The 57,671-nt window shown below is 40.5% G+C and carries 49 protein-coding genes and 4 tRNA genes; 18 read left to right on the forward strand and 35 right to left on the reverse strand.

Annotated features, from left to right (window positions below):
- Positions 1-38 precede the first annotated feature (38 nt).
- Both B4Z47_RS10640 and B4Z47_RS10645 read right to left on the reverse strand, forming a co-directional pair.
- Positions 39-1,145: a S1 family peptidase gene (locus tag B4Z47_RS10640; RefSeq protein ID WP_286727315.1), complete on the reverse strand. Its 1,107-nt coding sequence runs from the start codon at positions 1,143-1,145 to the stop codon at positions 39-41.
- A 24-nt stretch (positions 1,146-1,169) separates the two neighbouring features.
- A complete protein-coding gene (locus B4Z47_RS10645) occupies positions 1,170-1,742 on the reverse strand; it encodes an RNA polymerase sigma factor (RefSeq protein ID WP_046672312.1) in 573 nt (190 codons plus the stop codon).
- A gap of 383 nt (positions 1,743-2,125) precedes the next feature.
- On the opposite strand from B4Z47_RS10645, the gene B4Z47_RS10650 reads away from it, so the two are divergent.
- From B4Z47_RS10650 to B4Z47_RS10660, 3 genes are all read left to right on the forward strand, one after another.
- A complete protein-coding gene (locus tag B4Z47_RS10650) occupies positions 2,126-6,172 on the forward strand; it encodes a glycoside hydrolase family 2 TIM barrel-domain containing protein (protein WP_070563599.1) in 4,047 nt (1,348 codons plus the stop codon).
- Between the two features lie 269 nt (positions 6,173-6,441).
- On the forward strand, positions 6,442-7,683 hold the full coding sequence (locus tag B4Z47_RS10655; RefSeq protein WP_070563286.1) for an MFS transporter: 1,242 nt from the start codon (positions 6,442-6,444) through the stop codon (positions 7,681-7,683).
- A 62-nt stretch (positions 7,684-7,745) separates the two neighbouring features.
- Positions 7,746-7,967 carry a (4Fe-4S)-binding protein gene (locus B4Z47_RS10660; RefSeq protein WP_046672314.1) on the forward strand — a complete coding sequence of 74 codons (222 nt, stop codon included), beginning with the start codon at positions 7,746-7,748 and terminating at the stop codon, positions 7,965-7,967.
- Between the two features lie 63 nt (positions 7,968-8,030).
- Here the strand turns inward: B4Z47_RS10660 and B4Z47_RS10665 are convergent.
- The 9 genes from B4Z47_RS10665 to B4Z47_RS10705 form a co-directional block, all read right to left on the reverse strand.
- Positions 8,031-8,107: transfer RNA gene (locus B4Z47_RS10665), tRNA-Asp, on the reverse strand.
- A gap of 24 nt (positions 8,108-8,131) precedes the next feature.
- Positions 8,132-8,205, reverse strand: a tRNA-Asp gene (locus B4Z47_RS10670).
- Positions 8,206-8,236: 31 nt separating this feature from the next.
- A tRNA-Asp gene (locus tag B4Z47_RS10675) sits at positions 8,237-8,313 on the reverse strand.
- A 59-nt stretch (positions 8,314-8,372) separates the two neighbouring features.
- Positions 8,373-8,446, reverse strand: a tRNA-Asp gene (locus B4Z47_RS10680).
- Positions 8,447-8,519: 73 nt separating this feature from the next.
- Positions 8,520-9,593, reverse strand: a complete 1,074-nt coding sequence (gene prfA / locus B4Z47_RS10685) for a peptide chain release factor 1 (RefSeq protein ID WP_070563288.1) — start codon at positions 9,591-9,593, stop codon at positions 8,520-8,522.
- Positions 9,594-9,691: 98 nt separating this feature from the next.
- Entirely contained in the window at positions 9,692-10,021 is a 330-nt protein-coding gene (locus B4Z47_RS10690; protein ID WP_070563291.1) for a DMT family transporter, read from the reverse strand.
- A 66-nt stretch (positions 10,022-10,087) separates the two neighbouring features.
- The gene (locus B4Z47_RS10695; RefSeq protein ID WP_083295835.1) at positions 10,088-10,678 is read right to left on the reverse strand and encodes a Crp/Fnr family transcriptional regulator; all 591 of its coding nucleotides are present in this window, start codon (positions 10,676-10,678) and stop codon (positions 10,088-10,090) included.
- Positions 10,660-11,415, reverse strand: a complete 756-nt coding sequence (locus tag B4Z47_RS10700) for a UDP-2,3-diacylglucosamine diphosphatase (protein WP_115047109.1) — start codon at positions 11,413-11,415, stop codon at positions 10,660-10,662. Before B4Z47_RS10700 ends, B4Z47_RS10695 begins: the two co-directional genes overlap by 19 nt.
- 59 nt (positions 11,416-11,474) lie before the next feature.
- Entirely contained in the window at positions 11,475-13,643 is a 2,169-nt protein-coding gene (locus B4Z47_RS10705) for a M1 family aminopeptidase (protein ID WP_115047111.1), read from the reverse strand.
- Positions 13,644-13,964: 321 nt separating this feature from the next.
- Here B4Z47_RS10705 and B4Z47_RS10710 point away from each other — a divergent pair, with 321 nt between their 5' ends.
- Positions 13,965-16,088, forward strand: a complete 2,124-nt coding sequence (locus B4Z47_RS10710) for a prolyl oligopeptidase family serine peptidase (protein ID WP_115047114.1) — start codon at positions 13,965-13,967, stop codon at positions 16,086-16,088.
- Between the two features lie 111 nt (positions 16,089-16,199).
- Here the strand turns inward: B4Z47_RS10710 and B4Z47_RS10715 are convergent, their stop codons facing one another.
- The 19 genes from B4Z47_RS10715 to B4Z47_RS10805 form a co-directional block, all read right to left on the reverse strand.
- Entirely contained in the window at positions 16,200-17,438 is a 1,239-nt protein-coding gene (locus B4Z47_RS10715) for a thioredoxin family protein (protein WP_286727316.1), read from the reverse strand.
- A gap of 53 nt (positions 17,439-17,491) precedes the next feature.
- Positions 17,492-18,730, reverse strand: coding sequence for a thioredoxin family protein (locus B4Z47_RS10720; protein ID WP_115047118.1), 1,239 nt, complete (start codon positions 18,728-18,730; stop codon positions 17,492-17,494).
- A gap of 111 nt (positions 18,731-18,841) precedes the next feature.
- Complete coding sequence (locus tag B4Z47_RS10725; RefSeq protein ID WP_070563308.1) at positions 18,842-20,029, reverse strand: aminopeptidase C; 1,188 nt, start codon at positions 20,027-20,029, stop codon at positions 18,842-18,844.
- Between the two features lie 266 nt (positions 20,030-20,295).
- Positions 20,296-21,348, reverse strand: coding sequence for a TerC family protein (locus B4Z47_RS10730; RefSeq protein WP_115047120.1), 1,053 nt, complete (start codon positions 21,346-21,348; stop codon positions 20,296-20,298).
- A 1-nt stretch (position 21,349) separates the two neighbouring features.
- Entirely contained in the window at positions 21,350-22,321 is a 972-nt protein-coding gene (locus B4Z47_RS10735) for a polyprenyl synthetase family protein (protein WP_070563314.1), read from the reverse strand.
- Positions 22,322-22,371: 50 nt separating this feature from the next.
- Positions 22,372-22,935, reverse strand: coding sequence for a DUF3109 family protein (locus B4Z47_RS10740; protein ID WP_070563316.1), 564 nt, complete (start codon positions 22,933-22,935; stop codon positions 22,372-22,374).
- A 5-nt stretch (positions 22,936-22,940) separates the two neighbouring features.
- Positions 22,941-23,726, reverse strand: a complete 786-nt coding sequence (locus B4Z47_RS10745) for a DUF3108 domain-containing protein (protein ID WP_070563318.1) — start codon at positions 23,724-23,726, stop codon at positions 22,941-22,943.
- Between the two features lie 117 nt (positions 23,727-23,843).
- Entirely contained in the window at positions 23,844-24,365 is a 522-nt protein-coding gene (locus tag B4Z47_RS10750; RefSeq protein ID WP_070563320.1) for a DUF2480 family protein, read from the reverse strand.
- 62 nt (positions 24,366-24,427) lie between these two features.
- Positions 24,428-26,533: a peptidylprolyl isomerase gene (locus B4Z47_RS10755; RefSeq protein WP_115047121.1), complete on the reverse strand. Its 2,106-nt coding sequence runs from the start codon at positions 26,531-26,533 to the stop codon at positions 24,428-24,430.
- A gap of 293 nt (positions 26,534-26,826) precedes the next feature.
- Complete coding sequence (lptC, locus tag B4Z47_RS10760; protein ID WP_070563326.1) at positions 26,827-27,456, reverse strand: LPS export ABC transporter periplasmic protein LptC; 630 nt, start codon at positions 27,454-27,456, stop codon at positions 26,827-26,829.
- A gap of 8 nt (positions 27,457-27,464) precedes the next feature.
- Positions 27,465-28,790 carry a hypothetical protein gene (locus B4Z47_RS10765; protein ID WP_115047123.1) on the reverse strand — a complete coding sequence of 442 codons (1,326 nt, stop codon included), beginning with the start codon at positions 28,788-28,790 and terminating at the stop codon, positions 27,465-27,467.
- 175 nt (positions 28,791-28,965) lie between these two features.
- Complete coding sequence (locus B4Z47_RS10770; protein WP_115047126.1) at positions 28,966-29,949, reverse strand: DUF6427 family protein; 984 nt, start codon at positions 29,947-29,949, stop codon at positions 28,966-28,968.
- 20 nt (positions 29,950-29,969) lie between these two features.
- The gene (locus B4Z47_RS10775; RefSeq protein ID WP_112373867.1) at positions 29,970-30,179 is read right to left on the reverse strand and encodes a CcmD family protein; all 210 of its coding nucleotides are present in this window, start codon (positions 30,177-30,179) and stop codon (positions 29,970-29,972) included.
- Positions 30,180-30,326: 147 nt separating this feature from the next.
- On the reverse strand, positions 30,327-30,989 hold the full coding sequence (gene ccsA, locus B4Z47_RS10780; RefSeq protein ID WP_046672333.1) for a cytochrome c biogenesis protein: 663 nt from the start codon (positions 30,987-30,989) through the stop codon (positions 30,327-30,329).
- Between the two features lie 37 nt (positions 30,990-31,026).
- Positions 31,027-31,686: a heme exporter protein CcmB gene (locus B4Z47_RS10785; protein ID WP_046672334.1), complete on the reverse strand. Its 660-nt coding sequence runs from the start codon at positions 31,684-31,686 to the stop codon at positions 31,027-31,029.
- Between the two features lie 77 nt (positions 31,687-31,763).
- Complete coding sequence (locus B4Z47_RS10790; protein ID WP_070563336.1) at positions 31,764-32,162, reverse strand: hypothetical protein; 399 nt, start codon at positions 32,160-32,162, stop codon at positions 31,764-31,766.
- A 103-nt stretch (positions 32,163-32,265) separates the two neighbouring features.
- Complete coding sequence (locus B4Z47_RS10795) at positions 32,266-34,101, reverse strand: ABC transporter ATP-binding protein (protein ID WP_070563339.1); 1,836 nt, start codon at positions 34,099-34,101, stop codon at positions 32,266-32,268.
- 160 nt (positions 34,102-34,261) lie between these two features.
- Positions 34,262-34,816: a hypothetical protein gene (locus B4Z47_RS10800; RefSeq protein WP_112373865.1), complete on the reverse strand. Its 555-nt coding sequence runs from the start codon at positions 34,814-34,816 to the stop codon at positions 34,262-34,264.
- Positions 34,817-34,974: 158 nt separating this feature from the next.
- Positions 34,975-35,763 carry an SAM hydrolase/SAM-dependent halogenase family protein gene (locus B4Z47_RS10805; RefSeq protein WP_046672337.1) on the reverse strand — a complete coding sequence of 263 codons (789 nt, stop codon included), beginning with the start codon at positions 35,761-35,763 and terminating at the stop codon, positions 34,975-34,977.
- Positions 35,764-36,114: 351 nt separating this feature from the next.
- Here B4Z47_RS10805 and B4Z47_RS10810 point away from each other — a divergent pair, with 351 nt between their 5' ends.
- From B4Z47_RS10810 to B4Z47_RS10870, 13 genes are all read left to right on the forward strand, one after another.
- Complete coding sequence (locus tag B4Z47_RS10810) at positions 36,115-37,080, forward strand: PhoH family protein (protein WP_046672338.1); 966 nt, start codon at positions 36,115-36,117, stop codon at positions 37,078-37,080.
- Positions 37,081-37,280: 200 nt separating this feature from the next.
- Complete coding sequence (locus B4Z47_RS10815; protein ID WP_115049435.1) at positions 37,281-38,231, forward strand: phosphoribosylaminoimidazolesuccinocarboxamide synthase; 951 nt, start codon at positions 37,281-37,283, stop codon at positions 38,229-38,231.
- A gap of 33 nt (positions 38,232-38,264) precedes the next feature.
- Complete coding sequence (locus B4Z47_RS10820) at positions 38,265-38,645, forward strand: STAS domain-containing protein (protein ID WP_046672339.1); 381 nt, start codon at positions 38,265-38,267, stop codon at positions 38,643-38,645.
- 1 nt (position 38,646) lies between these two features.
- Positions 38,647-39,558 carry a ribonuclease Z gene (locus tag B4Z47_RS10825; RefSeq protein ID WP_115047128.1) on the forward strand — a complete coding sequence of 304 codons (912 nt, stop codon included), beginning with the start codon at positions 38,647-38,649 and terminating at the stop codon, positions 39,556-39,558.
- A 118-nt stretch (positions 39,559-39,676) separates the two neighbouring features.
- Complete coding sequence (gene hisC / locus B4Z47_RS10830; protein WP_115047130.1) at positions 39,677-40,735, forward strand: histidinol-phosphate transaminase; 1,059 nt, start codon at positions 39,677-39,679, stop codon at positions 40,733-40,735.
- 4 nt (positions 40,736-40,739) lie between these two features.
- Positions 40,740-41,879 carry a bifunctional histidinol-phosphatase/imidazoleglycerol-phosphate dehydratase HisB gene (hisB, locus tag B4Z47_RS10835; protein ID WP_046672342.1) on the forward strand — a complete coding sequence of 380 codons (1,140 nt, stop codon included), beginning with the start codon at positions 40,740-40,742 and terminating at the stop codon, positions 41,877-41,879.
- Between the two features lies 1 nt (position 41,880).
- A complete protein-coding gene (gene hisH, locus B4Z47_RS10840; protein WP_046672343.1) occupies positions 41,881-42,480 on the forward strand; it encodes an imidazole glycerol phosphate synthase subunit HisH in 600 nt (199 codons plus the stop codon).
- Between the two features lie 12 nt (positions 42,481-42,492).
- The gene (locus tag B4Z47_RS10845) at positions 42,493-43,245 is read left to right on the forward strand and encodes a HisA/HisF-related TIM barrel protein (RefSeq protein ID WP_046672344.1); all 753 of its coding nucleotides are present in this window, start codon (positions 42,493-42,495) and stop codon (positions 43,243-43,245) included.
- A gap of 1 nt (position 43,246) precedes the next feature.
- Positions 43,247-43,999 (forward strand): imidazole glycerol phosphate synthase subunit HisF, encoded by a 753-nt coding sequence (gene hisF, locus B4Z47_RS10850; protein WP_070563353.1) that lies wholly within the window; start codon positions 43,247-43,249, stop codon positions 43,997-43,999.
- A 123-nt stretch (positions 44,000-44,122) separates the two neighbouring features.
- Entirely contained in the window at positions 44,123-44,707 is a 585-nt protein-coding gene (gene hisIE / locus B4Z47_RS10855) for a bifunctional phosphoribosyl-AMP cyclohydrolase/phosphoribosyl-ATP diphosphatase HisIE (RefSeq protein WP_115047132.1), read from the forward strand.
- Between the two features lie 258 nt (positions 44,708-44,965).
- A complete protein-coding gene (locus tag B4Z47_RS10860) occupies positions 44,966-45,868 on the forward strand; it encodes a WD40 repeat domain-containing protein (RefSeq protein WP_115047134.1) in 903 nt (300 codons plus the stop codon).
- A gap of 123 nt (positions 45,869-45,991) precedes the next feature.
- Positions 45,992-47,212 (forward strand): LVIVD repeat-containing protein, encoded by a 1,221-nt coding sequence (locus B4Z47_RS10865; RefSeq protein ID WP_115047136.1) that lies wholly within the window; start codon positions 45,992-45,994, stop codon positions 47,210-47,212.
- A gap of 31 nt (positions 47,213-47,243) precedes the next feature.
- Positions 47,244-47,846 carry a hypothetical protein gene (locus B4Z47_RS10870; protein ID WP_115047138.1) on the forward strand — a complete coding sequence of 201 codons (603 nt, stop codon included), beginning with the start codon at positions 47,244-47,246 and terminating at the stop codon, positions 47,844-47,846.
- 132 nt (positions 47,847-47,978) lie between these two features.
- On the opposite strand, the gene B4Z47_RS10875 is transcribed toward B4Z47_RS10870, so the two are convergent.
- The 5 genes from B4Z47_RS10875 to dacB form a co-directional block, all read right to left on the reverse strand.
- Positions 47,979-48,455, reverse strand: coding sequence for a GAF domain-containing protein (locus B4Z47_RS10875; protein ID WP_046672350.1), 477 nt, complete (start codon positions 48,453-48,455; stop codon positions 47,979-47,981).
- 180 nt (positions 48,456-48,635) lie between these two features.
- Positions 48,636-50,492 (reverse strand): beta-N-acetylhexosaminidase, encoded by a 1,857-nt coding sequence (locus B4Z47_RS10880; RefSeq protein ID WP_115047140.1) that lies wholly within the window; start codon positions 50,490-50,492, stop codon positions 48,636-48,638.
- A gap of 659 nt (positions 50,493-51,151) precedes the next feature.
- On the reverse strand, positions 51,152-51,733 hold the full coding sequence (gene ruvA, locus B4Z47_RS10885; protein WP_115047142.1) for a Holliday junction branch migration protein RuvA: 582 nt from the start codon (positions 51,731-51,733) through the stop codon (positions 51,152-51,154).
- A gap of 32 nt (positions 51,734-51,765) precedes the next feature.
- Complete coding sequence (locus B4Z47_RS10890; protein WP_115047144.1) at positions 51,766-54,048, reverse strand: NADP-dependent malic enzyme; 2,283 nt, start codon at positions 54,046-54,048, stop codon at positions 51,766-51,768.
- Between the two features lie 93 nt (positions 54,049-54,141).
- The gene (gene dacB, locus B4Z47_RS10895; RefSeq protein WP_083295836.1) at positions 54,142-55,566 is read right to left on the reverse strand and encodes a D-alanyl-D-alanine carboxypeptidase/D-alanyl-D-alanine endopeptidase; all 1,425 of its coding nucleotides are present in this window, start codon (positions 55,564-55,566) and stop codon (positions 54,142-54,144) included.
- Positions 55,567-55,800: 234 nt separating this feature from the next.
- Between dacB and B4Z47_RS10900 the strand changes: the two genes are divergently transcribed.
- Positions 55,801-57,576 (forward strand): aminopeptidase P family protein, encoded by a 1,776-nt coding sequence (locus B4Z47_RS10900; RefSeq protein WP_115047148.1) that lies wholly within the window; start codon positions 55,801-55,803, stop codon positions 57,574-57,576.
- Positions 57,577-57,671: the final 95 nt, after the last annotated feature.

Here is a 57,671-nt window from a genome sequence, read left to right on the forward strand (position 1 = left end):
TTTGAGACAGCTTCTTTTTTATAAGTTATAAATGCCTCCTAATAGACTTTAACCATGTAGATATAGTCTTGCATTTTCTTGATTTGTTCTGTTCTTGGTAAACCTGCCAAGCTATTCTTTTTGTTGATCTTAAGACCGGTAACCAGTGAATCACTTGGTATGTCCGCTAAGGCGTTCAAGATTGATTTCGTTTTGATTGCAAAGGCGGCACCATCTATGCCACGTTGTTTTCCGGAAATAATACCAATCACATTACCTCTGCTATCCAATACCGGACCGCCACTGTTACCTGGATTGACAGGTACGGAGATCTGATAAGCGATGGTATCACCGGCATAACCTGTTGATGAACTTAGGTATCCCTGACCATATACTGCTTCGTCCCGAGGAAACCCGATCGTATAAATATCTTCACCAAGATCTGAAGTCGACGTTTTGAACGTGTAAGGTAAGCTTTTAGCTTTCTTAAAGGTCTTATCTGCGATGTATAAGATCGCCAAGTCTTTGCTTGGATCGGTGTGTACGATTTGTGCTTTATACGATTCGCCTTTACTATTTTGTAAATAGATCGAATCAGCCCCGCTAATGACATGGTAATTGGTGACGACATAGCCATCTGTCGTCAACATAAATCCTGTTGCACCAAACTGGCTTTCGGTACCTTTTACAGATTTTTTGTCATTGATATCCCTGATAGCAGCGTTGTGTGCGTTGACGTTCTTTTTGACATTGTTCATGTCTCTACGTAATGCACTGTAATCGGAAGATGCTTTCTCGAGGTTGCTGTAATAACCGCTCAGCCATAATGTGCCAAATACTGCAAATACCGCTACCACTGCAGCCACTAAAGAACTTGCTTTGATGCGTTCCCAAAGTGAAATTACCGCTGATTGTTTTATAGGAACTACCTTTGCGGCTGTGTTTTGGGTTTTATGGTATTCTTTTGCTGATTGTGCTAAAGCATTTTTGAAATCCAGCCGTTGACTGGTTTCTTTCATATTGGCAACAAATTCGCGGTGTTGTTGTAATTGGGCAGCATAGGAGGGCTGATCAGCACAAAAAGATTCAAATGCAGCTTTTTCTTCGGCCGATAATTCGCCGCGAAGATACTGGTCTGCTAATTCGAAAAATTCTTTTTGATTCATTGTTCCCATGGTGTTACACTAATTTTAATCTGTTGAAAAAAATATTTTTTTCAGCCGTTGTAGGCATTTATACTTCTGAGTCTTGGCATTATCTGTATTGGTATAACCAAATTTATCACAGATGTCCTGCATCGAATGGTTTAAGATGTAGAAATCATGTAAGATTGTCTTACAAGGTTCTCCCATTTTCTCTAAGGCAAGTTCCATTTGGTCGAACTTCTTTTCAAGTTCTTGATGCTGTTGTAGATCTTCTTCCTCAAATAAGGAATCTTCATAACCGCTAATGTCACTGTTGCCAAAACCAGCACGATTGAGTTGCTTAAGCCAAAGCCTTCTGCAAATCGAGTAAAGATATGTTTTAAGTTTGCTGCTGAGCTCAAAGTTCCCTTTGGTAACTTTATCGTAGAGCACAATGACAGCTTCTTGAAAAATATCTTTCGCTTCATCCTCACTTCCATTGTTTTGCAAGATCATATGGCTTATAGACGGATAGTACCGCTTGTAGATAGCATCTATCGCCAAGCTGTTGCCGTCTTTGATGCCTTCAATGATTTGCTCATCATTTTCTAGCAGGACTGATTTACTGAATTTACTCACCTATTAATACCTTAATGCTTAAATTGTAACCCTTTGAAAAATAAAATTCTTCGAAATATTTTCAAACGTAAACTTTTATTTGTTTAAAGTGAAATCTATCCCCAAAAATAAGGCTTATTCCTTGAAACCGAAAGCATTTGTTTTTTATTGGAATCAGCTTCTTTTGGGAGGACATCGTTATTTTTCGCCGGGTCAATTTTTTACGTTTTTACATTGTTTTATGTACGATCCTCAAATGGAGAACCTATAGAACAATTTTAAAGTTCGATATGATCTTTTTTGTATCGAAAAAGTTTCGCAATCGAGTGCTTTAATAATCTGCTTGTTATTACTACAAAATGAAGTTACATTTGGTTTCCTGGACTAAATTGCTTAATTACATTATGTTAAGAAACTCTGTTATTTTTTCAACGATTCTAGCCTCATTGCTGTCGCTGGACACTACCGTCACGATAGGGCAAACGATTACGTCATCTATCGACGGTTTCCAGTATGGAGCCACAACGGCTCCAAAAGGGAATGAATGGGAATCGCCTCAATTATTATCACTTAATAAGGAGTTGCCGCATGCGTCGTTCTTCTCCTTTCAGAACGTAGAAAGTGCGCGAAAAGTACTTCCCGAGCATAGTAACTATTGGCTTTCGCTCAATGGATCCTGGAAGTTTAACTGGGTAAAGACCCCGGAAGAGCGACCAAAGGACTTTTATGACCCGAATTATAATGTGGGTGCCTGGGAATCTGTTCCAGTCCCTATGAGCTGGAATATTTATGGTATACAGAAGGATGGAAGCTTAAAATATGGCGTACCTATTTATACCAATCAACGTGTGATCTTTCATCATCAAGTAAAGGTCGATGATTGGCGCGGTGGAGTTATGCGGACGCCAGCCCAAGATTGGACAACTTATGTCTACCGTAATGAAGTAGGATCGTACCGACGTAACTTTACAGTACCTACTCATTGGGACGGTCGTGAGGTATTTATCAATTTTGATGGTGTAGACTCCTTTTTCTACCTGTGGATAAATGGCAAATATGTCGGATTTTCAAAAAATTCCAGAAACGTCGCATCTTTCAATATCTCGCCTTACTTAAAAAAGGGTGCTGAAAATGTGTTGGCTGTTGAAGTTTACCGGAGTTCGGACGCTTCCTTTTTGGAAGATCAGGATATGTTTAGATTGCCCGGGATATTTCGGGATGTTTCGCTTACTTCAACGCCAAAAGTTCAGATTCGCGATTTAGCGGCCATTCCAGACTTGGACAGCAATTACGAAAATGGTTCGTTGAAAATTACGAGTACTGTACGCAATCTGGGTAGTAAGAAAGCTGAAGGGTATAAAGTAGTTTATTCACTTTATAAAAATAAGCTATACAGTGACGAGAATACCCTTGTTGATCAGACAGAAGCTTCATCAGCTGTGCCAGCCCTGGATGGTCAAGTTTCTAATAGCGTCGCCGCAACGTTGAACGTCAAAAATCCGGATAAATGGTCTGCCGAATTACCTTATCGGTATACTTTGGTGGCTGAATTGAAGGATAAAAAGAACAAAACGGTTGAGACTATTTCTACCTATGTTGGATTTAGAAAGGTTGAGATTAAAGATACCAAGGCTGCGGATGATGAATTTGGCTTGTCCGGACGTTATTATTATGTCAATGGTAAGACGGTGAAACTGAAAGGCGTCAACCGTCATGAAACCAATCCTGAACATGGCAAAGTAGTGACCAGAGAACAGATGGAAGCTGAGGTGAAATTAATGAAACGGGCGAATATCAACCATGTCCGGAATTCGCATTATCCAGAACCTGCTTATTGGTATTATTTATGCGATAAATATGGAATTTATCTCGAGGATGAGGCCAATATCGAAAGCCATGAATATTATTATGGCAAAGAGTCTCTTTCTCATGTTCCTGAATGGAAAAATGCCCATGTAGCCCGTAATATCGAGATGGTGCATTCGACCATCAACCATCCGGCAGTGGTTATCTGGTCTTTAGGAAATGAAGCCGGTCCAGGTGATAATTTCGTGGCCGCCTATCAGGCTATCAAGAAAATCGATACGTCAAGACCTGTTCAATACGAGCGTAACAATACAATCGTTGATATGGGCTCCAATCAATACCCCTCAATAGACTGGGTAAGAGGAGCTGTAAAAGGCACTTACAAATTGAAATATCCATTTCATATCTCGGAGTATTCACATTCCATGGGTAATGCCGTTGGTAACCTAATTGATTATTGGGAAGCCATCGAATCGACCAACTTCTTTATGGGCGGTGCCATTTGGGATTGGATTGATCAGGCTATGTATTATTACGATAAGAAGACCGGCGAACGCTTTCTCGCTTATGGCGGCGACTTTGGAGACAAACCCAATGATGGAACCTTTGTCAATAATGGGTTGATCTTTGCCGATATGAAACCTAAACCACAGTATTTTGAGGTCAAGAAAGTGTACCAAAATGCGGGCGTAAAGGCTGTTGATATTCAACAGGGGAAAATTGAGCTTTTCAATAAAAATTATTTTAAAGATCTATCCGATTATCAGGTTCAATGGTCGCTATATAAGGATGGGGTAGAAGTAAAAAATAGTGCAGGTACAATCAGTGCCGCTGATTTGCCGACAGCGCGCCAACGCAAGCAGCTTATATTGCCGATAAATTATGCGCAGTTAGATGCGGGATCGGAGTATTTTGTAAAAGTACAGTTTATTCTCAATACAGATCGACCTTGGGCGGCCAAAGGTTTTGTTCAAATGGAGGAACAACTGTTTGTCAAAGCGGCTGAAAATAAACCGTTGATTTCCGCTGTTGCACAAGGAGGGGCTCCGTCGCTTTCCAAAGAAGGTGATTTGCAGGTGGTGAAAGGAGATCAGTTTATCGCGAAGTTTGACAATAAAACAGGCTCGATATATAATCTAACATATGCCGGTAAACAAGTTATCCGCGATGGCGAAGGCCCAAAATTGGATGCACTACGTGCTCCGGTTGACAATGACAACTGGGCTTACCAACAATGGTTTGAAAAAGGATTACATAACCTTAAACATAAGGTTTTGTCTTCAAACAGTTATACCAAGAAAGATGGAACAGTTGTATTGGCGTTTACGGTTGAATCGCAAGCTCCATATGGCGCGTCTTTGTTGGGGGGAACTTCGGGAACCTACACGCTTAAAGAGCATACGGATAAGCCTTTTGGCAAAGATGATTTTAAATTTACAAGCAATCAGATCTGGACAATTTATAAGGATGGCTCTATTGAATTGTCGTCGAGTATTACATCCAATAATGCAAGTGTTGTATTAGCTCGATTGGGATATGCTTTGCAATTACCGACCGAGTATGGCAATTATAGTTATTATGGACGTGGACCGATCAATAATTATGCTGATCGGAAGACAGCACAATTTATTGAATTGCACAAAAGCACTGTAAAAGATCAGTTTGTGCCATGGCCTAATCCGCAAAATATGAGTAACAATGAGGATGTGCGTTGGACAGCATTGACAAATAATGCTGGACAGGGAGTTGTTTTTATTGCGAAAGAGCATTTATCAACATCCGCTTTGGACTATAGTGAGCTTGAGTTGACCTTTGCACCGCACCCTTATCAATTACCAAAAAGTTCGGGCGTACACGTGCATCTTGATGCAGCTGTAACAGGACTTGGTGGTAATAGCTGTGGACAAGGGCCACCGTTAGAAAAGGACCGTGTGAAAGCAGTACCAACGGCTATCGGTTTCATTATCCGTCCGATTCAGAACAATGATATGATAGCAAAGGCTCAGGTAGCGACTGCCGGTGACGCGCCCATTTCGTTGGCAAGAAGTTCAAATGGAGAAGTTTCTATTCAATCGGGAAATAAAAATGAGACCGTATTATACAGTTTGAACAATGCAAAGGCAAGTGTTTATAAAGCGCCTTTTGACTTACGCGCCGGTGGTACAGTAACGGCTTGGTATCAACAAAATGAAAAATTGAAGGTAACACAACAATACACTAAAATCGAAACCATTCCAATGGAGGTTGTTTTTGCTTCAAGTCAGGAGACTGGTGAAGGGGATGCCAAGAACCTATTGGATGGAGATCCTTCCTCGATTTGGCATACGATGTATTCGGTTACCGTAGCACAGTATCCACATTGGGTTGATTTTGATGCTGGAAGTAGCAAAACAATTAAGGGCTTCACTTTTCTACCAAGACAGGATGGACCGAATGGTGATATCAAGGATTATAAGATCCAGGTGAGTAAAGATGGGAAGAACTGGGAAGATGTGATGTCCGGATCTTTTGAACGGAATAAAAAATTAAAAACTGTTCGATTCGAAAAGCCTGTGAAAGGACGTTATATCCGCTTTACAGGACTTAACTCCCAACGTGGTGATGATTATGCTTCCGGAGCTGAATTTGCTGTTATCGCTGAATAATTTGCTTTAAATCGCATATTGAGCCAGCACCTGTCAAACAGGTGCTGGCTTTTTTGTTGGCGACCTAGGATAAGATTAAATAGTGCGATCGTTTCGTTTCACGTAAGGTAAGGTAAGGTAAGGTAAGGTAAGGTAAGGTAAGGTAAGGTAAGGTAAGGTAAGGTAAGGTAAGGTAAGGTCTCGGGCGATAATTTTGCAAACTTATTACATATAATGTTCGCGCACTTCTGTATTTTTAGGCCAGTTTAAACCGAGGCAAACCGGACAGTATGGAAATAAATAAACTTGATAATGCGCCTTTTACGGCATACCAAAAACTGGTGGTCTTTTTATTGGCCATGACACAATTTACGGTCGTGCTTGATTTTATGGTGATGTCACCGATGGGGGATATCCTGATGAAAGCCATCGATCTCAAACCAGCTCAATTTGGCATTGCGGTTTCGGCCTATGCTTTTAGCGCGGGTGCTTCGGGGCTGCTTACCGCGGGTTTTGCCGATCGTTTTGATCGAAAGAAGCTGCTGCTTTTTTTCTATTCTGGCTTTATTATCGGAACTTTCTGCTGTAGTTTTGCCAACGATTATTGGACTTTGGTCGCTGCTCGAATTATCACGGGCCTCTTTGGAGGGGTCATTGGTTCGATCTCCATGGCTATTATCACCGATATCTTTACGCTTCAGCAACGTGGACGTGTGATGGGCTTTGTACAGATGGGCTTTGGCGCCAGCCAGGTCCTAGGCATTCCGATAGGTCTGTATATCGCAAACAATTGGGGCTGGCATAGTGCCTTTTTATGGATTGCCGTGATGGCTTTAATTATTGTCATTATCATTGCAATTAAACTCATTCCGATTACAGCACATATCGGTCTTCAGAAACATCAATCTGCGTTAAAGCACCTTTGGCTGACTTTTTCACAGCGAGAATATCGTATCGGCTTTGCTGCAACAGCCTTGCTATCCATTGGAGGTTATATGATGATGCCTTTTGGAAGTGCTTTTGCAGTCAATAACCTCAAAGTTAGCCACGAGCAGCTGCCGATGTTGTTTATGATTTCGGGTATCGCTTCATTGATTATTATGCCTATCGTCGGAAAATTGAGCGACCGTTACGATAAGTTTAAGATTTTCGCGTTCGCTTCCCTTTGGCTCATGGTTGTCGTATTTATCTACACGAACCTAGGCGTTACTCCATTTTATATTGTTGTTATCTTAAACATTTTAATGATGGCGGGCATTTTAAGTCGGATGACGCCTTCTTCCGCTTTGATCACGGCTGTTCCGGAGATGAAAGATCGGGGTGCATTTATGAGTATCAGTTCATCGTTGCAGCAGCTGGCAGGAGGTGTGGCAGCTTCGCTAGCAGGTGTAATCATTGTTCAAGAAACAAAAGAAAGCCCCTTGGAACATTATCCTACATTGGGGATGAGTGTGATTCTGCTCTCTATCATCGGTATTTTTATGATCTACCGGGTGAGCAGTATGATTAAAAAGCGAAAAGCCAATTCTTAAAACAAAATTGTTCTTATCGTTATTAGTTCTTAAAATATAAATTGCTAAAGAGAGATGGAATTATGGAAAAAATAGTTAGATATCCACATCCAAATGGAGAGATAACCGTTCTTTGGATACCTGAACGCTGTGCACATGCTGCGGTTTGCGTGAAGAGTCTCCCAAATGTGTATCATCCGAAAGATAGGCCTTGGATCACAGCCCAAAATGCCAGTACAGCGGAATTGATTGAACAGATCAAGCATTGCCCTTCTGGAGCACTTCAGTACGAATTGAAAAAATAATAGTTGTTGTATTGTTAAGGCAAAAAAAAAGCATCATTTAATTATAAATGATGCTTTTCTTGTTGGCGGTCTGGACGGGACTCGAACCCGCGACCCCATGCGTGACAGGCATGTATTCTAACCAGCTGAACTACCAGACCAACAATGTGTTTTTAAAATTTTAGCGGTCTGGACGGGACTCGAACCCGCGACCCCATGCGTGACAGGCATGTATTCTAACCAGCTGAACTACCAGACCTAAAATCTTAAGGATTGTTTTTAATAATTTTTGGCGGTCTGGACGGGACTCGAACCCGCGACCCCATGCGTGACAGGCATGTATTCTAACCAGCTGAACTACCAGACCTAAAAATCTTAAAAATTTATTTTGTTAAAGAACATATGAGATTTCTCTCTCTTTTGAAGCGGTCTGGACGGGACTCGAACCCGCGACCCCATGCGTGACAGGCATGTATTCTAACCAGCTGAACTACCAGACCTCAACCCTTCTCCTCAGAAGGTGTGCAAATATAGCGTTTGTTTACGTATCTGCAAAGATTTTTTGAAAAAAAACTAATCTACTTGACCGTCTTTCATCTTCTCTGCATTCTCCGCAAACTGCAATGCATCGATAATACCTTGAATATCACCGTCCATAATTGCCGGTAAGTTGTACATCGTCATTCCAATACGGTGCTCCGTTACGCGACCTTGTGGGTAGTTATAGGTACGAATTTTTGCCGAACGGTCTCCAGTAGATACCAAAGTTTTTCTTTTTGCAGCGATGTCGCCGTTCTTTTTGTTCAACTCGAGCTCGTAAAGTTTGTTCCGCAACATCTCCATCGCTAACTCACGGTTGGCTAATTGGGAACGTTCTACCTGACAAACCACAACGATACCACTTGGTTTATGCGTCAACTGCACTTTTGTTTCAACCTTGTTGACGTTCTGTCCACCAGCACCACCTGAACGGGAAGTCTGTAATTCAATATCACCCGGATTGATCTCAACATCGACATCTTCAGCTTCAGGAAGAACTGCAACAGATGCTGCAGAAGTATGTACACGACCCTGTGTCTCCGTATCCGGAACGCGTTGTACACGATGTACACCTGATTCGTATTTCAATTGTCCGTAAACGTCTTCACCGATGACTTTTAAGATCACCTCCTTATAACCGCCAGAAGTTCCTTCGGTAACGTCCATTACTTCGTTGCGCCAGCCTTTGGTTTCGAAATAACGTGTGTACATGCGGTAAAGGTCGCCAGCGAATAAGGCTGCTTCATCACCACCTGATCCACCACGAATTTCGATAATGGCATTTTTCGCATCTTCAGGATCCTTAGGAATCAACATTAAGCGAATTTCTTCTTCTTTTTCTTCTTTTGCTACGTATAAAAGATCCAATTCTTCTTTAGCCATCTCACGAAGTTCTTGATCCTTCTCGTTCATGATGATGTCCTTATTGGTATCAATATTACTCACCATATTTTTGTAAATATGGTACTGATCCACGATTTTGCCCAAATCTTTGTACTCTTTATTCAATTTGGCAAAACGTTTCATATCTTGCATGGTATCAGGGTTGCTCAATTCAGCTTCCACTTCTTCCCATCTTTCTTTTATCGCTTGTAATTTATCTAACATATATCAAAAATGCTTCTTCTAGGAATGTATGACCTAGATTACTATTGAGTGTACAAAAGTAAGGAAATTTTGTTGCTTTTAAACAACCTAGCCTGCTATTAATGAGAGGAAACTGCTTTTAGTCCCACGATGGAAGCAATCAGCGTGAAAATAAAGAATATGCGCCAAAAATCTGCGGGCTCCTTAAAGAAGATGATCCCCATTAAAACGGTACCTACTGCACCTATTCCGGTCCAAACAGCATAAGCTGTGCCTAAGGGAAGTGTCTGTGTAGCTTTGATCAATAAGCCCATACTTGCAAATAAGAATACGACAAAGGCACCGTACCAGAGCCATTGCGCATTTCCGGTCGCATCTTTGGCTTTACCTAAGCAGGTCGTAAAGCCGATTTCACATAATCCACCCAATATTAAAAATACCCAGTTCATATCTTTTTTGATTTTTTGTTTCGATACAAAGATCCGGCTTTAGGGCGATAATAATTTTTACAAATGTTAAAAATTTGTGTGAATATTTGCGCGAATCCGGCTTAGGGTAACCTGACTGACACCGAGATAGGAGGCGATGTAACCAAGTTTGATCCGTTGAATATATTGAGGGTATTTTTGAAGTAACTCGGCATAGCGCTCTTGGGCAGTATTAAAGAGCTTGGACATGGTTCGTTGCTCGGCCTTGATAAATTCAAGTTCAGCCATCTTTCTTCCCCAGTTGGCAATGGCAATATCACTTTCGTAGAGATCAAAAAGTTGCTTTTGGTCTATCTGATAAACAACACTGTCCTCCAAAAGGTCTATATTTTCATAACCTGGGGTATCATGGACATAACTATTCATGGATATGAGCGTTCCACCGGGTGAAACGAAATCCAAGGTAATCTGACGGTTGGCCGTCTCGTAGTAAACGCGGGCTAATCCGGAAGCCAGAAAATAGAGATTTTTTTGAATTTTGTCCTGTTCGATCAGCAGGCTATTTCTTTTCGCTGTGATTTTCTTACTGACCTGCTCCAATTTTACAGCACTTTCAGGCGTTAGAAAGTGGTAACCGTTCAGGCAATCGGATAAAGAAATTAGGATTTGCTCGCCCATTTTTCCAAACGTAAAGTTTCACCATCCCATACTGCATAGGTATGGTAATTGATCCATTCCCCTAAATTTAGAATACGGCTATTGGAGTTGAGTTCAACATCATAGGGAAGATGTCTATGGCCAAAGATATAATAGTCGTGATGTTGGGTTGCCTCCAGCTCCTTTGCATAGCCAATCAGCCATTCTTTGTCTTCACCCAAAAACTTTTCGTCCTCATTATTCGAAAGCCTACTATGTTTGGACCAGCGTGTCGCGATTCCGATTCCAAAATTTGGGTGCAACCGCGCAAATAACCATTGGCAGAGACGGCTCCGAAATACTTTCTTGAGTACCTTGTATTTGTAATCACCCGAACCTAATCCATCGCCGTGGTGAATATAAAAGTGTTTTCCGTTGAGTTTTAATTCCAGCTCATTGTCGATGATCTGAACATTTAATTCCTTTTTGAGGTAGTCAAACATCCACATATCGTGGTTTCCTTTAAATAAAGTAATGGGAATGCCGAGATCCGAAATTTCGGCTAATTTACCCAAAAAGCGGATATAGCCTTTCGGGACAACCGTGGCATATTCAAACCAGAAATCAAAAATATCACCAACAAGATAGAGCTGCGCAGCATCTGTTTTGATCTGGTCCAGCCACTGTATAATTTGCAGCTCCCTTTCCCGTGAACGTTCCAAGGGGTAAGATCCAAGATGAAAGTCGGAGGCAAAATAAATTTTTGTTCTTGTTGACATGTGGCCAAAACTAAAAAAAATGGCGGCGAATACAAAATTCGCCGCCACAATATAATTTGCTATGATTTCGATAATTCGGTGATGAGCGCCTTTAGATATTCCGTGGCATCGGGATCAATGCGCTTCAAAGACTGCTGAAGTTGATCGGGATAAGCACTTTTTATCGCCATAATTGAACTTGCGATAACCATATAAGATTTGTCATTTACAGCGTTCAGAATTAGACTTTTGTATTTTTTATCTTTTGTCTGTGCGAGCTTTTGAATCGCAGAGGCGCGGATGACAGAGGCTTCGGATTTCTCCGCAAGTGTCAAGATTGTTTTTTCTGTTGATTTGCGAACCGTGGGATTGCTTAAATCGAGCCCTTGAATTGCTGTTGCAGCAAGATCCGCATCGGTATCCGCCAATGCTTTTGTTAAGATTTGCTGGCTGATGGTATTTGTCGGATTTTTTGAGGCGTATGCAATCGCACCGACGCGGTTAGCAAATGAAGGTGCATGCTCATATTGATACAGATAGTCGGCATCTGACTTATCGATTTGAATTTGACCAACGAGTGTTTTTTCGGGATCGATATCAATAAATTCAACAGCAGCAGGTAAAGGAATCATAAATTGGGCATTCCGTTTGTTGAGTTGAAAGGTCTGTCTGATCTTCCCATTTTTCGTATAGATATCGACGGCCAAGGGAAGCTGGAATGTCTGCACGGTTGAATCTTGAATTTGGGCTACATTCAGGATGATACTGTTCTCTCCGTTTCTTGTCGTGATTCTTAAAATTGGATGCCCACCTTGGTAATACCATTGATTGAAGTACGGAGCCCAGTCTTTTCCGGTCACCTCTTCCATCGCTAGACGGAGCTGTTGCGGTTCGCCGGTTTTAAAGGAATTGTCTGTCAAGTATTTTTTCAGCGATTGATAGAATGCTTCATCACCCATTTGTTCTTTTAAGGCATAGAGAATCAAAGAACCTTTTGCATAGCTGATATTATCAAACATATCTTCTTTATCATGATAATAATAACGGGCTAAAGTCGGACTTTTTCCATTTTTTGTCGATTTGAGATAAGACTGGAGTTTTTCAAATCTAGATTTATCGCCACGATCTTTACCACCATCGTGCTCACGCCAGATAACCTCGCCGAAAGTAGCGAAAGATTCATTCATGGTCAAATTGGACCAAGATTCTGCTGTTACCAAATCGCCAAACCACTGGTGAAACAGTTCATGGGCAATCGTTCCCTCCTGATTATCGTCCAACAATTCGCGTTTTGTCTTTTGTACATGTTCGCCATGTAGGGTTGCACTTGTATTTTCCATGGCGCCTGAGACATAATCGCGACAGACAATCTGTGCATACTTATTCCAAGGGTAAGGAACGCCTAGAGTCTTGCTGTAAAAATCCATCATGGCCGGTGTCTTTCCGAAGATATCTTTGGCATAGGGTGCATATTTCGGTTCAAGGTAGTAGTCAACGGGGATATTGTTGTACTTGTCCTGATAGATTTTAAAATCACCAACGGCCATCATAAATAGATATGGGGCATGTGGTAAATCCATTTTCCAGGTATCTGTACGTGTACCATCACTATTTTTCTGTTGATTGCTCAATGCACCGTTCGATAAACTGACGTAATTGTCAAGAACGGTCATGGAGATTTCAGCCGTCGTCTTTTGGTTGGGGCGATCAATTGTCGGAAACCAGGCTGATGATGCTTCAGTCTCGCCCTGTGTCCATATTTGACGAGGTTTGTTGGGTGTGCGTTCATCTGGATTGATAAAATAAAGCCCCTTAGCATCGTTGATTGCTGCACTGCCCTGCGCCTTCAATAAATTGGGCTTTGCGGTATAATCGATGTATACTGTATATTGCTCCTTTGCAAGGTAATTCCGGTCGAGCTTAATCAGTAGAGAGTGATCATCATAGGTATATTTCAAGGGAATCATTTGTGTGCCATTGACCAAAGATACCTGTTTAATATCCATGCCTTTTGCGTCAAGGCGGAGGGAGTCTGTTGGGTAGAAATAGGGTTGTAAAGTGACCCATTCTTTGCCATTCAGAAATTGGTTTGTATAGTCAAAACGTACATCGAGTTTGGTGTGGACAAGATCGTTGATCTTGGTAGGGGTGGCTCGATATTGCTGATCTATAGGTAATTGTTGTGCTTCGCTTATTCCGATTTGAAGAATGGAAATCGACAAAGAAAGGTATATGACTTTTTTAAACATGGTTATAGTATTTTCAAGATTTAAATAAATCTAAAGAAATTTCGGTTGTGATAAAAATATACGCTGCAGAAATGTGTCTAATGCTACTATGAGCGGCCCATGTTTTGTTTATTTATTCGCTTTGATTTAGGTAGTTTGGATGCTAACGTAAAGGACAAGCGGGAAGTGATGAATCTAGGCTTTTTAGTTATTATTCGAGGAAGAGAAAAAACTGCCTGAGGTAGGTAAGAGGTCGATAAATTTGTTTATATTCAACTCAAATTGAATTTTCAAATGCTAAGTGAATAAAACTTAGATTGGTTGAAACAAGTATAAGGTTTTATGATAAATAAGAATTTTGGTCTTATCCTAATGATGATAGGTATGGCAGGTACAGCGATGACTGGCTATGGACAACAGTTGACATATCCGACGACAAATAAAGGAACCGTCGTGGATGAATTTTGGGGTGAAAAGATAGCCGATCCTTACCGCTGGTTGGAAGATGATCGTTCAGCTGAAACAAAAAGCTGGGTACAGGCAGAGAATAAAGTGACTTTTGACTACTTGAATGCTATTCCATTCCGTACAAAATTAAAAGATCAATTAACCGAAATATGGAATTATGAAAAAATAGGAACCCCGTTTAAGGAAGGCGAGTACACTTATTTTTTTAAGAATAATGGCTTGCAGCAACATGCTGTCCTCTACCGTAAACTAGGGGAGGGAGGAGCAGAAGAAGTTTTCTTGGACCCAAATACGTTCTCGAAAGATGGGTCGACTTCATTGGCCGATGTTTCGTTTTCAAAGGATGGGAGCTTAGTCGCCTATTCTATTTCTGAAGGGGGATCGGACTGGCGGAAAGTCATTGTACTGAATGCCAAAGATAAGGCGCCTGTGGGAGAAACATTAGTAGATGTCAAATTCTCTGGTATTGCTTGGAAAGGAAACGATGGTTTTTATTACTCGAGTTACGATAAGCCAAAGGGATCTGAACTTTCTGAAAAAACAGACCAACATAAATTATACTACCATAAACTTAAAACAGCTCAGTCTACAGATAAATTGGTTTTTGGCGGTGCTGCAACACCGAGACGTTATGTCGGTGCTTCATTAACAGACGATCAACGTTACCTGATTATTTCAGCTGCAAATACGACAACAGGAAATGAACTTTATTATCAGGATCTCCAGCAACCGAATAGCAAGATTGTCTGCCTACAAGATCATTTTGATGCCAATACAGTTGTCGTTGACAATATTGGGGATAGTTTCTTATTGGAGACAAACTACAAGGCTGCCAACAACCGTTTGGTAAGAGTTGATTTGAAGAATCCTGCAAAGGAGAACTGGAAAGATGTTATTCCAGAGACTGAAAATGTGCTTTCGATCAGCACCGGAGGTGGTTATCTTTTTGCAAATTATTTGAAAGATGCGGTTTCAGTGGTGATTCAATATGATTATACCGGTAAAAAGATTCGGCAAATAGAATTGCCAGGTGTAGGCACAGCGAGTGGTTTTTCGGGCAAGAAAAAGGAAAAAGAAATCTATTTTGGTTTTTCAAATTACATTACGCCTTCTTCAAGTTATAAGTTTGACGTGAATTCTGGTCAGTCTGCACTTTATATCAAACCTAAGGTGAAGTTTGATTCCGATCAGTATGAATCGAAACAGGTTTTCTACACATCCAAAGATGGTACTAAGGTTCCGATGATTATTACGTACAAAAAGGGGATTGTCTTGAATGGGAAAAACCCGACGATTGTGTATGGTTATGGCGGCTTTAATATCAGCTTGACACCTGCCTTTAGTACTTCCGTTGCGGTGTGGTTGGCAAATGGCGGTGTTTATGCTGTTCCGAATTTACGTGGGGGCGGCGAATATGGTCAGAAATGGCATGATGGCGGCAGACAGTTCAATAAGTTGAATGTGTTTAATGATTTTATTGCCGCCGCACATTATCTTCAGGAGAATTGTTATACATCACCCGAGTACACCGCTTTATCGGGGGGATCCAATGGTGGTTTGCTCGTGGGCGCAACAATGACAATAGATCCCAAAGTAGCCAAGGTCGCACTTCCTGAGGTTGGTGTTTTGGACATGTTGCGTTATCATACCTTCACAGCCGGTGCAGGTTGGTCCTATGATTATGGTACAGTCAATGATAGCAAAGAAATGTTTGACTATCTGAAAGCATATTCTCCGGTGCACAATGTGAAAACTGGAGTTTGTTACCCAGCGACGATGGTCTTTACGGGAGATCATGATGATCGGGTGGTACCGGCGCACTCCTATAAGTTTGCTTCCGAACTACAGGCAAAACAAGCTTGTGATAATCCTGTATTGATTCGTATTGAGACAAAAGCTGGTCACGGTGCGGGAAGGTCAACAGAAGTCCTGATCAATAGTACAGTTGATAAATATGCTTTTGCCCTTTGGAATATGGGTATTAAAGAATTAAAATAAGCGGACAGCAGTCAAAGACTCAACATATTGTCTGTCTTGTTCTCCATAAAAAAGCCGCGATCAATAATTTGATTGCGGCTTTTTTTATTCATTGACTATTCGAATATCTTCTTATTTCCAGGTCTTTTCACCCTTTTTCATTTTTTGTAATGTTGCTACATATTCTTCTTTTTGAGTAGCATCGGTAATGAGTGAGATCGCTTTTTCTTGCGTTTTAATTGCTTTTTCTTTTTCTCCAAGGCGATATAATATGTTTGCAAAAGTGTCTAAATACATGGGTGCATCTTTTTCTTTTTCGTTGGATAATTTGCTCCATTCAGCTGCTGCTTTTAGGCACGCTGGGTCATTGCAGTTTTCAAAAATGGACCACGCCATGTTGTTTAGTTCTGCAGCGGTAATGGTTGAGCCATATTTTGCAATGTATTTATTGAAGCTATCTCTTAAACCAGGGTAATTTTTGGTATAACCATAATAACGTGGTTGCATTTCGAGACTTGCTTTCTCTGTATTCACAGTCGGATATTTTTGCGCCAATTCTTTTTCTATGCTCGTAAAATCAACTGTTTCCTTTGCACGAATTTTGGTGTTTACTGCATTACTAACCAACAGTTGGGAGAGGAAGTCATTTGCTTTCACTTTTTCACTAACGGCATCAAATTTAGCAGGATTGTCTTTGATTAAATTAAAAGCCTTAGAATCGACAACATTCGCCGCTGAAAGTAATAAACTAACATTCTCCTTTGTAAAGATTTGATCCGTAGACAAGGACGCTAATACGACTCCTTCCGCTTTTGCTTGTGTCTCTTGATCATAAGCTTCTTTGGCAGCTATAGCCATACTTTTGGCGATGGTTACATTTGTTGGGTCGGCATTGAATTTTGCCAATAGTGTTTCATATTGTGTATTCGGATCAAGTGATTTTTGTGCTTTCGCTATAAAATCGTCCGCTTCACCACCACCTACGATACGATGCACAAGGGTACCTTTTGAGTCAAAGATCAGAAAAGTTGGGTAGGCTCTAACTTTATATTCTTTGGCAAAACGGTCGGCCTCTTCGTACCATGATTTTACATCTTCATTGTCATTCTTAGTTTTATCCATCTGAATTTTTGCATTGACAAATTTAGCATTGAAAAAATCGCCTACTTTGGCTTGTGGGAAGATGGTACTCGACATATATTTACAGGGGCCACACCAGGTTGTAAAACAGTCTACAAAAATGAATTTGTTTTCTTTAGCCGCTTTTTCTTTAATCTGACTCCAATTGAGCCCATGCTCAAATTTGACCCCTTCGCTCTGCGCAAATAGGAGGGTTGGAATTAGAAATAGCATTAAAATCAATTTTTTCATAATGTTGGTATTTTAGATTTTTAATTTAATCGTTCGTATTGGTCGGGATAGGTTTAGTTTTCCCAAGTTTTTATTCCTTTCATCATTTTGTCCAGTGTTTCTTGATAGATAGGACGATCGTCCTCACTGGCCATTTCGATCGCTTTATTTTGCCACTTTATGGCTTTTTCTTTTTCTCCTTTCTTATAGAGCAGATTTGCATAGGTATCCAAAAATGCACTGCTTGGATCCTCAAGGATGGATTTCTTGCTCCAGCTTAACGCGGATTCAATACATGCAGTATCACTGCTATTATTAAAAATAGTCCAGGCAAAGGTATTTAATTGGTGTGGGGTAAAATCTTCTGACGAAAGGTAATCATTGATGGTATTCTTCATGGCGACGTAATTCTTCACCTGAAGGTAATAGTGTGCTTTTATTTTCTTGAACATCGGGATGAAATCGATGTCTGGATATTTTGCAGCGAGTTCATTCTGATAACTATCCCAGTTGGGTTCATGTTTGGCATCAATCTTAATCTGAAATAATTCGTTGACGACAACATTAGCCAGGGTGCGGTTGGCAATACCTGGAGACTCTAATAGAATATCGATTTTCTCTTTATTGTTGCGAATAAGATTAAAAGCTTTTGAATTGGTGAATTTGGCAGCTGCCAATAAAATATGGACATTTTCTTTTTTGAATAACTCATCCGTACCCAATGAATTCGCTAAGGTATTTTCTGCCTTTCGTGCAGTATTTTCATCGTAAGCGATATTTGCTGCTTTCAGCATCTGCTTGGCCGTATAAATATCTTGGGGTCTTTTCTCGAATTTTTTTAACAGCGTGTAATACTGTGTTTCGGGATTTAGTCCATCCATCACATGTCCGACAAATTCGGGAGCATCACTTGCACCGACAATCCGGTGTACCGCCTGCCCATCGGGATTAAAGATAAGAAATGTGGGAAAGGATTGAATATTGTATTCATTGGAAATAGCACGCGCATCGGCATACCATTTTTTGACATTGGCATTGTCGGACTCTGTCGAATCCATTTGCACTTTTACACTAATGAAGTTCTGATTGATTGGCTGCCCCACCTGCTCTAGGGGAAAGATCTCATTGCTCATATATTGGCATGGGCCACACCAGGTTGCAAATAGCTCTACGAAGATAAACTTGTTCTCAGCTTGTGCCCGTTCCTTTATCTGCTTCCAACTCAACCCTTCTACAAATTTCACTCCCTTAGTCTGGGCTTGAGCCCAATTCCCGAATAAAATTGTAAGGCATAACGCGATTATACTTCTCATACTCACTCAACAAAAGATTCATAATTATGTTTAAGTTATTAAATTAATCTGAAAACAAAAACACCTCTGATGTATTAATTTCAGAGGTGTTTTCGTGGACTGATAAATCGCTTATTTGATATTTATCTTCGATTTTAAATCTTTTGTTAGACCGTCTTTATGTAACATCAAAGAAGTTGTTTTATATCGTACAAATTCTTTTGATGCATATAAATAACCATGGTAGTCATTTGTTGTACCCCAAGAGTTTTTAACGATGTAATACTCTTTTCCGCTTTGATCTTTTACAAGACCTACGATATGCATACCGTGGTCATCTGTAGTCTGCCAGTTGTCGAAAGCTTTTTGTCTTTCTTCCGGTGTTACTTTTAACTCTGGTTTAGGACCAACAAACATTGTGGACTTTTCTTGATCTGTCATTTCCTCGAAAGGTTTTTCTGGTACATAAGCTACACCGTTTTTCCAAGAGAAACCTTTTTCTGATACGTCAGTAGCCCAAGCTACCGTATAACCTTTTTGTAAAGCGTTGTCAATAATGTCCGTTAAATCGTTCATCTTAACATTATAGAAACGGTCGAATGACCAGTTGTCTGGAATCAACAATACGAATTGGCTGTAGTATGGATGGTCAGTTACCGAAGCAATACCCACGTAATCATCCGGATTGATACCGATTACCTGATCTGCAAAGGTGCGCGGTGTATAGGATTTACCGTTATAGTCAAATTTCTCAGGTACTTCCCCAAGATAAGAATCCATCGCAGCGGTATAGGCTTTTTCCCAATTTGGCGTTAATGTTTTACCTTTTACTACTGCTCCTAACATCGCATCCAACATATTGGTCATTTCACCAAAGTTGTTACGTGTAGTACCGTAGTGAAGACCTGTGTAAGCCGATTGCGGCATTGTACCATATTTACGGAAAGAGTTCAACACATCATGGAATTGACCACCTTCACCCAATGACAATCCGCCATGAAGGCGTACATACGTGCGTGCTTTATCTAAATACGTGTTGCGCGCGGTATAGATTTGTGAGATCTCCACTGGTTTTTTACCCATACGAATCATTTCTGACTCCAGGAAAGAGTTACCTGAATAAGACCAACACGTACCAGATGAACCTTGGTTTTTGATGGATGTGTTACCAAGATTGATAACTTCAGTAAATGTAAATCCAGATTTGCTATTGTCATTTTGATTTGCTTTTAGCGCATTGATCAAATTGTCTTGTGCTTGTACTTGGAATGAAGCTGCGAAAAGTGAAGCAGCTAGTACAATCGTTTTATTCCAATTCATTGTTAGTATTTTGTTAATTTAGTGTGGTGCTAAATTAAATAAATAAAATTTAGTAAGGTAAATTCCTCTGTAAAATAATTGTTCTTAAAAATCTGCTGTTTTCTGCAATCTTTTGCTGGAGAATAGGATATGCATAAAGCATAATATCACATAAAAATGGTCAGAAATTTCTTTCTGACCATGGTGTTCTGTATCGTTTGTAATTTCGCGCGGATTACCGGAGTTTCTCGCCGAATAATGACCGTCGGTACGCTTTCAATAGTCGTTTAATCAGTCGGTTCAGCTTTTTTCGGAAAAAGCAGCGAAGCAATGATACTCAATGCAAGTATGCCGACAATAACGATCAACGAATGTGTTGTTGTAAAACCTACTTCGGCCAACCAATGATGCAGCAGCATCTTTAAACCAATGAAGACCAGCAAAAATGCTAAACCTACTTTGAGGTATTGGAATTTGTGGATGATATTGACCAAAAGGAAGAACATCGACCGCAATCCAAGTATTGCAAAAATATTGGAGAAAAATACAACATAGGGATCTTTGGTAACCGAGAAAATTGCAGGGATAGAATCCACAGCAAAAATCAAATCCGTAAATTCTATGACCAGTAGTACAAGAAATAGCGGTGTCATATATTTCACGCCGTTCTCTACATGGAAGAAGTGTCCACCATCTAATTTGGGGGTTACCTTAAAGTATCGGGAAGCAAATTTAACGACCGGGTGATTCTGTGGATCCACTTCTTCGTCCTGGTTACGGTTGATAAACATTTTGACCCCTGTAAAGACCAAGAAAGCACCAAAAACATAGAGGATCCAGCCGAATTTAGCAATAAGGGTTGCGCCAAGGAAAATAAACAAGAAACGCATAATGATTGCGCCCAAAATTCCCCACACCAAAACTTTATGGTAATAGCGCTCTGGAATGCCAAAAGAAGTAAATAATAATACCATCACAAAGATATTATCTACGGATAGGGCATATTCCACAACGTAACCGGTGATATATTCCAGACCAAGGTTTTTGTTGTAGAGCTCGAGACTCGCCGCTAAATCACCGGGAATGATTTTAATATCGTGGTGGTGTTTGGTAATGATTTCTTGAAGGTGGTCCAAGTCATGGATATTGTGCAATTCAAATCCATAGTGACGGAGAAGCCAATAGAAACCCAAGGAGAATAAGACCCAGATGGCGCTCATGATGCTAGCCATCTTTAGGCTAACAGGTTTGTCGCCTTTGGAGAATAAGCCTAGATCTATTGCTAGCATAAGTGCAATAAAGATGAGGAATCCGCCAAAAAACATTAATTCGTGACTCATTTTATTTTTTTCTTTCTGTTGTATATTTTACCAGCTGCTCCAACCCCGATTTGTATTCACTGTCGGGAAAGTCTTCCAAGATCCGGAAAGCATCTTGTTGGTATTCCAGCATCTTATTTGTAGCGTATTCGAGCCCACCACTCTGGCGGACAAAGTCGATGACTTCAGCCACTTTGTGTGTGTCTTCATTATGGTTTTTAATCAAATTAATGATCCTTCGCTTTTCACTTGAAGTCACTTGATTCAAGGCATAGATTAACGGTAAGGTCATTTTCTTCTCTTTGATGTCATTGCCGAGTGGTTTGCCAACGTCATCTAAACCAAAGTCGAATAAATCGTCCTTGATTTGAAATGCAATTCCGATCTTTTCACCAAATTGATGGAGCTTGTCGATTGTCTCCTGATCTGCATTCGAAGAAGCCGATCCACAGGCACAGCAAGAGGCAATCAGCGAAGCTGTTTTCTTTCGAATGACCTCAAAATAAATAGACTCTTCGATATCCAGTTTACGGGCCTTTTCGATTTGAAGCAATTCACCTTCGCTCATCTGATCAACAGCTTCCGATACAATTTTTAGTAAGTGATAATCCTGATGTTTTACAGAAAGGAGCAGGCCCCTTGACAGCAGAAAATCACCCACCAAAACAGCAATTTTATTTTTCCACAAAGCATTGATGGAAAAAAAACCTCTGCGTTCGTAGGAGTTGTCTACCACATCATCATGTACGAGTGATGCGGTATGCAGCAATTCTACGAGAGCAGCTCCTCTGTAGGTGGATTCATTGATTCCGTTGCATATCCCAGCAGAAAAGAACACAAACATGGGCCGCATTTGTTTGCCTTTACGTTTGATCAGGTATTGTGTAATGCGATCCAACAAGGGGACGGAGCTTTTCATTGAAGCTTTGAATTTTTTTTCAAAAGCCTCAAGTTCATGGGCAATAGGACGTTGGATCTCTCTTAATTTTGACATGAATTGGGGTGAAATACCAAAATAGTTAAAGCTTAAAGATAGTGATTTTGTTACAACTCTTCGACTGCTTTCTCAAGATTTTTGTACCATTCCTCACCATAGGTTCGGATGAGAGGATCCTTTAAAAATTTAAATACAGGGACCTGTAATTCTTTACCAAATGAGCATGCATCTTTACAGATATGCCAACGGTCATAGTGAAGTACGTCGAATTCGGGGTAATGTGTTGTCCTGATAGGATAGAGGTGACACGAAACGGGTTTTCGCCAATGCACCTCGCCAAGTTCGTAAGCTTTTTCGATAGCGCATTTTGTAATGCCATTTTCCCAGGTCACATAGGCACATTCTTTATTCCCATCAACACAAGTGGTCGTTAGATCGCCATCAATATCGACAACATACTTCCCTTGCTCTTCAATCGCTTCAATACCTTTCTCGGTCATATAGGGCTTTACTTTGGGATAAATCTCCTCCAATATAGCCTTTTCACTCTCCAATAAAGGTGCGCCTGAATCGCCTTCAATACAACAAATTCCTTTACATTTTGATAAATTACACACAAAGTCATTGTTGATTAGATCTTCGTGCACCAATACATTTCCTACTTCAATCATTCTAATTATTTTGAGTAGCTTGCTTTCTGTCCCAATTTGTATTTCAATCCACTGGCTTCGAGTAATTCCAGTGTTACCGAACCGATTAGAATATCTACATTGGCTTTGACCGGAATACGGTTGCCATCATTGGTTACCCACAGATAAAGCTTGCTATTTTTTTTAAAGATACGTCCTGGTTTAATCTCAGGACTGAATTTGAGACATTCTAAAGTGCCTAATTCCGTTTTTATTTTTTCTATTCCAATATATTGTATGCCTAAGGTGGCAATCTCATCATTCAAAAAATAAGTCAGCTTAAAAGATTCTCCTGGTTTAACAGTCGACAGATCTAGATTTCGGGCGAAATAATAGGAAGAAAGCAAGTCGAAAGTCTGATCTACCTTCGAATTGAAAGTCCCCTTGTTGCCTACAACACTATTTGTCTCCTGGTTGAAGCGCACCTTATCGTTCCGTCTATATCCTCCTTCACGAATGTTTTCCGTATAGTAATACGGTAAAAATGTCTTGCTGTTGATATACGAGTTGTATTCATTTCTCACCGTATATATGGCAAAGGCGCCAGCTGTTTTGCCGGCAGCGTATAGATGAAATGAAGGGTTTCCGGCTCCATCCTTGGTATCCTCAACGGTTAATGTCCCTGTTGCGGCTGAAATAAAGCCATAACGGAGTTTATATTTTAATTTCTCGCCACCTTTAAATGCCGATTCTTTTAAATGCGGTAAATCTTGAGCGAAAGCAGTACTTACGATAACGGATAAGTAAAGGAGCAAAGTCGATATAAGTTTCATGTACGTAAGTTTACGAAATTTGTTTGAAAAAGAAATGTTAATTTCATTCAAATAAATTTAACTTTTGGAGTTAATGAGACCTTCATGGACGATGACATATACTTATGTTGAGCTGAGTTATTTAGGCTGTGTCCGCTTAAATACGGGGACCGTAGAACAGGGTTCACCATACATAATACTCTTTGCTACCTTACTCAATTTTACCGTAAACTGCACAAATGTAGACTCTGGGATAAACGTATCGCCACAACCTTTCACAACCACCCGTTGATCTCGAAATTGTTCCATGTCAATCTGTTCAATTGCCGCAGCATACTGTATACGCAACAACTCCTCTGAATCCCCAAAAATAACTGTCTTCGCATAGGGTTCCAATTTGTTGGCTAATAACATATAAGCCCAGGTCGGAACAATAGCATCGGCAGTACACGTAATTGCGACATGTTTACCTTCGTATTGCGACCAGTCGTGTGTCTTAATGAATTCTCGGAAATCCTTTTCTTTAAGAATCAAGCCATGGAAGAGATTATCCTTAATATCATAGACTACATTGTCTGCTTTAGGATGGTAGTTGGCCAGGTCAACTGTGACTAACCCACTTTGCGCAACTTTGTTGACAATATCTGTTTGAATATCCATATTTACATCAAAAAAAAAGCCGGACGATAATTCGTCCGGCTACAAATTTACTTAAAAATCTTTTAAAAGAATTTCACTCTATTGTCAATGATTTCAGCTTTGTCTTGTAAAGCGCGGAAAATAGATCCCCAAGCGCGTTGTGCTTTAGCTGCAAGCATTTGTTTCTTTTGTCCGTTGATATCCGAAATCGCGGCAGGATTGGTAAAACCATTTACTTGTACAACATATACACCGGTATTGCCTTCAATCGCTTTGGAAGGTTTGTTTGGCTGTAGCCCAAAAACAGTACCAACCACTTTGTTTTCTAATGCAACACCAGGAATAACTGGGTTTGCGAAGACAACATTTTCAACGTGAATAGCTGCTTTACCAACTTTTTGTGCTACTTGATCAATAGAAGATGTACCTGCTAAAGCCTTGTCAAATTTATCTTTCAAGATTCTAGCTTTAACCATATTTCTTACTGCAGGTTCGATATCTTTCTTAACAGCATCCAAGGAAAGAGTTCCTTTAGGCTGTATGTCGACCAAGTTTGCTAAGATATAAGAGGTTTCAGTTTCGAAAACTTTATCTGAAATATCGCCTTTTTTAGCTTCGAAAGCCCATTTGATTAAATCACGTGGAGCTTCGGCGCCATCTAATACATTGTCCATCGCTGTTACGCGTGAGGCTGTTTTTGCTTCCAGACCAAGTTTTTTCGCTTCTTGAGCAAAGTTCTGTGCTGTAGCTGCAGATAAGAATGCTGTTGCTTTGCTATGTGCATTGTTCAACGTTTCTTTTCCGCTGTTGATGACTTTGTCAATGATAGCAACTTTTGCATATTTTGAACTTCCTGATTGTTTTTCAATTTTAATGACATGGACACCATATTGTGATTTTACAACTTTGATATCGCCTGTTTTACTTTCGAAGATGGCTGTCTCAAGATCTGGAGCCATACGGCCTCTTGTTAAAGTACCCAGCTCGCCACCGTTGGTTTTGCTCTCTGGATCTTTGCTGAATTGAACCGCCAATGCCGCAAAATTGTCTCCTTTTTGAATCAATCCTTTGATCGAATCTGCTTTCGCCAATGCTTTATCCATTCCACCTTCGGCAGCAGGATCCAATAGGATGTGTGATGCTTTCACAGAGTCAGGGCTTACGATCGTCGAAACAACTTTTGCAATTTCATACGCATTGTTGTTTAAGAAAGGTCCCACAGTTGTTCCGGCCGCAACATTGAAGACAACGGAATCCAATGAAGGACTCAACTGTCCTTTTTTCACATAAGTAAACGGAAATTTGTTGTCTGAATTGATCGAAGCAAATAAAGAGTCATCTTTAGCAACGATTAAATCTTGTTTCAATTTATTGATCGTCTCTTTTACGGCCAATGAATCTTTTGCAAGAGGTTTTGCATCCACCATTACGTATTGGATCGCACGTGTTTCCTCTTGTGTTTTGAACATACTTTTATGCTCATTATAATATTCTTGGTAATCTGCATCAGTCAATTTGGCATCAGCATCCTTAACAGAAGCGTAATCCAAAAGAATGTATTTGAAGTCTGCTAGTTTATTACGCCCTTGGTATTCTTCGTTTGCTTCCAAAGAAGTAACATATACGCTATTAGAAAGCAATTCGCCATATTTGCTGCTTAAACGCTCATCTCTAACGCCTTTCAGTAGTTCCTCCCATTGTTCAGCCACTTGTTGGTTACCTGATGTGTTCATTTGGGTGATAAAAGCACGCAGTTGACTCGGGTCAAATTGTCCTGTTTGTGGGTTGGTAAACGCTTGAACGATTTGAGGTGAAGGGTTGTTACCTTGCACTAAATCATTTAATTCGTCTTTACCGACAGTCAAACCGATTTTTTCAATTTCCTTTTTCAAGATTTCTCTTGATAAAAATTGATTCCATACTTGTTGAACAGCGTAGGTCCGCATTTGAGGGGTCACTGCACCGCCCATTTGTTGTTTGAACATTTCCTCTGTTTGTTCAACTTGCTTACTGAACTCAGGATATTCAATTTCAGTTCCGTTGACTTCCCCTACACGATTTTGATGTCTCGCCCAAAAAGGAGCTCCCCCTCGAACGACATCGCCTAGTAAAAATGCTAAAATTGCGATAGCCATAGCTGCGGTCAAGATGACACCAGCTTTGTTACGCAAAAAGCCCATTAATCCCATAGTCTGCTTATTGTGTTTATATTGTGTAAATACTTGTATTTCGTTAATTTATGCATAGCATAGCAAAATGCGGTGCAAGATACAATTTTTATAAAAAAAAACGGAATATTTTCCTGAATGTAACAAAACAAATTTGAAAACTATTTGTATAAAGTGGATTTTTTTGTGCTCTTTTAGTTCAAATTATTCGTTTTGAACAACTTAATCGTATAAATAAACTGCCTGGAGGTATTGTCTCGGATCTATACCTGCTGTTAAGCTAAACCTGAATCTGGTTTATGGCCTGCAAATAGTTATTTACCTAAGGAAGGGAAAAGACTGTTGTTGGTGATCACCGTATAACCAGTTGCATTGGCTATATTGACGTGTTTAAAATCCTTGTCCGAAGTAAATGATGAACCTTGTAAGTTACCGCGATTATCCCGAAAGAATGCCGTAATGGGAACATGATTATAAAAGGTCATGTTGCTGTTGCTATCGGCTTTACTTTCGTCATAGATGATCTCTTCTGTTTTGATGACAGAACCGTCAGCCATAGTAACCACCACATTTTTGGTAAATACGGTGGTCTTTTCTTTTTCCCGCCGAATAGCATGGTCGGAAGTAATTCGCTGAGTTTCCTTTAAATTGTCGTCGTAAAAGATGATTTTTATGCTTTTTGGAAATTCGTATACTTCGGTGCTATCGTGTTTGATACGCATTTCAGGGGCTGTGAGATTCGCTTTTACCCGTGTGGAATCGCTATAAATAATATCGACATGACGCGAAATGTCGACCGCCTCTTCCTTTTTCATATTGGCAATGCGGTCTACCTCTTTTAGATCCGGTTCGCAAGAGGTCAATGAGAGCGCCCCTAGTAAAAATAAGATTACTAGGGGCGATATATTTTGGAATATGGATGAAGCAAATGTCTTGCGTACCATCGTATTAATTAATCTAAAGGCGGTTTTCTAAACCAGCGGTCATTGAGGGTAAAGCCGATATTAAAGTTAATATAGCGTTCACGTAGGAGACTGTTGCTGATTTTGCCCATTTGGCCAAATTCTGCAGAGAAGTTTATTTTAGAGAAAGCTCCTGAAAATTGATTTCTTGCCAACGGCAGTCCCACACCTACAGTAACCGCCATATCGTTGATATTCTGGTCGCTTAAGAAATATTGTGTTTTATTATACCTGAAACCAACTCTATAGTCTACTTGGTTCAGATATTTAAGCGAAGTAACATCTGGTGTAATCTGACCACCAATCGCTACGCCATAATTCTTCCGTAGTTCGTTTTCACCCGCTCTGGTCTGAAATCTTGACCAATCGGCATATTTAAAATCGGCCCCGATTAACCATCGGTTGTTACGTGCAAGGGTAATACCTACATTATGTCGCAACGGAAGCGTCAAATGCCTGCTGCTACGGTCCGAAACATAGGTGCTATCCAACGGGATATTTTGGTTGTCGGGATCCGTTGAAGGTGTAACCCGTGTATTAAAAATAGTTGCTCTTTCTTTGATATCATTATTGAACGATCCTGAATAACCAACGATCAACGAGTATTCTCTATTTAAAGGTTGTTCGTATTGTAAACCATAATCAAAGATAATTCCTTGGATTTCACGTTTATTTTGTTGTTGTGTATTTAATGCTCCGGATGAAGGCAAAAACTCTACACGGCTATAATCATTTAGGGTTCCAAATAGATAAGACATATTGGCACCAATACTCAGACCTTTTACAATGCGTACCCCCCAACCTGCATAGGCTTTAGTTAAACCACCTTCGCCCGTGAAAACTTTCGTATAAGGATCAGAATTGACTGTTCCCGTTGAAGATGTCCGATAGCCTATATCTGAATAGGGAAGGATACCCAAGCTGATACCACCAAATCGTTTCATTGGGAATGTCATGGTGATGTGGCTAAAGGCAAAGTCAGCGGTATTATCCGATCTTGTTGTCGAATTTAACTGCGTGTAGTTCCCATATAAACCAGCATCAAAGGTCGTAAACTGTGTAGCAGAATAAGATGCAGGGTTGCTTGGGTTGGTATTATACACGCCATTGATTCTCCGGACAGCGGTATTGACACCTCCCATCCCTCTATATTGTGGCAATAAATCTTCACGCATCTGACCAAGTCCAAATTGAGAATAAGGTGATGCGGATGTCGTTTTTTGTGCAAATGCGGTAGTAGAACTAGCTAAAATTCCACCTGCTAACAACAGTTGGAGTGATTTATTTCTTAGAGAGCTTGTAAAGCGTTTCTGCATGGTCAATCTATAAAATTGAGAAACTAATGTTTATTTAGTTTTAGTGAAATTTTCGAGTTATCTGACTCTTATATTAAATGTTCTTTGCTTTTAATCGCATACAAAACTATTCAATTTTTGCGAGCTTGTTAAGCCGATTTTGTTAAAAAAGGTTAAACACTTATTGTACAGTCGTTTAGAAAAACTGAAAGTAGATTATGGTCAGTGTTATGATGGCATATACAACTTCAAAAAACCATTTCTTTTTGGCATAAGTGAAATAATAAGCCATATAAATAGCGATGGAGGGGGCACAAAGTAAAAAATGGGCCTCCGTTAGTTTTTTATTCCAGTAAAAAGAAACTATCGCAAGGCATAACATAAAAAACAACAGTTGAAATGACTTGCGAATATGCACGACACTTTTGAAAAAATTGTCTTTCAATACCAAGAGGAAGAGTATTAACGTAAAGATTACTGGGACGAGTACCAGATAATCGACTAACTGAATGCGAATAGCAGTAGGGAATTTGTAGGTAAACGGTAGCCAAATGGTATAAAACTGCTCCATTTTACCCATCCAAAGGTAGATAACCGCTAAGATGAAATAGACCGTTGCTAGGCCAAGTAAAGGTGTTATCCACTCGCGCCAGTTGAATGGCCTAAAAATGAGTAGGCCTATCCATAGTAAGGCGAACATACTCAGAAAAGGGAAGTAGATCAGACTTCCTATCCCTACAATCATACCGAGATCAAACATTTCGGCTTTAACATCTGTCTGCCGATAGAGTGAGAGCAATTTGCTTAACATCCATATCGAAATGAAATTACAGATCAGTGTGGGTGAAAGTACCAAAAATGGTAAAAACAGGCTGGCCAGTGTCATGTACATCAAAGCAACCAAGAAACTGGGTTTACCCAGCAGGTTAAAATGGCTTGTGATGCGATTGAGTATCGTTGCCTGAGAAATCGTCAGGATCAGTGTGATAAAAACATTGGTCGAAGGAGAGAAGTTGATTAAGTTATTTTCTCCCAAAAGATTCCCCAAGGCAGGCTCAAAGATTACAGAATCAAGTTTGTCCGGAAGGTGAAGAAATATGCCTAAGCATAAAACAAAACCCACGATGGATAGAAATAAAATATTGATGGGTGAATAATTTCTAAACTGACTTATAATCATCGTATGCAATCAATAAAATGCTATTTATTCTTTTTTTCCAATTTGCTGATACGGCGATCGAGCAAGAAAAGGAAGAAAGCCAAACCCAGAAAAATGACCAACATGACCAATACAACAACGTAGATCTTACCTTCGCTACGCAATCCAGTCGCCATCTCGACATCCTCCTGTGCAAATGTGCTCAAAGTTGATAAGAGTAGTAAGGCGATTGACAATGTTATTTTTTTCATTTGTTTAAAATATTATTCGTGTCGTTTCCATTGTTATATATGATTCGATACACGCTATTTGATTTATGTAATATTCTGTTTTTTACTGATTGGGTTTTACCGGATTTCTTTATTTTAGAAATAAAGTACAGTATTAGCCGTTCAATATTATGCGTTCAAGTCTTTCTTTTCGAGCAGGCGTACTCTATAGCGAAGTGAACAAATCCAAGCTGCAATCATTGGCCAGCCGATCATCGCGGCATAAAATGTAGGGCGTAGCTCGCTGCTCATTTTTAAATCGCCAAAGGCGGCGTTTCCTCCACTTCCAGGGTGAAGAGAGTCTGTCATCTTTGGCAGAATATAAAGTAACACGATGATAATCGGAAATGCAAAGATATTGTACACAGCCGATATTTTGGCTCTTTTTTGTTCTTCTTCCAGCGCATTGCGGAGCACCAAATAGGCTAGATACATCAGTGTTGCTATGGCAGAGCCATTAAGCTTCGGGTCGTTTGGCCAAGGCTCTCCCCAGGTGATGTTTGCCCAAAGCATACCTGTTGCAAGTCCAAGAAAACAAAATGTTATTCCGGTATTAACGGCTTCAATGGCCATTAAATCATACTCCTGTTTGCCCGTATTGAGGTATTTGATACTATAAATAACAGAAACCAGGTACATAACGAACATAGCCGACCACATTGGGACATGAAAATAAACGTTGCGTATGCTTTCGTGAAGGATGAATAGGCGGGGAACAGGTCCCAAAAGACCATTGATAATGACCGCACAGATAATCATTACCGCTAATATTTTCCACCATTTTTTTCTCATGGATAAATTGAATTTAGTTTGTTCTCAATTCTGACACTTAATCTCGCCAAAGGTACGGAAATAACAATAAAGAAATAGTGATGGTGATTACATTAATTGCAAGTAATACGATTATTTCTTTGCTGCTGGAAGCCCTTTCCAGGCCCTCTATTGCATTGCGGGATAGCTTGATTAATACGATTAACAGTGGGATGATGGCAGGGAAACTCAAGATGGCCATTAAGGTGCTGTTGTTGCCCGCTTTGGAGCTGATCCCGGAGATCATGGTAAAGACTGTGGCGAAACTGATGCTGCCTAAGATGACCGAAATGAAGTAAAGTGTTGGATCACCGACAGGGTTTCTGAATATCGTCGAATAGACAAAATATGCAATGATCGCCAGCAGGGTCATCATCATCATATTGTAAATGACTTTCGCTAAAATGATCGCTCTGGGATCAACCAGTGAATAGTAGTAAAGTTGCCGGTTTGGGTTTTCTTGGACGAAGCTTTTGTTGATTGCATTGATCGAAGCGAAGAGCATAATGATCCAAAATAATGCATTCCATGTAGCCGTATCAACTGATTTGAACGCTTGATAGCAGACGAAAACAGTTGATACGACATATAGTAGAATTCCGTTAATAGCATATTTTGAACGCCATTCCAGAATGATGTCTTTAAGAATTAAAGTTTTTACCTGTTGCAGCAAAGTCATATGCAGCAAAGATACAAATGTATTTTGACCACGGGAGTGACCAAAACCATCAATTCTTAAAAAAGCTGTTTTTTTACTTATGCGTTAGAAATTTTGGATTTTGCAGCATCAGTTGTATTGTCGATTTTGCTTGCCAAATTTTGAGCGGCATTGTTAGCGTGGTCCAAAGCTTCTCTGCCGGCTTCTTTTGCTTTGTTTTTCAGTGCATCTGCATCATCCGATGCTTTGCTGAAAGCTGCTTGTGCTTTTGATTTCAAATTGTCTAATTCAGCCGAAGCTCTGTTCGCTAGTTTTTGTGCCTTTTTAGCTTCTTTTTTTGAAAGATCTTTCAATGACTTAGTTAAGCTTTTAATGCCGTCATTTGCACGATCTAATTGTTTTTTTCCATCATCAGTTCCTAAAAGATACCATGCAGCAGCTCCCGCAGCTAATCCTACCAAAGCAAATGCCACTAATCCATTTTTGCTATTTTTCATAATTCTTCTATTTTGTTATATATTCAAATGATAATCAAGTATGATACCAAATGAACAATCCCAGGGTGAATTTGTTTAAAAAGAATCAATAATTAACAAAATTTTACATATCAATTTTCTGCTGCTTTGATTGCAGATTATAGAGGTGCTGATAAAGACCGCTTTCTTTTTGGAGCAGTTCAAAGTGCGTACCGCTCTCAGACACGATTCCATTTTCGACAACGATAATTTTATCGGCATCAATAATGGTCGATAGTCGGTGTGCAATAATGATCGAGGTGCGTCCACGCATTAATTCTTCCAACGCCTCCTGCACTTGTCTTTCTGATTCTGAGTCTAGGGAAGAAGTGGCTTCGTCCAAGATAAGGATTGCAGGATCTTTTAATAGTGCACGCGCAATGGCAATCCGTTGGCGCTGACCACCAGAGAGTTTAACGCCACGTTCACCAACTAAGGTGTCATAGCTTTCGGGGAAATTTAATATAAATTGATGTGCGTTGGCACGTTTTGCAGCCGCTATTATTTCATCTTCCGTGGCATCGAGCTTACCATAGGCTATATTTTCACGTATTGTTCCGCCAAACAGCAAAACATCTTGCGGCACGATAGCGACCTGGTTGCGGATATCGCAAAGTTCAAAATCGGATGCCGGTTTGTCATCGTAATATACTTCCCCTTTATTGGCTGTGTAGAATTGTAGAATCAATGAAGCTATTGTTGATTTTCCGGTTCCACTCGGTCCAACGATGGCTATTTTATCGCCAGCATTGGCTGTAAAGTTGATGTCTTTCAGAATTTCAATATCGGGGCGGCTTGGATAGGCAAAGGAAACATGGTTGAAGCTTAGTTTTCCGGTCATGGTCTTGTGCACTTCCTTGCAAGTTGGTTTTACATTGAGGTGTTCTTGGGGCTCATCTAAAATTTCCAAGATCCGTTCACTGGCGCCCAAAGAGCGTTGGATATTGGCATAGAGCTCGGGGAAACTGCCCATGGAGCCTGCAACAAACATCGAATACAAGATATAAGTAGTCAGGTCGCCTACAGTCATTTCATGGATAGAAACCAATGCTGCGCCGTACCAGATGACAGCAATCACCGCACCGAAAATACAGAAAATAATAAAAGAGGCAAATGCACCACGGAAAGTAGCTCCTTTGACTGCCAACTTTACCACTGAATCCATTTGATTGCTGTAGCGATTAAACTCGAAGTACTCATTCACAAAGGCTTTTACGTTGCTTATTCCCAATAATGTTTCTTGAACGATACTATTTGACTCGGCCATTTTATCCTGGGCCTGTCTGGACAATTCGCGGATGAATTTTCCGAAAATAATAGCAGCTACAACAATGATCGGTAAAATACAAAGGTTCATGAGGGCAAGTTTGGGCGATACCCAAACCAAAAGGAACACACCGAAACAAAGACTAATCAACTGTCTTAAGATTTCAGCCAGAGTTGTTGTTAACGTATCCTGGATCTGTGAAAGGTCAGCAGACAGGCGGCTGTTTAATTCCCCAACACGACGATTGGCGAAAAATTCAATTGGCAAAGAAATCAGCTTAAGATAAGTATCCTTGCGTAATGCGGATAGCGTACGTTCGGCAATCTCAACAAAAATTCGGATACGAAAAAAAGAAACGACTGACAGAAAAGACAGAATAATAAAGGCAATTCCACCAATATAATAAACATGTGGTGCAAGCCATGGATAAGTTTGCTTGCCTTGCGCGGCATCAATCATGGCACCAAGCAAAGCCGGAAAGGCGAGCATGGCCAAACTGGATAATACCAAGAAAAACATGCCGACCCCAAATTTAAAACGATAAGGTTTTAAATAGGTCATCAATTTAGATGCTCTCAATAGGAGCTCTTTATTCAATTTTGGTTTTGGTAGATCTTCTTCTTGTTTGTTACCGCTGTTGAATCCTCTTGCCATATCCGCTACTTCAAATTTTGTTGCGAGGACAAATGTAAAGAGATTAAAAATATTTTGCTATCATACTTTAGTCAATTTTTTGAACTAAACCGTACTTTTTCTGATTTAAAACGGCTGTTTTAAGAGGCTTGTACTTGTGCAAATGCTTGTTGCCGCTGCTTTATCCTAAATTTTGTTGTTTCGAAGCTTTTAGTTGCGCGTTAAATTTATACAGTAAATATCCTAATACGGCGATAACAAGTAAAGCGATATAGAGCAGGATATTGCCTATACCTCCGTTGCCTGATGTTTTGTCAATCTGTGCCCGCAGTTTCTCGTTCTCTTTTTGAAGCTTACTTATGGTGCCTATATAGGCTGATACCTGCTTGTCGTAATCTGTTGCCAATTGTTGGAATTTATCCTTCTCAAAATCTTTGATTTTCAATAGTTTTTGAGTCTCTAAGAAAATGTTATTGTCGGTGATAACAATATCTTTAAGGATATCAATGCTCTTTTGCATGTCGCCTTTTGATTTGAAAAGGCCAAAAAGTCCTGTTTTTTGAGTGAGGCTCGTGTCATAGGCCCCGAATTTCTGTTGACGGGCATCGAGTAGGTCATTTACACGGCTTCGTTGGACCTCAAAAGAGCTGGAATCTGGGTTGTTTTGCGACTTGGCCTGTCCAAAGAAGCAAAATAGAACGGCGATTGGAAGTAGGAATTTTAAGAATTTCATCATGTATTTGGACGATCTATTTAATCAAATGTCTAGTTTAAACTAACGTTGATGGTAAAATTTTATTTTGCCACGAAGCTACAACTACAATTTTAGCCTTGTGGTCAGTTTGACCAAGGATAAAAAAATGGAGCGAAATCACGACAAATGAATTTATGAAATTAATCTTTAAATTCTATACGAATAACATTGGAATCGTCATCATGAAGTCCGAGTAGCTGGCTGGCATTACCTTTATTGATGGCGATTTCAAGATAGTTGGAAATGCCAAATAAACAAAGTTTCTCTCCTTCTCCGACTTCATTGTAATGCCAGGAAAGATTGGTAATGGTTTCATTACGTTTAAAATAGAGGACAAAATGACGTCCTTTCTGAACTTTATTGAATAGATCTTTCGAGATATTGGTAATGGCGTTGCCGAATGCATCAACATAAATGACATTGCCTCGGATCATGTCTTTATCAAAGATAGGCTGCAAAGTTACTTTTTCGATGAGCTGTTGCATTGAAGTACCGATTTCTTTCAGCTTGCCACCCTTGGCAATATGACAAGCAGATTTAGAAAGAATATCTGCGAGCGGAAAGTGAAGGTACCGGAGGTCCTGCATTAAGTTGAGCTCATACAGTTCCTGGGGTTCATTGCCATTCAACAATAAGCTGAAAATACCGTTGTCGGCCCCGACGAAATAATGATCGTTGTATTTCATGCCGATATATTTCGACTCCTCATGAAACAGGGTGTTAATTCCGATAATATGTACGGTTCCTTTAGGGAAATAATGATAAGCATTGCCTAATACAAAGGCCGCCCGAGGGATATTGAATGCTGGAATTTCGTGGGTAATATCAACAATATTGGCACCGGACAATTGCGATAAAAGACTACCCTTTAACGCGGCTTGATAAAAATCTTTGTGTCCTAAGTCTGTTGTTAATGTAATTACTGCCATTATAATCTAAATCCTAGATTGATTTGCTGTCGAATTCCCTTAAATATACCCTTAAATTTATCTAAATAGTGGACAAAATTACTATTTATCAGATGATTTATAAAGTTAATTGGATAACTTATTTTGAATCTGTCTTTTTTCGATTGATATACAAAAACATAGCGAAGATTTTATGCATAACGAAATCTTTGTGCCCCTTTGTCGGCTGTCTCCATAAGCTTATAAATCATCGTCGTTTGTACGCCGTATCTTCTTGGTTGTTTCGTTAGAATACGTTAATTTTGAATAGTATTATACAGGAACGATATTGTGTAATGGCTACAATCTAATTAATTCTAAATAGGATAAAATTTGAACGAATTACTAATTGCATTAGATGGTCTGAATTTGCCCATATTATGGGGAGCAGACAATGAGCACTTCGATTATTTGAAGAAGCAATTCCCAAAACTGCGGATTGTAGCTCGCGGGAGTGAAATGAAGGTGTTGGGAGACGCGAAGGAATTAGACCTGTTTGAGCAATCGTTTAAGGAAGTCATGGCTCATCTGGAGAAATTTAACAACATTACTTTATTGGATTTTGAAAATCTCCTTGGAGCAAGTGCAGGTTCTGCTGTTCAGCAGGAAAAAGAACTTGCGGCCAAACATGCAGCCTTTGGATCCGAACCGATCGTGTATGGACCTAATGGCCTTATTGTACGTGCACGTACGGCCAACCAACGGAAGATGGTGGATAGTATTTCGAAAAATGATATCTTATTTGCTATTGGACCGGCGGGTACAGGAAAGACCTATACGGCGGTTGCATTAGCTGTTAGGGCACTTCGAAATAAAGAAATCAAAAGGATCATTCTAACGAGACCAGCCGTCGAGGCCGGCGAAAATCTCGGTTTTTTGCCGGGCGACTTAAAGGAGAAGGTAGACCCCTATTTGAGACCGCTCTACGATGCATTGGACGATATGATTCCAGCAGAAAAGCTAAAAGGTTACCTGGAAAATCGGACCATTGAAGTTGCACCTCTAGCGTTTATGCGTGGACGAACATTGGACAACTGCTTTGTGATTCTGGACGAAGCTCAGAATGCAACGGATATGCAGCTGAAGATGTTTTTGACACGTATGGGGCCAACGGCAAAATTTATCGTTACCGGTGATATGACACAGGTAGATTTACCGAAAAAAAATCAATCTGGATTGTCTACTTCAATTCGCCTATTGGAGAATATCGAAGGAATAGACATTATCCACCTCAGCGGTGGAGATGTGGTTCGCCATAAATTGGTTCGCCGCATCCTCGAAGCGTATGGCGATATTTAATCGGTCTATGCTGCAAACGTATGATTTGGGATATCCCAGTTTGGCATGGGTACAAAAGGTGCCGACTGATATAGTTCAAATAGCCTGATTAAAAGGCAAATCGAGTACAGCGAGCTCTTAAATAAATGCGCTGCATTTATGAATGCCATTGATCGCAGTCATAAATGAACAATTACTTACATTTGAATTTTACGTTGAACATGAATGCTATAAAAGAAACAAATTTCAATTTCGAAAATCAGACTGCTTTTTACCGTGGAAAAGTACGTGACGTGTATACGATTGCCGATACGTATTTGGCGATGGTTGCCTCAGATCGTATTTCAGCATTTGATGTGGTACTTCCGCGTCCTATTCCTTATAAAGGACAGGTGTTGAATCAAATTGCAGCCAAATTTTTAAAGGCTACGGCTGATATTATTCCAAATTGGGTCGTGTCTGTGCCGGACCCCAGTGTAACTATCGGTCAGCTATGCGAGCCGTTTAAAGTGGAAATGGTTATTCGGGGCTACTTGTCAGGACACGCTTGGCGTGAATATGCTACTGGCAAACGTGAAGTATGTGGTGAGGCATTGCCAGAAGGACTGAAAGAAAATGACAAATTGCCTGAGCCAATTATTACACCGACAACAAAGGCTGCTGTTGGACATGATGAAGATATTTCACGTGCCGATATCTTGAAAAAAGGCATCGTAAGCGAAGAAGATTATGTTCAATTGGAGCAATATACCAAAGCGTTGTTCCAAAGGGGTACCGAAATTGCCGCGCAAAGAGGGCTTATTTTGGTGGATACAAAATATGAGTTTGGAAAAAAAGATGGGAAAATTGTGCTGATCGACGAGATCCATACACCAGATTCTTCCCGTTATTTTTATGCGGAAGGTTATGCGGAACGTCAGGAAAAAGGTGAGGCACAAAAGCAATTGTCGAAGGAGTTTGTTCGCAAATGGTTAATTGAAAACGGCTTCCAAGGGAAAGACGGTCAGGTTGTTCCGGAGATGACGGATGAGATTGTCGCTTCCATTTCTGAACGTTATATTGAGCTTTACGAGCATATCGTCGGAGAGAAGTTTGTGTATCCAGATCAGGAAAACGTACTGGAACGTGTGGAAAGAAATGTGGCAAAGGCCTTGAAAACGCTAAATTATTAGTACATTGTATCCTCAAACAAAGGAGATAGACTAATGAAGTATACCATTGATAAGCACGATCGCTATATTGTCATAGAACCTCATGTCGATGTGATTGACGCGGATAATGCCGCTAAACTCAAAGGGGAGTTTTTGTTGCGGAATACGATTGGACAACGGAATATCGTTTTGGATATGATCCACGTTAAGCAAACGGACGAGGTAGGTATCCGTTTAGGTGTGCTTGCCCATCGTTTATGTCAGTCTGTTGGGGGCATATTTATTTTGGTTAATCTTTGTCCAACGTTAATGGATATGGTTCGTGTGTCGCATTTGGATAAATCGCTGAAAATAGCACCATCTTTAAAGGTGGCGGAAGATTTAATCTTTGCACACGAATTGGAATCTGAGTATCGGGGGGCAATCGAGGATTAATATGAAGTTTGAAGTTCTGATATTGGGAAATAGCTCGGCCACACCGATGTTTGATCGTCATCCGACTAGCCAAGTGTTGAACTTTAATGAGCAATTGTTTTTGATCGACTGTGGAGAAGGTACACAAATGCAACTTAGCCGATACGGCATCAAAAGCAATCGTTTAGGACATATATTTATTAGCCATCTGCATGGGGATCATTATTTGGGTTTGGTGGGGCTGCTTTCATCGATGCACCTTGTCGGCCGAAAAAGTGATCTCCATTTGTATGGGCCACCTGCGTTAAAGGAAATTTTAGATGTGCAATTTTTGCATTCCGAGACTATTTTACGCTATAATCTTGTTTTTCATCCGATTTCGCCCGAAAAGCCGGGGGTCATTTTTGAAAACAGAACATTAAAAGTAAGCACTTTTCCATTAAAGCATCGTATTGCCTGTACAGGCTTTCGTTTTGATGAGGGGCCCCGTGCACGAACATTGCTTGGCGATGTCGTACAGGAACTGAATATACCCACCGCTTATTTTCCGATGATCAAAAAAGGATTTGATTACGTCGATGAAAGTGGTAAAGTATATACTGCGGATGACCTGAGCCTTCCTGCTCCCTTATCGCGCAGTTATGTGTATTGTTCGGATACCGTACGAACGCCGGAATACCTGCCTTATGTGCAAAAGGCTAATCTGATGTATCATGAGTCCACATTCTTGCACGATATGGTCGACCGCGCAAAAGAGACATTTCACACCACAGCGCTGGAGGCTGGAGAGATCGCCCAGGAAACTCACGCAAAGAAGTTGCTATTGGGTCATTATTCAGCGCGGTACAGAGATTTAAATCCCCTATTGGAAGAAGCAAGAACTGTATTCCCAAATACGGAACTCTCTGTGGAAGGTCGGTGGTTTTCCGTTTAATTTTTTTGAATTTTCTCTGATATCCCAACGATAAACGGGTTAACACCTATGAATAATTGCTTATTATATTGCATATGATGAACAATTTATCTAAGTTTACGGCTCTAATTTTTTTATAATGGATAATCCATTCAACTTAAACAACCTACTACGGGAAAATATTAAGAAGCTCGTACCTTATTCATCCGCAAGAGATGAATTTAAAGGGGAGGCATCCATATTGATTGATGCCAATGAAAATCCTTTTGGATCCCCCTTAAACCATGATTACAACCGATATCCAGACCCTCTCCAACATCAAGTTAAAGCAAAACTTTCTAAAATAAAAGGTGTACCATTAGAGAATATCTTTTTGGGAAATGGAAGTGATGAAGCTATTGATATTTTATACCGTGCATTTTGTACCCCTGGTGTTGACAATGTCATATTAGTTCCGCCAACCTACGGGATGTATGAAGTCTCGGCGAACATCAATGATGTTGCTTTCAAAAAGGTAAACCTTACTGCTGATTACCAGCTGGATTTGGATGGTATTGCCAATGCAATAGACGCACATACTAAACTGATTTTTATCTGTTCTCCGAATAATCCAACCGGAAACTCAATCCGTCGTCAGGATATTGAAGCAATCCTGAATAATTTCCAGGGGCTTGTGGTAGTGGATGAGGCCTATATTAATTTTTCTGCTGTCAAGTCATTTACGCAAGAACTGGCTGAATACCCCAATCTAGTGGTATTGCAGACCTTATCCAAAGCCTGGGGGCTTGCGGCCTTACGCTTGGGTATGGCTTTTGCCAGTAAGGAGATTATCGCTGTTTACAATAAAATAAAACCACCATACAACATTAATCAAGCGACACAAGATATTGTATTGGAAGCCTTAGATCAGGTTGATCAAGTCAATGACTGGATCAAGGAGACAGTGGCAGAACGTGAGCAACTGGTGCGTGGATTGCTTGAACTGGATTATGTGCAGCATATTACACCTTCTGATGCCAACTTTATTTTGGTGAAGATGGAGCAGCCACGTGAAGTTTACGATTATCTCGTTCAATATGGAATTATCGTTAGAGATAGATCCAAAGTCGAACTGTGTGAAGGCTGTCTACGGATCACGGTCGGTACACCGGCTGAAAATAAAACATTGTTAGAAAAACTTAATCAAATCAATAAATAATACTATGCCTGATAACTTAAAACGTGTACTGTTTATAGACCGCGATGGAACATTGATTTTGGAACCTGAAGACGAACAAATCGATTCTTTTGCCAAATTAAAATTCTATCCTGGTGCTTTGCAGTATCTACCACGTATCGCAAAGGAGCTGGATTTCGAATTGATCTTGGTTTCCAACCAAGATGGTTTAGGAACGTCTTCCCATCCGGAAGAGAATTTCTGGCCAGTCCATCATTTTGTGATTGATACGTTTGCAGGAGAAGGCGTAGTGTTTGCCGAGGAACATATTGATAAAACCTTTCCACACGAGAATGCGGAAACCCGAAAACCGGGAGTTGGTATGCTTGGAGCCTATTTTGATGCGTCGAAATACGATTTGAGCCAATCCTTCGTCATCGGCGATCGTGTGAACGATGTTAAATTGGCACAAAACCTCGGTGCAAAGGCAATTTGGCTGCGTGCAAACGATCAATTAGGTGCTTTGGAAAACCTTGCGATAGATTCAACTGTTATAGCTTTAGAGACAACGGATTGGAAGACGGTGTATGAATTCCTTAAATTGGGTACGCGCACTGCCGAACATCATCGTAAAACCAATGAAACTGATATTTTTATTCAGTTGAATCTGGATGGTTCGGGTAAGTCAGACATCGAAACGGGGTTACCGTTTTTCGACCATATGCTGGATCAATTGGCTAGACATGGAGCACTTGATTTGACCATTAAGGCGAAAGGGGATCTTCATATCGACGAACATCATACCATCGAAGATACCGGTATTGCGCTGGGCGAGATCTTTTTGAAGGTTTTAGGGGATAAACGTGGAATTGAGCGCTACTCCTATACGTTGCCGATGGATGATTGTTTGGCTCAGGTTGCATTGGATTTTGGTGGTCGCAACTGGATAGTGTGGGATGCGGCATTTAAGCGGGAGAAGATCGGCGATATGCCTACGGAAATGTTTTTCCACTTCTTTAAGTCGTTTTCAGATGCTTCACGATCGAATTTAAACATTAAAGCTGAAGGTGACAATGAGCACCATAAGATCGAAGCGATTTTCAAAGCTTTTGCTAAATCTATCAAGAAAGCGGTAAGACGCGATGCCGACCATATGCAATTGCCAAGTACAAAAGGAGTATTGTAAGATGATAGGAATTATTAATTACGGTGCGGGGAATATTTTCTCCTTGACAGCGGCACTGGATCGTGTTGGGCTTACCTATGGTATGGTCAATACTGCCGATGAGATCGATCAATACGATCGTATCATCATTCCTGGAGTGGGCCACGCTGGAGCCGCGATGGACAAACTACAGGAATCGGGATTGGTGCCCTATATCAAAAAGCTAAAAAAACCTGTGTTGGGTATTTGTGTTGGTATGCAATTACTGACGGCTTTTTCAGAAGAAGGAAATGCCGAAATGTTAAAGCTATTTCCTTTGAAGACCTTACATTTTGATGCCGAAAAGTCGGGTAAAGTACCACATATGGGCTGGAATAGTGTTTCCGTGCCAGCAAACAGTCCTTTATTTGCACATATTGAAGACCAGACTTATTTTTATTTTGTCCACTCGTACTTTATCGAATTCGATGCGACATATACTGCGGCGAAATGTGTCTATGGACAGCCTTTTTCGGCTGCAATTTCCAAAGACAATTTCTTTGGCGTACAATTTCATCCAGAGAAATCTGGAAAAGCAGGAGAGCAGCTGCTGCTCAATTTTTCAACTATTCAAATTGATTAAAAATATTCGACTATGTATATCATTCCAGCAATAGATGTCTTGGACAAAAAAGTTGTCCGCTTGAGAGAGGGTAACTACAATGACGTTACAACGTATGCGATTAGTTTAGAAGAGCAAATCGAAACCTATCGTGCAAATGGTACGGAACTCGTCCATATCATTGATTTAAATGGTGCAAAAGGAGACTTCAGCAATCAGGCCTATTTATTTGATATCATCCAAAAGACAGATATGAAAATTCAGTATGGCGGTGGTGTAAGAAGTATCGAAAAGGTTAAGGAATTGGTTGATGCCGGGATTTATCGCGTTATTGTCGGAACACAGGCAATCACCAATCCTTCATTCTTGGAGGAGCTGGCTACGTTGAACGAAGGTAAAGTAAAATATGCCGACCACATCGTTATTGCAATCGACGTTTTGGATGAGGTAATCAAATACTCGGGTTGGTTGGAAAGTTCGCCAATCAAATTGATCGAATATATTGATAAATGCTTGGTTTTAGGATTCTTTAGGTTCTTATGTACCGATATTAGTAAAGATGGAAAATTGGGCGGTGCAGGCGTTGAACTGTACCAAAAGTTGTTGAGCCATTCTCCGATTATCAAGTTAATAGCTTCTGGTGGGATCAGTTCAATGGACGATATTCAGAAACTTCAGGAATTGGGCAGTGTAGAATCTGTTGTCGTTGGTAAAGCAATCTATGAAAATAGAATCTCGATCGATGAAATCAAAGATTGGAATTTAAAATCGTTAATCAGATTTTAAAATGCTGGCAAAACGTATAATTCCCTGTTTGGATGTCAAAGATGGGCGGACGGTAAAAGGAGTCAATTTTGTGGATCTGCGCGATGCGGGTGATCCCGTTGAATTGGCCTATGAATATTCTCAACAAGGGGCTGATGAACTCGTTTTTCTGGATATTACAGCAACGCATGAGGGGCGTAAAACGACAATTGATCTGGTCAAAGCAGTCGCACGTCAAGTGAATATTCCCTTTACAATCGGCGGTGGTATCAATGAAATCAGAGATGCTGATATCCTGTTGAATGCAGGTGCAGACAAAATATCCATCAATTCCGCTGCGGTACGCAATCCTGCTCTTATCAACCAGATGGCTGCAGCTTTTGGTGCACAATTTGTTGTGGTTGCTGTGGATACCCGGTCGATCGAAGGTCAGAATTTTGTGCATCTGAGCGGCGGACGCATTAAGACGGAATTGGACACAGCGGATTGGATCCTTGAAGCGCAAGAACGTGGAGCAGGAGAGATCCTGTTGACGTCAATGGATCATGATGGAACAAAAAATGGCTTTGACAATGGTTTTTTAAAAACAATAAACGACCAGATTCATATTCCACTGATTGCTTCTGGCGGTGCCGGTAATCAACAGCATTTTGTCGATGTTTTTCAACAAGCTAACGTGGATGCTGCCCTGGCGGCATCGGTCTTCCATTATGGTGAAATATTGATCCCCGATCTTAAAGCTACCTTACGCCAAAATGGTATTGTCGTAAGATAGGATAGCGGAGTAAAGATCGATAATCAAAGGGGTGGAAGTTATAAACTTGCTGAAAGAAATCCTGAGAAATTAAACTGGGCTCATGGCTCTTCGAAAATAATTAAAAATTGAAATACTAAAATCATGTTAGATTTTGCAAAAAGTGACGGCCTTGTTCCAGTGATTGTGCAGGACTTCCAAACATTGGAAGTGTTGATGTTAGGCTATATGAACGAGGAAGCTTGGGAGAAGACACAAGCAGAGAAACGCGTTACGTTTTTCTCCCGAAGCAAAAATCGCCTCTGGACAAAAGGAGAGGAAAGTGGAAACTTTTTGAATGTAAAAAGCATCCATGTTGATTGCGATAAGGATACTGTTTTGATCAAAGCAGAACCAATGGGACCTACCTGTCATACAGGAAGCAGAAGTTGTTTTAATACAGACTTCAACCAAAACTTTCTGTTGGAGCTAGAGCGTATTGTCAACCATCGCTATGAACATCCTTCTGACGAATCTTATGTCAATCGTCTGCGTTCTCGCGGTATCAATAAGATTGCGCAAAAGGTTGGCGAGGAAGCCGTAGAAACAGTCATTGCAGCATTGACCGAAACGGATACTGATTTTATTAATGAAACTTCAGACTTATTGTTTCATTTGATCGTATTGTTGCGTGAGAAAGGATTTTCTTTGGAAACAATTGCGAAAAACCTCGAGAGCAGACATCAATAGGTATTTGGACGACGGCATCAGCGTTGAACAAAATCTGAAGCGGAAAGAAGGCTTTAAGCTAAGATGACAAAATAATCTAAGAAGTGCAGTATATTTGTGGATATACTGCACTTCTTGTTTCTACCGACTAACAATACGTATTGCTGTATTGATCTTTACTGGATCACAGCTCAGTCAGCGGAGAATTCGGTCCTATAACATAAAAAAATAGGCTTAAAACAGGTGCTCCGAATAGAGAAGGCATTTTAGCGAATTACTATGGATATTACATTAAAATCGACGTTACCAGGGCATCAAAACCCTATTTTTTGTGTAGAGAAGGGCTACTATGCAGATACTTTTTTTACGGCTGGTAACGATAAGGGCGTTGTCGAATGGGATATTGAGCAAAATGCATTTAAGCGTATTCTCTGTGCGGTAAGTTCATCGGTTTATGCTTTACGGTTGATCCCGGGGACGCCGATTCTGGCCATAGCCTTGCGTGAGGGTAAACTGCTTTTTGTAGATGTCGAAGAGCAAAAGCTTGGAGCAAGTATACAGCTGAGCAACAAAGCTATTTTTGCATTGGCTTATATGTCCTGGAAAAATGAACTTCTGGCAGTAGGTGAAGAAGGAACATTGTATGTCATCGATTTGACAACTTATAAATGTATTTACGAAAAGCATATATCCCCGACAACAATTCGCGCAATTGCAATTGATGAAAGACTTGGACGAATAGCATTAGGGGATAAAGATGGGAAAGTTTATACCTTGGACAGTACTGACTTTCATGTTATTACTGATGCAAAATTGCATAGCATGCCCGCTACGTCGCTGGCATTTATCCATAATAAATTGCTAAGCGGTGGACGGGATGCGCAATTGGTGATTTCTGACCCCAATCAATTGACAACTAATTTTTCGTTTGTACCGCATCTGTTTACCGTATATGGAATATATCCCCATCCTGAAGCACCAATTTTTGTTACTGTCAGTCGCGACAAATCGTTGAAATTTTGGTCCACAGCCGATTTTGCACTATTGAAAAATATGAGCCGCGAGAAGATGCAAGATGGTCATCATTTATCTGTAAATGCGGGAGCATGGTCCGAAAATGGGCAATATTTCTTTAGCGTCAGCGATGACAAACTAGTGAAAATCTGGGAATTTCATGTATAAAAGATCGGGCAGGAAGTGCGGACTAACTTAGGGGCATAAAAAGTAAAGTCATTTGTAGCGAATTCATAATTATATCGTTAACTATGGTAATTATAAATTTAATTGACCTTATAGTTATATTTTATGAAAAGAATTTGGCTTATCCTATTAGGCTGTATAGCGCTTTCGAGCTGTGATAAAATCGAAAGTAAAGGAATGTATCTAGCTAGCGTGCCCATATTCGAAACAATGGAAAGTATACGAGCTAAAGCTAATCCCGTAAGCGGCCCTACGACAATTGTTCAAACCGGAAAGATTTATATTTATCAAGATTACTTGTTTATAAATGAGCCAGGGAAAGGAGTTCATATCTTTAATAATGTTGATCCGTCAAAACCCGTGGCGATGGCATTCTTAAGTATTCCCGGCAATGTGGATCTTGCGGTTCTAGATGGAAAGCTGTATGCGGATAGTTTTACAGATCTGTTGACCTTCGATCTCGAAAATCCTGCATCTCCAAAATTATTGACACGAAATAAGGATGTGTTTAAGATGTTGCTTCAAATGGATTACTTGAATAATACTGCCGATCGCATCATTACAGGATACCGAGATAGCCTGGTAAGCTATAGCCAAAAAGATAAATATTCACCTTATGATCGAAAAGAACCTCTCTATAACGAGACCAATTCGGGCTCGGGACAGGGCGGATCCATGGCGCGATTTACCATTGCCAATAAACATCTATATGCCGTGGACCAAACGATGTTGCACCTTTTTGACGTGCAGAATGCGAGTAAACCTGCCTATGTAAAGGATATCAAAATAGGTCCTGGCATCGAAACAATTTTTCCCTTTAAAAACAACCTGTTTATCGGCTCCAATACAGGTATGGTGATTTATGATATCACGACGGCATCAGCTCCCGTAGAGCTGTCGCGTTATACACATATTCGTGCCTGTGATCCTGTCGTTGTCAATGAGAAATATGCCTTTGTAACCTTACGTGCAGGCGTGGTATGTGGGGGGCAGCAAAATTTGTTGGAAGTTATCGATATCCAAGATCTGACGAAACCGATGCTGAAACATAGCTTCACTTTGGAGAATCCTTACGGACTGGCGCTATCGGACCACACGCTGTATATCTGTGATGGAAAATTCGGGTTGAAGTCATTCGATGCCAGTGATGTTAGTCAAATAGGTAATAAGCTTTTAGAAACTCACAAAGACCTGATGAGTATGGATGTTATCGCTGGACCAAAATCGCTAATTATTGTTGGAGAAAAAGGTGTACATCAATATGATTATAGCAATAAGGCCAAATTGAAGGAATTGAGCATTATTCCTGTTATTAGACCCAATTAAGACACTATTTCAAGAGCTTCATTATTCTGATATGAAAAGACTTTCGATTGCCATTTTGGCTCTTCTCGGGTATTTAACTGTTGATGCCCAAACAAAAAAATATACAAATCATAATGAATTTTCGGTTATTACTTATGGCCCTGCTTTTCTGGAATCTGGATTTGGCTTACATACATTGCATGGGGTGCAGCTCCATGAAAATATCGCTCTGGGTTTAAATACAGGGGTGGATAGGTATCCTGTAAACAATGAAGGATCAAAATGGTTTTTACCACTCTCAGCCAAAGTAAATTATGTGGAATTCCCTGACAGAAAACGTAGTTTTTTTGCAGGATTGGATTTAGGCTATAGTTTTGCTTTCTTGAATAAAAATCTAGTCGAGAGCAATTTAAAATATGAATATCAGGGTGGCTTGTTGGTAAATCCACAGCTGGGTTGGCGCTTTAAATTTAAGAATTCAGCGAAATATTGGTTTTTGGCAACAGGATATCGGTATCAGCACTATAGCCGAAAGGATACTTATACGCGACCCTCAGCAAGTTTGCCAGACACTAGCATAGGGTATGGAACAACACAAATGGATAAAAAATATGATCTGCACCGTTTTACTTTACAGGTAGGATTTGGTTTTTAGGTATCGATCGGATGTTTTTTTTATTAACAGGTGTCGATAGCTTGAAATGTAAAAAAATAGCGTAAGTATACGGTTCGTTTTTCAAATCTAGGCCGATACTAACGCTATTTCACTCTTTTTTGTGGAGCTTACTTATTCGCTGTCTAAAAGCTGTAATACCTGCGTAAGGTATTTCTCATCGACTTCATCAAAACTATTTAATTCACTACTGTCAACGTCCAGCACACCGATAATCTGTCCCTGTTTAAAAACGGGTAGCACGATTTCGGACCGCGAGAGCGAACTACAGGCAATGTGTCCCGGAAATTGCTCCACATCAGGAACAATCAATGTTTTTTCCTGTGCCCAAGCACCCCCGCATACACCGCGACCTTTCTTGATACGCGTGCATGCAACAGGTCCCTGAAAAGGGCCTAATACGAGCTCGTCTCCATCGACGAGATAGAAACCAACCCAGAAAAAATTGAATTGTTCTTTCAGTGCAGCAGCGATGTTAGCCAAATTGGCAATTTGATTCGGCTCGCCTTGCAAAAGTCCTCCAATCTGTGGAAGTAAATTTTGATATTGTTCTTCTTTGCTACCTTTAGCTATTTGTAAATCCTCTGCCATAAAAATCTATGTAAAAAAAATAATCATGCATTTGCTATCAGGATTACAATTGCCAAGCATGTTTTGCCTGTCCGGAAAGCTTCACGGCATATTGAGTTCCAACCTGCATGAAATGAAAAAGCGCTAATACGCTGTTCAAAGTTAACAGAATATTAGCGCTTTCTTATCAGGCAAATGTTATTATTTCTTGGTGTTGATAATATTCACCCGAATGTAGTTGCTTCTTTTGCCGGAAGGCGTTACAACAACGGCTTTGAAAACACGTTCCTTACTATTAGGAACCGTAATTTTCACTGGACCTGTATATTCTAAATCCAATTCTGAAGGATCGTAGTTGTCCAATGTGTAATAAATTCTGGCTCCTTCAACAGAAGGTTTCAGCCCACGGATCGTATATTCTGAAGCATAGACGGTGCTGTCTGTGATGCCATATACTTCTGGTACACGATAGAATGTATTGGTTTGGTCAAGTTTAGCCAGCTGATTTGCTGCACGCTGTTCTGAGAAATTTTTCCAATTCTTTTTTTCTGGCTGTGTCCAGGCAATTTCAGAAAGCGCTAAAACGCGTGGTAACACTGTAAATTCGACTTTATTGGATGATCCAATATACTCTGTCCAAATATTTGCTTGTACACCTAGAACGTGTTTCTTGTTGTTTTCAGCAATTTTGCTAGGCATTGGGTCTGACGAATATACTTTGCTCAATGTGGAAAGTCCGCCGATACTTAAAGGTTCTCTGTTTTGATCAGGACCTTGTTTGTGATCAAAATATAGACCATAGCTGTTTGCCGTAATGATCACATCGTGACCTTGATTGGCTGCATCAATCGCACCTTGATCGCCTCTCCAGCTCATGACAGTCGCATTAGGCGCTAAACCGCCCTCTAAGATCTCATCCCATCCAATGATGCGTTTACCTTTGCTATTGATATATTTTTCCATACGTTGGATAAAATAGCTCTGTAACTCGTGTTCATCTTTGAGGTTGTTATCTTTGATTCTTTTTTGACAAAATGGACATGTTTTCCATTTTGTTTTTGGACATTCATCACCACCGATGTGGATATATTCGCTCGGGAATAGGGGAATGACTTCGTCAATGACATCTTCCAACAACTTGAATGTTTCTTCTTTTCCAGCACAGAAAACATCGTCAAAGACCCCCCAAGTCTGCGCAGCCGTGTAAGGTCCTGGCTTATCACCACAGCCCAATTCTGGATAAGCCGAAAGTGCTGCTAACGCATGCCCAGGCATTTCGATTTCGGGTATAACCGTTACATATTTAGCTTTAGCATAAGCAACCACTTCTTTGATTTGGTCTTGGGTATAGAAACCGCCATAAGGTGTGTGGTCATAATCACCATCTGTCTTGTAGTTACCCAGTAGTGTTTGCTTGCGGTAACCGCCAATCTGAGTCAATTTTGGATGTGATTTGATTTCGATACGCCAGCCTTGGTCGTCTGTCAAATGCCAATGAAACGTATTCAATTTGTAAGACGCCAGAATATCAATGTATTTTTTTACAAACTCTACTGGAAAGAAATGACGGCCAACATCGAGATGTAATCCACGGTAAGCAAAGCGAGGTTCATCCTGGATTGAAGCTTGTTGAATTTCTATGCTGGCCTTTTTATCCACAGGTAGCAACTGGATCAACGATTGCATACCATAAAATAGACCGGCAGCTTTTCCGCTAATAGTTGCGCGGTCTGAACTTATGTTAAGTTCATACGCTTCAGCATTAGTGGATTTTGCGTTTTTGTAGGAGAAATAGATCGTATTGCTGCTCGCTGATTTCACTAGGGATAAATTGAGACTGTAGTTGCTTTTTAGGAAATCCTGAAACAGCGTTGCAACTTTTTTGTCCTCTTCGCTATCAAAGGCGATTTTGGTGTTAGCGTTGATTTTAAATGTACCATTTTTAATTTGAACCTGTTGCGGTAAGGGCACAATGTTCAAGGTAGCATCTTTCTTTTCTTGCGCAAATACTGCTGCTCCTATACTTAGAGCCAGCGCAAGTGAAAATAGTTTCTTCATGCGTGAGATTATAACTGAAATAAGAAGTTCTAAAAATAGGTGAATAAATACGTTTTAGCAAAGAGAAAATGTAACAAATAGGGTATGAAAACACTGTTGAACGTATTTTTGGGCACTTAGAAGTAGTTTGGATAATAACGTGTTTGGGTTAGATCAATCGTTTGTTTAGTCTGTTAAAGGGGATATTTTACTTCGGGGAATAGTATCTAAATTTAGGTAAAAAAATATGCCTTTTTAAATGTTCGTATCTCCTGTGAGCTGATGCTTTATCACTAAACCTTCTTTCGTTGTACAGATTATTTCGATCACGTGAAGGGAAGATAACGACCTTGAAACTTCTTCTGAATGATGTCATTTTTGATCCGTTTTTAATGCTTAGTTTATAGGTACATTCAACAGAGCTGATAGGGCTTTATCCGAATAAGGTCCGAATGAGGTCCCTATAAAGTCCCTATCAGCTCCTTATTATTTATAGCAATATCTTTTTGATGTTTCAAATTTGAAGCACTGTTAATAGGGCGCGAAGTATTGCAAAACTGAGGTTCGGGAAATGACAAAGGAACCCGAAGGTTCCTTTATATCTTTTACGTTACAGCATGAATAGCACGTATCCGTCATCTAATGATTAATATCGGATATGTTCAGCAAATGTTTATGCATTAAAGTCGTTTCAATGCTAATTTGATCATATCCTCTACGGAAAGATTGCTTTCGGTCTTTAAAATGGTATTTAACACCTTCTCTGCCGCGACTTTGTTGAATCCGAGCATCACTAGTGCTGACAATGCTTCGTCCGGAACTGATTGGGATTGGATAGGTGATGCCAAAGCTTCGAAGCCCTGTTTTTTTAATTTATCCTGAAGTTCCAGTATAAGACGTTGTGCTGTCTTAGGGCCAATTCCTTTAATCTTTTGAATGAGGACAACCTGGCCATTGACGATGGCAGACTGGATCTCATCGGGTGTGTTTGACGATAGGATCATACGGCCTGTATTGGGGCCAATACCAGAAACAGAGATCAAATTTTCGAATAATTTTTTCTCGCCTTCTGTTGCAAAGCCATAAAGCGTGTGTGAGTCTTCCCGAACTTGAAGTGAAATAAATAGTTTACAGTTTTCCTGATCCTTGATTTGGGAGAAGGTATAGAGCGAGATGTGGACATAATAACCAATCCCACTCACATCGATAACAACATGAGTGGGGGCTTTATATGCTAATTTTCCAATGAAATATTCGTACATAGTATACGAATATAGGAAGATTTTAAGCTATTCTATAAATTTTTAAGATGTGCTTGTACATCTACTACGGCAATGGTAACCATATTGACGATTTCGCGCACAGAGCTATCCAGTTGCAATACGTGAATAGGTTTGTTCATACCCAGAAGGATTGGACCTACTGCCTCAGCTTCACCAACTTCTTGCAATAATTTATAAGCGATATTTCCAGACTCCAAATTAGGGAATACAAGTGTATTCGCCGATTTTCCATTCAAGCAGCTGAACGGGAAGTTTGCGGTCAACATTTCGCTGTTTAAGGCGAAGTTTGCTTGTAAATCACCATCAGCAATAATCTCTGGATGTTGATCGTGTAGAATCTGCGCTGCTGCTCTTACTTTTGTTGGCGTTTTTCCTTCACTTGAACCAAAATTAGAGTAAGATAGTAATGCAATACGTGGCTGAATGTTCATACGTTTCACAGCTTTATCCAGTAACAGGGTAATGTCTGCCAATTCTTGTGCTGTAGGGTCTTCATTTACGGTTGTATCGCCCATGAAGATTGGTCCTTTTTTGGTTAACATCATGTACATACCTGCCACACGGCTGCCTGGCTTAGCACCGATTACATGCAATGCCGGACGGATTGTATTTGCATAATTTTTGGTCATACCGGAAATTAGGGTATCAGCTTCGCCAAATTCCACTAAAGAGGCACCAAAATAGTTACGGTCGTACATCAACTTACGGGCGTCGTATTTCGAAATACCACGACGTTGTCTTTTGCTATAAAGATGCTCAATAAATTTCTTCGAGCGCTCCGTTTCGCCATCTACTTCAGCAACCGGGTCGATAATTTCAAGGCCATCCAGTTCAAAAGCATATTCTTTGATTAGACGTTCGATTTTATCTTTTCTACCCAAAAGAATTGGAATAGCAATGCCTTCTTCTTTAACAATCTGTGCCGCACGCAACGTTTTGTAATTGTCTGCTTCTGCAAAAACAACACGTTTAGGATCTCTTTTAGCAGCCATGGTTAAATTGCGCATAATCGCATCATCTTTACCCAGACGTTTACGTAATGCGTCGCTATATTGATCCCAGTCTTCGATTACGGTCTGTGCTACACCTGATGCGATGGCAGCTTTTGCAACAGCCATGGAAACTTCAGTGATCAATCGCGGATCGGTAGGTTTTGGAATAATATATTCTTCCGAGAATTTTAAATTGCTGGTGTTATAGGCTTGATTTACTTCTTCGGGAACAGGTTGTTTCGCCAAATCTGCAATTGCATGCACTGCCGCAATTTTCATTTCTTCGTTGATTGCTGTTGCACGTACATCCAAAGCACCCCGGAAGATGTATGGGAAACCCAATACATTGTTTACCTGGTTAGGATAGTCTGATCGACCTGTACCCATGATAATATCGTTACGTGTAGCCATTGCCAAATCGTAAGCAATCTCCGGATTTGGATTTGCCATTGCCAATACAATTGGGTTTGGAGCCATCGATAACAACATCTCTGCCGACATAACATCCGCTGCCGATAGACCAATAAATACATCCGAATCTTTTACAGCATCTGCCAGGGTGCGGATATCGCGATCTGTTGCATATTGTGCTTTCATGCTATCCAGATTTTCTCTATCCGTACGGATAACACCTTTGCTGTCCAGCATCACAATATTTTCTTTGCGGGCACCTACTGAAATATACATTGCAGTACATGACATTGCAGCTGCGCCAGCGCCATTGACGACGATTTTCACTTTAGAAATATCTTTTCCGATAATTTCACAGGCATTGATCAATGCAGCACCCGAAATGATTGCCGTACCATGTTGGTCATCGTGCATCACTGGGATGTTCATTTCTTCTTTTAGACGACGTTCGATTTCAAAACATTCCGGTGCTTTGATATCTTCCAGGTTGATCCCGCCAAAAGTAGGTTCCAATGCTTTGACGATGTTGACGAACTCATCGACATTTTTGGTGTCCACTTCGATGTCAAATACATCAATGTCGGCAAAAATTTTGAATAATAATCCTTTACCTTCCATGACTGGTTTACCAGCTTGGGCGCCGATATCGCCTAAGCCCAATACTGCTGTACCATTACTGATAACAGCAACAAGGTTTCCTTTTGCGGTATATTTATAAGCATCTTCTTTGTTCTCAGCAATAGCCAAACATGGCTCCGCTACACCCGGAGAATATGCTAATGACAAGTCTCTTTGCGAATTTGTTGGTTTGGTCGGAACAACAGCTATTTTACCAGGTCTACCCATTGCATGGTAGTTTAACGCTGCCTGTTTACGATTAGTGTTACTCATTACGATTTTATTAATTTAAGGCTACAAATCTATCATTCTTTTTGATAATTGGAAATATTTGCCAATATCTTATTATAATTAGACAATAATATGTTACTTCAGCACATCCAATAGTTTAAACATTTGCTGGCGCATATTGGACGCAGACCCAGAATAGTTATTGACCAGCAAAGTATAGGTAAATGACTGTCCTGTTTTATTGGTATGTACACCTGTATAACCAAGTACGCCACCAATTGTTCCACTTTTCATCTTCATATTGTTATATGTAGGAAGACTTTCGTAGAAGGCGGGGTACCAACTTTGTTTTTGTGCATATTGCATAATCTTATTCATGGCAGATGTGGTCACCCTATTTTGAGGTGATAGACCAGAGCCATCCATGCTATTGAGTTCACTGGATTTTATGCCTAATTTGGCATTCCAATATTTCTGTATATAATAGGCGCCATCTTCGGTGCCCGTTTTACCAGCTGTTGTATAAGCAATCGCTTTCAACAAGGCCTCTCCGTAAAGGTTGATGCTCTTTTGGTTAAACCAGTAGACAATTTTGTCTAAGGTTGGAGATAAATGGATATCGAGGGTCTGTTTTTTTGAAATATCAACTGAATCCATCTTGGTCCCGGTAGCTGGTAGTTCGCTGGCGGTAATACCGTTGTTACTTAGTACTTCATTTAATTGATAAGCGAGATCATAGGCCGGGTCTGGCGAAGAGAGCTCGATAGTTTTCTTGAGGTCCTGTCCATAGGTGCCGCGCACAAATATCTTGGTCGAATAGGGAGCGGCATAGGCGTACACATTGTCTCCGCTTCCCGATTTACCCGTGGTTGTTTCATTGATGATTTCCAGATACGGAACTGGCGTTGTGTAATTGGCGATCTCAGCTTTAGCTCCGACTTTAGTGCTTGGCAGAAAATTTATGCCGAAGGCATTTTCACACCAATTGAGGGAAGAAATTCCAGCACCATAGTAATTGCCCATGTCGGTCCAGATCCAGCCCCCTGGAAGCTGGTTGCCATTGTAAAGCCGGTCATCGGCGATGATTGCGCCATTTATACTTTTAATACCGGCATTCTGGACTGCTGTAAGCCACTTGTTCAGTATCGTTGTTGCTTGAGTCTCCGGGTAGCGGGCGCTGCCGAGGGTAGGATCCCCCGTACCTGTCACAATAATATTTCCGTTTAACACTCCGTTCTCGTCGATTTCACCTGTATAATACAGGGTTGTTTTGAAGTGAAAATTCTTGCCCAGGAAGTCCAAGGCCGTAGCCGAAGTGATGACCTTCATGGTGGAAGCGGTCGCCAATCCGACGTTCTCATTTGCTGCGAATACAGTCTGGCCTGTTTTTGCGTCGAAAACGGTCAATGAGCTCAAACCATTTCTGAGGTTTTCCTGATTTTGAAATTGCGTGAATGCATCCTGAATTTTACTACGAAGATCCTGTGCATATACTGGCGTAGCAACGGTCGTTAACGTGTAGGCAGAAAAAGCAATGGCACTTAGCACAAATTGGTTCATATATCATGTTTTTATAGTCCTATGGTATATCCAGCTTATCTTCGATGAGCTTGTTGGCACGGTTATTTTTATTCGTGTTTGGAACTCATGGATATTCCATTGGACGTATTGTAATTCCTGGAACGCTGCCAATTTTAGGGAAAAGCGTTCGCTGTGTTTCGTTTGTTTTATTTGGCTTAAAGTTAGGCATTCGCCCCTAAAAAATCCTAACTTGCGTAAAATTGTATAAACGACATGAAGCATATCGAAAAATTAGCTGCCATTCGTGAGGCGATGAAGGCTCAGGGAATCGATGGATATATCATCCCATCATCAGATCCTCATATTAGTGAATATCTACCGGAACGTTATAAATGCATCGCCTGGGCATCGGGTTTTACCGGATCAGCAGGTACTTTGGCAATCACGCAGGATTTTGCGGGCCTTTGGACCGATTCTCGTTATTTTGTCCAAGCAGCAGAGCAATTGGCGGGAACAGGCTTTGAATTGGTGAAATTGAAAGTGCAAGGTGCAGCGGAGTATGCAGATTGGTTGGGCGAACAGTTGGGCGCTGGTGCTAAAGTTGCGTTTGACGGCAATCTCGCTTCTTTATTAGTGGCTCAATCTGTTCAGCATACTTTGGAGCCTTTGGAGATTAAAGTAGATGGTCATGTTGACCTGTTGTCATCATTATGGGAAGGACGACCAGAACTTCCTAAGGCACAGGCCTACCTGCTGGACGAAAATATTACGGGACAGTCAACGGTTTCTAAAATTGAAGCTGTCCGCGCGGAGATGAAAAAGAATAGAACGGAGGCTCATCTGATCTCATCTTTGGATGACCTGGCCTGGTTATTAAACATCCGTGGTCAAGATGTACCTTGTAACCCTGTTGTTTTAGGATTTGTATTAATTACAGCAGAAAATGCAACGCTTTATATCGAACCTTCGAAGCTGACAACTCAGGCAACTGAAGAACTGAAGGGCTACGGAGTGGATATTGCAGCTTATGAGGATCTCTTTGAGACAGTTCCGACATTGGAGGTTGCATCTATTCTTATCGATCCCAAACGCACCTGTTTTGCTGTTTTCGACAGCGTACCTAAAGGGGTTAAAATTGTTGAGAAAATAAACCCTTCGACGAGTTTAAAAGCAATTAAGAATAAGGTTGAAGTTGAAAATAACCGCCATACGTTTGTAAAAGACGGTATAGCGTTGACTCGTTTCTTCAAATGGTTGGAAGAGAATGTCTCCTCTGGTGAGCTTTCTGAATTATCTATTGCTGACAAATTACGTGGATTTCGTGAAAGTCAAGATGGCTTTGTTGACGTCTCATTCACGACAATTGCGGGATATTTGGATCACGGTGCCCTGCCGCATTATTCGGCTAATGAAAAATCGAATTATACACTAGAGCCTAAAGGTTTACTATTGGTCGATTCTGGGGGGCAATATACTACAGGGACAACGGATATTACCAGAGTGGTAACGCTTGGAGGTCTTACGCAGGAGGAAAAAGAGGATTATACCCTTGTGCTCAAGGGAACAATAGAAGGCTCTCAGGCTATCTTCCCTACTGGAACGCGCGGCTATCAGATCGATGCAATTACGCGTCGTCCATTGTGGGAAACATTACGCAATTATGGGCATGGTACGGGACATGGTGTCGGTTTCTTCTTGAATGTACACGAAGGTCCACAAGTGTTCAATGCAGCAGCAATAGATGTTGCTGTTGAACCAGGTATGATCACTTCAATAGAGCCTGGATTGTATCGCGTCGGCAAACATGGTATTCGCATTGAGAACCTCGTGTTGACCCGTAGAGCAGGATCTTCCGAATTTGGAGACTTCCTGGACTTTGAGACACTAACAATATGTTATATCGCAACTGATTTAATCGAAAAATCCTTATTGGATAAGAAACATATTGCCTGGCTAAATAACTATAATCAGTGGGTATTTGATCAATTATCGACTCATCTTACGGTTGAGGAAAAGAATTGGTTGGCAGACAAGTGTCAGGCGATTTAATCGCTCAAAAAGAATAACGACAGTGGCTGTCCGCTGTCCACGACAATAAGTTGTCAAAATAAAAAGCCCTCCAATAATTAAGTAATAAAGTTTTG

Origin of the sequence: Sphingobacterium sp. UBA2610 (assembly GCF_002339225.1) — a bacterium.
Lineage (GTDB): Bacteria > Bacteroidota > Bacteroidia > Sphingobacteriales > Sphingobacteriaceae > Sphingobacterium > Sphingobacterium multivorum.

Excerpts from the sequence above, each read along its gene's own strand:
- B4Z47_RS10640 (WP_286727315.1), bottom strand. The coding sequence starts at position 1,145 with ATGAATCAAAAAGAATTTTTCGAATTAGCAGACCAGTATCTTCGCGGC.
- B4Z47_RS10650 (WP_070563599.1), top strand. The coding sequence starts at position 2,126 with ATGTTAAGAAACTCTGTTATTTTTTCAACGATTCTAGCCTCATTGCTG.
- B4Z47_RS10655 (WP_070563286.1), top strand. The coding sequence starts at position 6,442 with ATGGAAATAAATAAACTTGATAATGCGCCTTTTACGGCATACCAAAAA.
- B4Z47_RS10660 (WP_046672314.1), top strand. The coding sequence starts at position 7,746 with ATGGAAAAAATAGTTAGATATCCACATCCAAATGGAGAGATAACCGTT.
- prfA (WP_070563288.1), bottom strand. The coding sequence starts at position 9,593 with ATGTTAGATAAATTACAAGCGATAAAAGAAAGATGGGAAGAAGTGGAA.
- B4Z47_RS10690 (WP_070563291.1), bottom strand. The coding sequence starts at position 10,021 with ATGAACTGGGTATTTTTAATATTGGGTGGATTATGTGAAATCGGCTTT.
- B4Z47_RS10695 (WP_083295835.1), bottom strand. The coding sequence starts at position 10,678 with ATGGGCGAGCAAATCCTAATTTCTTTATCCGATTGCCTGAACGGTTAC.
- B4Z47_RS10700 (WP_115047109.1), bottom strand. The coding sequence starts at position 11,415 with ATGTCAACAAGAACAAAAATTTATTTTGCCTCCGACTTTCATCTTGGA.
- B4Z47_RS10705 (WP_115047111.1), bottom strand. The coding sequence starts at position 13,643 with ATGTTTAAAAAAGTCATATACCTTTCTTTGTCGATTTCCATTCTTCAA.
- B4Z47_RS10710 (WP_115047114.1), top strand. The coding sequence starts at position 13,965 with ATGATAAATAAGAATTTTGGTCTTATCCTAATGATGATAGGTATGGCA.
- B4Z47_RS10715 (WP_286727316.1), bottom strand. The coding sequence starts at position 17,438 with ATGAAAAAATTGATTTTAATGCTATTTCTAATTCCAACCCTCCTATTT.
- B4Z47_RS10720 (WP_115047118.1), bottom strand. The coding sequence starts at position 18,730 with ATGAGAAGTATAATCGCGTTATGCCTTACAATTTTATTCGGGAATTGG.
- B4Z47_RS10725 (WP_070563308.1), bottom strand. The coding sequence starts at position 20,029 with ATGAATTGGAATAAAACGATTGTACTAGCTGCTTCACTTTTCGCAGCT.
- B4Z47_RS10730 (WP_115047120.1), bottom strand. The coding sequence starts at position 21,348 with ATGAGTCACGAATTAATGTTTTTTGGCGGATTCCTCATCTTTATTGCA.
- B4Z47_RS10735 (WP_070563314.1), bottom strand. The coding sequence starts at position 22,321 with ATGTCAAAATTAAGAGAGATCCAACGTCCTATTGCCCATGAACTTGAG.
- B4Z47_RS10740 (WP_070563316.1), bottom strand. The coding sequence starts at position 22,935 with ATGATTGAAGTAGGAAATGTATTGGTGCACGAAGATCTAATCAACAAT.
- B4Z47_RS10745 (WP_070563318.1), bottom strand. The coding sequence starts at position 23,726 with ATGAAACTTATATCGACTTTGCTCCTTTACTTATCCGTTATCGTAAGT.
- B4Z47_RS10750 (WP_070563320.1), bottom strand. The coding sequence starts at position 24,365 with ATGGATATTCAAACAGATATTGTCAACAAAGTTGCGCAAAGTGGGTTA.
- B4Z47_RS10755 (WP_115047121.1), bottom strand. The coding sequence starts at position 26,533 with ATGGGATTAATGGGCTTTTTGCGTAACAAAGCTGGTGTCATCTTGACC.
- lptC (WP_070563326.1), bottom strand. The coding sequence starts at position 27,456 with ATGGTACGCAAGACATTTGCTTCATCCATATTCCAAAATATATCGCCC.
- B4Z47_RS10765 (WP_115047123.1), bottom strand. The coding sequence starts at position 28,790 with ATGCAGAAACGCTTTACAAGCTCTCTAAGAAATAAATCACTCCAACTG.
- B4Z47_RS10770 (WP_115047126.1), bottom strand. The coding sequence starts at position 29,949 with ATGATTATAAGTCAGTTTAGAAATTATTCACCCATCAATATTTTATTT.
- B4Z47_RS10775 (WP_112373867.1), bottom strand. The coding sequence starts at position 30,179 with ATGAAAAAAATAACATTGTCAATCGCCTTACTACTCTTATCAACTTTG.
- ccsA (WP_046672333.1), bottom strand. The coding sequence starts at position 30,989 with ATGAGAAAAAAATGGTGGAAAATATTAGCGGTAATGATTATCTGTGCG.
- B4Z47_RS10785 (WP_046672334.1), bottom strand. The coding sequence starts at position 31,686 with ATGACTTTGCTGCAACAGGTAAAAACTTTAATTCTTAAAGACATCATT.
- B4Z47_RS10790 (WP_070563336.1), bottom strand. The coding sequence starts at position 32,162 with ATGAAAAATAGCAAAAATGGATTAGTGGCATTTGCTTTGGTAGGATTA.
- B4Z47_RS10795 (WP_070563339.1), bottom strand. The coding sequence starts at position 34,101 with ATGGCAAGAGGATTCAACAGCGGTAACAAACAAGAAGAAGATCTACCA.
- B4Z47_RS10800 (WP_112373865.1), bottom strand. The coding sequence starts at position 34,816 with ATGATGAAATTCTTAAAATTCCTACTTCCAATCGCCGTTCTATTTTGC.
- B4Z47_RS10805 (WP_046672337.1), bottom strand. The coding sequence starts at position 35,763 with ATGGCAGTAATTACATTAACAACAGACTTAGGACACAAAGATTTTTAT.
- B4Z47_RS10815 (WP_115049435.1), top strand. The coding sequence starts at position 37,281 with ATGAATGCTATAAAAGAAACAAATTTCAATTTCGAAAATCAGACTGCT.
- B4Z47_RS10820 (WP_046672339.1), top strand. The coding sequence starts at position 38,265 with ATGAAGTATACCATTGATAAGCACGATCGCTATATTGTCATAGAACCT.
- B4Z47_RS10825 (WP_115047128.1), top strand. The coding sequence starts at position 38,647 with ATGAAGTTTGAAGTTCTGATATTGGGAAATAGCTCGGCCACACCGATG.
- hisC (WP_115047130.1), top strand. The coding sequence starts at position 39,677 with ATGGATAATCCATTCAACTTAAACAACCTACTACGGGAAAATATTAAG.
- hisB (WP_046672342.1), top strand. The coding sequence starts at position 40,740 with ATGCCTGATAACTTAAAACGTGTACTGTTTATAGACCGCGATGGAACA.
- hisH (WP_046672343.1), top strand. The coding sequence starts at position 41,881 with ATGATAGGAATTATTAATTACGGTGCGGGGAATATTTTCTCCTTGACA.
- B4Z47_RS10845 (WP_046672344.1), top strand. The coding sequence starts at position 42,493 with ATGTATATCATTCCAGCAATAGATGTCTTGGACAAAAAAGTTGTCCGC.
- hisF (WP_070563353.1), top strand. The coding sequence starts at position 43,247 with ATGCTGGCAAAACGTATAATTCCCTGTTTGGATGTCAAAGATGGGCGG.
- hisIE (WP_115047132.1), top strand. The coding sequence starts at position 44,123 with ATGTTAGATTTTGCAAAAAGTGACGGCCTTGTTCCAGTGATTGTGCAG.
- B4Z47_RS10860 (WP_115047134.1), top strand. The coding sequence starts at position 44,966 with ATGGATATTACATTAAAATCGACGTTACCAGGGCATCAAAACCCTATT.
- B4Z47_RS10865 (WP_115047136.1), top strand. The coding sequence starts at position 45,992 with ATGAAAAGAATTTGGCTTATCCTATTAGGCTGTATAGCGCTTTCGAGC.
- B4Z47_RS10870 (WP_115047138.1), top strand. The coding sequence starts at position 47,244 with ATGAAAAGACTTTCGATTGCCATTTTGGCTCTTCTCGGGTATTTAACT.
- B4Z47_RS10875 (WP_046672350.1), bottom strand. The coding sequence starts at position 48,455 with ATGGCAGAGGATTTACAAATAGCTAAAGGTAGCAAAGAAGAACAATAT.
- B4Z47_RS10880 (WP_115047140.1), bottom strand. The coding sequence starts at position 50,492 with ATGAAGAAACTATTTTCACTTGCGCTGGCTCTAAGTATAGGAGCAGCA.
- ruvA (WP_115047142.1), bottom strand. The coding sequence starts at position 51,733 with ATGTACGAATATTTCATTGGAAAATTAGCATATAAAGCCCCCACTCAT.
- B4Z47_RS10890 (WP_115047144.1), bottom strand. The coding sequence starts at position 54,048 with ATGAGTAACACTAATCGTAAACAGGCAGCGTTAAACTACCATGCAATG.
- dacB (WP_083295836.1), bottom strand. The coding sequence starts at position 55,566 with ATGAACCAATTTGTGCTAAGTGCCATTGCTTTTTCTGCCTACACGTTA.
- B4Z47_RS10900 (WP_115047148.1), top strand. The coding sequence starts at position 55,801 with ATGAAGCATATCGAAAAATTAGCTGCCATTCGTGAGGCGATGAAGGCT.